Annotated in this window: 52 protein-coding genes and 1 tRNA gene (1 of these 53 cut by a window edge); 29 read left to right on the forward strand and 24 right to left on the reverse strand. The window is 60.9% G+C overall.

The window, feature by feature from the left end; genetic code table 11:
* Positions 1-249 precede the first annotated feature (249 nt).
* From GR197_RS26970 to GR197_RS26980, 3 genes are all read right to left on the reverse strand, one after another.
* Entirely contained in the window at positions 250-1,206 is a 957-nt protein-coding gene (locus GR197_RS26970) for an NAD-dependent epimerase/dehydratase family protein (RefSeq protein ID WP_164015179.1), read from the reverse strand.
* A gap of 447 nt (positions 1,207-1,653) precedes the next feature.
* Positions 1,654-2,643, reverse strand: a complete 990-nt coding sequence (locus GR197_RS26975; RefSeq protein WP_164015181.1) for a substrate-binding domain-containing protein — start codon at positions 2,641-2,643, stop codon at positions 1,654-1,656.
* Between the two features lie 48 nt (positions 2,644-2,691).
* On the reverse strand, positions 2,692-3,672 hold the full coding sequence (locus tag GR197_RS26980) for an NAD-dependent epimerase/dehydratase family protein (RefSeq protein WP_164015183.1): 981 nt from the start codon (positions 3,670-3,672) through the stop codon (positions 2,692-2,694).
* Between the two features lie 321 nt (positions 3,673-3,993).
* Here GR197_RS26980 and GR197_RS26985 point away from each other — a divergent pair, with 321 nt between their 5' ends.
* From GR197_RS26985 to GR197_RS27020, 8 genes are all read left to right on the forward strand, one after another.
* A complete protein-coding gene (locus tag GR197_RS26985; protein WP_348643303.1) occupies positions 3,994-4,671 on the forward strand; it encodes an ATP-binding cassette domain-containing protein in 678 nt (225 codons plus the stop codon).
* Between the two features lie 89 nt (positions 4,672-4,760).
* Positions 4,761-5,759: an ABC transporter permease gene (locus GR197_RS26990; protein WP_164015185.1), complete on the forward strand. Its 999-nt coding sequence runs from the start codon at positions 4,761-4,763 to the stop codon at positions 5,757-5,759.
* A 322-nt stretch (positions 5,760-6,081) separates the two neighbouring features.
* On the forward strand, positions 6,082-6,273 hold the full coding sequence (gene napE, locus GR197_RS26995; RefSeq protein ID WP_164015187.1) for a periplasmic nitrate reductase, NapE protein: 192 nt from the start codon (positions 6,082-6,084) through the stop codon (positions 6,271-6,273).
* A 104-nt stretch (positions 6,274-6,377) separates the two neighbouring features.
* Positions 6,378-6,596, forward strand: coding sequence for a 4Fe-4S dicluster domain-containing protein (locus GR197_RS27000; protein ID WP_246724703.1), 219 nt, complete (start codon positions 6,378-6,380; stop codon positions 6,594-6,596).
* Complete coding sequence (locus GR197_RS27005; RefSeq protein ID WP_164015191.1) at positions 6,589-6,846, forward strand: chaperone NapD; 258 nt, start codon at positions 6,589-6,591, stop codon at positions 6,844-6,846. The genes GR197_RS27000 and GR197_RS27005 overlap by 8 nt, the downstream gene beginning before the upstream one ends.
* A complete protein-coding gene (gene napA / locus GR197_RS27010; protein ID WP_164015192.1) occupies positions 6,847-9,354 on the forward strand; it encodes a periplasmic nitrate reductase subunit alpha in 2,508 nt (835 codons plus the stop codon).
* Complete coding sequence (locus GR197_RS27015) at positions 9,321-9,824, forward strand: nitrate reductase cytochrome c-type subunit (RefSeq protein WP_164015194.1); 504 nt, start codon at positions 9,321-9,323, stop codon at positions 9,822-9,824. Before napA ends, GR197_RS27015 begins: the two co-directional genes overlap by 34 nt.
* An 8-nt stretch (positions 9,825-9,832) precedes the next feature.
* The gene (locus GR197_RS27020; RefSeq protein ID WP_348643304.1) at positions 9,833-10,528 is read left to right on the forward strand and encodes a NapC/NirT family cytochrome c; all 696 of its coding nucleotides are present in this window, start codon (positions 9,833-9,835) and stop codon (positions 10,526-10,528) included.
* 40 nt (positions 10,529-10,568) lie between these two features.
* On the opposite strand, the gene GR197_RS27025 is transcribed toward GR197_RS27020, so the two are convergent.
* The 9 genes from GR197_RS27025 to xylF form a co-directional block, all read right to left on the reverse strand.
* Positions 10,569-10,892, reverse strand: a complete 324-nt coding sequence (locus tag GR197_RS27025) for a hypothetical protein (protein WP_164015196.1) — start codon at positions 10,890-10,892, stop codon at positions 10,569-10,571.
* A 219-nt stretch (positions 10,893-11,111) separates the two neighbouring features.
* Entirely contained in the window at positions 11,112-12,977 is a 1,866-nt protein-coding gene (locus GR197_RS27030) for an adenylate/guanylate cyclase domain-containing protein (RefSeq protein ID WP_164015317.1), read from the reverse strand.
* Positions 12,978-13,159: 182 nt separating this feature from the next.
* Positions 13,160-14,569, reverse strand: coding sequence for a DUF882 domain-containing protein (locus GR197_RS27035; RefSeq protein WP_164015198.1), 1,410 nt, complete (start codon positions 14,567-14,569; stop codon positions 13,160-13,162).
* 193 nt (positions 14,570-14,762) lie between these two features.
* Complete coding sequence (locus GR197_RS27040; RefSeq protein WP_164015319.1) at positions 14,763-15,704, reverse strand: sialate O-acetylesterase; 942 nt, start codon at positions 15,702-15,704, stop codon at positions 14,763-14,765.
* A gap of 1,227 nt (positions 15,705-16,931) precedes the next feature.
* The gene (locus GR197_RS27045; protein ID WP_164015200.1) at positions 16,932-17,258 is read right to left on the reverse strand and encodes a hypothetical protein; all 327 of its coding nucleotides are present in this window, start codon (positions 17,256-17,258) and stop codon (positions 16,932-16,934) included.
* Between the two features lie 606 nt (positions 17,259-17,864).
* Positions 17,865-17,941: transfer RNA gene (locus GR197_RS27050), tRNA-Arg, on the reverse strand.
* 196 nt (positions 17,942-18,137) lie between these two features.
* The gene (locus tag GR197_RS27055) at positions 18,138-18,920 is read right to left on the reverse strand and encodes an ATP-binding cassette domain-containing protein (protein WP_007630865.1); all 783 of its coding nucleotides are present in this window, start codon (positions 18,918-18,920) and stop codon (positions 18,138-18,140) included.
* Positions 18,921-18,934: 14 nt separating this feature from the next.
* Positions 18,935-20,248, reverse strand: a complete 1,314-nt coding sequence (locus tag GR197_RS27060; RefSeq protein ID WP_164015202.1) for a sugar ABC transporter permease — start codon at positions 20,246-20,248, stop codon at positions 18,935-18,937.
* A 260-nt stretch (positions 20,249-20,508) separates the two neighbouring features.
* The gene (gene xylF / locus GR197_RS27065) at positions 20,509-21,549 is read right to left on the reverse strand and encodes a D-xylose ABC transporter substrate-binding protein (RefSeq protein WP_164015203.1); all 1,041 of its coding nucleotides are present in this window, start codon (positions 21,547-21,549) and stop codon (positions 20,509-20,511) included.
* A 227-nt stretch (positions 21,550-21,776) separates the two neighbouring features.
* Here xylF and GR197_RS27070 point away from each other — a divergent pair, with 227 nt between their 5' ends.
* Entirely contained in the window at positions 21,777-23,000 is a 1,224-nt protein-coding gene (locus tag GR197_RS27070; protein ID WP_164015205.1) for an ROK family transcriptional regulator, read from the forward strand.
* Between the two features lie 1,189 nt (positions 23,001-24,189).
* Here GR197_RS27070 and iolG read toward each other — a convergent pair.
* Complete coding sequence (iolG, locus tag GR197_RS27075; RefSeq protein WP_164015207.1) at positions 24,190-25,182, reverse strand: inositol 2-dehydrogenase; 993 nt, start codon at positions 25,180-25,182, stop codon at positions 24,190-24,192.
* Positions 25,183-25,379: 197 nt separating this feature from the next.
* Here iolG and GR197_RS27080 point away from each other — a divergent pair, with 197 nt between their 5' ends.
* A complete protein-coding gene (locus tag GR197_RS27080; RefSeq protein ID WP_164015209.1) occupies positions 25,380-25,664 on the forward strand; it encodes a hypothetical protein in 285 nt (94 codons plus the stop codon).
* Here GR197_RS27080 and GR197_RS27085 read toward each other — a convergent pair whose 3' ends face one another.
* Complete coding sequence (locus tag GR197_RS27085) at positions 25,665-26,132, reverse strand: hypothetical protein (RefSeq protein ID WP_164015211.1); 468 nt, start codon at positions 26,130-26,132, stop codon at positions 25,665-25,667.
* Positions 26,133-26,281: 149 nt separating this feature from the next.
* Entirely contained in the window at positions 26,282-27,289 is a 1,008-nt protein-coding gene (locus tag GR197_RS27090) for a LysR family transcriptional regulator (protein WP_164015213.1), read from the reverse strand.
* A 272-nt stretch (positions 27,290-27,561) separates the two neighbouring features.
* Between GR197_RS27090 and chvE the strand changes: the two genes are divergently transcribed.
* The 8 genes from chvE to GR197_RS27130 all read left to right on the forward strand — a co-directional run bounded on the left by chvE (position 27,562) and on the right by GR197_RS27130 (position 36,624).
* A complete protein-coding gene (chvE, locus tag GR197_RS27095; RefSeq protein ID WP_164015215.1) occupies positions 27,562-28,626 on the forward strand; it encodes a multiple monosaccharide ABC transporter substrate-binding protein in 1,065 nt (354 codons plus the stop codon).
* A gap of 99 nt (positions 28,627-28,725) precedes the next feature.
* Positions 28,726-30,264: a multiple monosaccharide ABC transporter ATP-binding protein gene (gene mmsA, locus GR197_RS27100; protein WP_164015217.1), complete on the forward strand. Its 1,539-nt coding sequence runs from the start codon at positions 28,726-28,728 to the stop codon at positions 30,262-30,264.
* Entirely contained in the window at positions 30,261-31,472 is a 1,212-nt protein-coding gene (gene mmsB, locus GR197_RS27105; RefSeq protein WP_164015219.1) for a multiple monosaccharide ABC transporter permease, read from the forward strand. Before mmsA ends, mmsB begins: the two co-directional genes overlap by 4 nt.
* A 116-nt stretch (positions 31,473-31,588) precedes the next feature.
* A complete protein-coding gene (gene araD1 / locus GR197_RS27110) occupies positions 31,589-32,584 on the forward strand; it encodes an AraD1 family protein (protein ID WP_164015221.1) in 996 nt (331 codons plus the stop codon).
* 35 nt (positions 32,585-32,619) lie between these two features.
* Positions 32,620-34,053 (forward strand): aldehyde dehydrogenase family protein, encoded by a 1,434-nt coding sequence (locus GR197_RS27115; protein ID WP_164015223.1) that lies wholly within the window; start codon positions 32,620-32,622, stop codon positions 34,051-34,053.
* Between the two features lie 61 nt (positions 34,054-34,114).
* Positions 34,115-35,854 carry an L-arabinonate dehydratase gene (gene araD / locus GR197_RS27120; RefSeq protein WP_164015225.1) on the forward strand — a complete coding sequence of 580 codons (1,740 nt, stop codon included), beginning with the start codon at positions 34,115-34,117 and terminating at the stop codon, positions 35,852-35,854.
* Positions 35,855-35,974: 120 nt separating this feature from the next.
* Positions 35,975-36,217, forward strand: coding sequence for a type II toxin-antitoxin system Phd/YefM family antitoxin (locus GR197_RS27125; RefSeq protein ID WP_204330415.1), 243 nt, complete (start codon positions 35,975-35,977; stop codon positions 36,215-36,217).
* Complete coding sequence (locus tag GR197_RS27130) at positions 36,214-36,624, forward strand: type II toxin-antitoxin system VapC family toxin (protein WP_164015228.1); 411 nt, start codon at positions 36,214-36,216, stop codon at positions 36,622-36,624. Before GR197_RS27125 ends, GR197_RS27130 begins: the two co-directional genes overlap by 4 nt.
* Positions 36,625-36,730: 106 nt before the next feature.
* On the opposite strand, the gene GR197_RS27135 is transcribed toward GR197_RS27130, so the two are convergent.
* Positions 36,731-37,792, reverse strand: coding sequence for an HD-GYP domain-containing protein (locus GR197_RS27135; protein ID WP_164015230.1), 1,062 nt, complete (start codon positions 37,790-37,792; stop codon positions 36,731-36,733).
* Positions 37,793-38,240: 448 nt separating this feature from the next.
* Between GR197_RS27135 and GR197_RS27140 the strand changes: the two genes are divergently transcribed.
* Entirely contained in the window at positions 38,241-38,519 is a 279-nt protein-coding gene (locus GR197_RS27140; protein ID WP_164015232.1) for a hypothetical protein, read from the forward strand.
* A 363-nt stretch (positions 38,520-38,882) separates the two neighbouring features.
* On the opposite strand, the gene GR197_RS32520 is transcribed toward GR197_RS27140, so the two are convergent.
* The 4 genes from GR197_RS32520 to GR197_RS27165 form a co-directional block, all read right to left on the reverse strand.
* Positions 38,883-39,224: a hypothetical protein gene (locus tag GR197_RS32520; protein WP_246724701.1), complete on the reverse strand. Its 342-nt coding sequence runs from the start codon at positions 39,222-39,224 to the stop codon at positions 38,883-38,885.
* 84 nt (positions 39,225-39,308) lie between these two features.
* Positions 39,309-40,133 (reverse strand): transglutaminase family protein, encoded by an 825-nt coding sequence (locus GR197_RS27155; RefSeq protein WP_164015234.1) that lies wholly within the window; start codon positions 40,131-40,133, stop codon positions 39,309-39,311.
* Between the two features lie 12 nt (positions 40,134-40,145).
* Positions 40,146-41,087, reverse strand: a complete 942-nt coding sequence (locus GR197_RS27160; RefSeq protein ID WP_003592872.1) for an alpha-E domain-containing protein — start codon at positions 41,085-41,087, stop codon at positions 40,146-40,148.
* Entirely contained in the window at positions 41,087-42,496 is a 1,410-nt protein-coding gene (locus tag GR197_RS27165; protein ID WP_164015236.1) for a circularly permuted type 2 ATP-grasp protein, read from the reverse strand. Before GR197_RS27165 ends, GR197_RS27160 begins: the two co-directional genes overlap by 1 nt.
* 577 nt (positions 42,497-43,073) lie before the next feature.
* On the opposite strand from GR197_RS27165, the gene GR197_RS27170 reads away from it, so the two are divergent.
* Positions 43,074-43,970: a DMT family transporter gene (locus GR197_RS27170; RefSeq protein WP_164015238.1), complete on the forward strand. Its 897-nt coding sequence runs from the start codon at positions 43,074-43,076 to the stop codon at positions 43,968-43,970.
* A gap of 55 nt (positions 43,971-44,025) precedes the next feature.
* Here the strand turns inward: GR197_RS27170 and GR197_RS27175 are convergent, their stop codons facing one another.
* From GR197_RS27175 to GR197_RS27185, 3 genes are all read right to left on the reverse strand, one after another.
* Positions 44,026-45,720, reverse strand: coding sequence for a DEAD/DEAH box helicase (locus GR197_RS27175; RefSeq protein WP_164015321.1), 1,695 nt, complete (start codon positions 45,718-45,720; stop codon positions 44,026-44,028).
* 256 nt (positions 45,721-45,976) lie between these two features.
* Positions 45,977-47,080 (reverse strand): DNA alkylation repair protein, encoded by a 1,104-nt coding sequence (locus GR197_RS27180; RefSeq protein WP_164015240.1) that lies wholly within the window; start codon positions 47,078-47,080, stop codon positions 45,977-45,979.
* Positions 47,081-47,151: 71 nt separating this feature from the next.
* Positions 47,152-47,469: a hypothetical protein gene (locus GR197_RS27185; protein WP_164015242.1), complete on the reverse strand. Its 318-nt coding sequence runs from the start codon at positions 47,467-47,469 to the stop codon at positions 47,152-47,154.
* A 339-nt stretch (positions 47,470-47,808) separates the two neighbouring features.
* Between GR197_RS27185 and GR197_RS27190 the strand changes: the two genes are divergently transcribed.
* Complete coding sequence (locus tag GR197_RS27190) at positions 47,809-51,210, forward strand: response regulator (RefSeq protein WP_164015244.1); 3,402 nt, start codon at positions 47,809-47,811, stop codon at positions 51,208-51,210.
* Between the two features lie 9 nt (positions 51,211-51,219).
* Here the strand turns inward: GR197_RS27190 and mnmD are convergent, their stop codons facing one another.
* A complete protein-coding gene (mnmD, locus tag GR197_RS27195; protein WP_164015246.1) occupies positions 51,220-51,948 on the reverse strand; it encodes a tRNA (5-methylaminomethyl-2-thiouridine)(34)-methyltransferase MnmD in 729 nt (242 codons plus the stop codon).
* On the opposite strand from mnmD, the gene GR197_RS27200 reads away from it, so the two are divergent.
* The 8 genes from GR197_RS27200 to GR197_RS27235 form a co-directional block, all read left to right on the forward strand.
* On the forward strand, positions 51,947-53,125 hold the full coding sequence (locus GR197_RS27200; protein ID WP_164015247.1) for an NAD(P)/FAD-dependent oxidoreductase: 1,179 nt from the start codon (positions 51,947-51,949) through the stop codon (positions 53,123-53,125). The genes mnmD and GR197_RS27200 overlap by 2 nt on opposite strands.
* A gap of 114 nt (positions 53,126-53,239) precedes the next feature.
* Complete coding sequence (locus GR197_RS27205; protein ID WP_164015250.1) at positions 53,240-53,947, forward strand: DUF1045 domain-containing protein; 708 nt, start codon at positions 53,240-53,242, stop codon at positions 53,945-53,947.
* A gap of 113 nt (positions 53,948-54,060) precedes the next feature.
* Complete coding sequence (gene puuE, locus GR197_RS27210; protein WP_164015252.1) at positions 54,061-54,984, forward strand: allantoinase PuuE; 924 nt, start codon at positions 54,061-54,063, stop codon at positions 54,982-54,984.
* A complete protein-coding gene (gene uraD / locus GR197_RS27215) occupies positions 54,984-55,484 on the forward strand; it encodes a 2-oxo-4-hydroxy-4-carboxy-5-ureidoimidazoline decarboxylase (RefSeq protein ID WP_164015254.1) in 501 nt (166 codons plus the stop codon). Before puuE ends, uraD begins: the two co-directional genes overlap by 1 nt.
* Entirely contained in the window at positions 55,481-55,843 is a 363-nt protein-coding gene (locus tag GR197_RS27220) for a HepT-like ribonuclease domain-containing protein (protein ID WP_164015256.1), read from the forward strand. Before uraD ends, GR197_RS27220 begins: the two co-directional genes overlap by 4 nt.
* Positions 55,844-55,847: 4 nt before the next feature.
* Positions 55,848-56,348 carry an ureidoglycolate lyase gene (locus GR197_RS27225; protein WP_164015323.1) on the forward strand — a complete coding sequence of 167 codons (501 nt, stop codon included), beginning with the start codon at positions 55,848-55,850 and terminating at the stop codon, positions 56,346-56,348.
* Positions 56,345-56,701 carry a hydroxyisourate hydrolase gene (uraH, locus tag GR197_RS27230; RefSeq protein WP_164015258.1) on the forward strand — a complete coding sequence of 119 codons (357 nt, stop codon included), beginning with the start codon at positions 56,345-56,347 and terminating at the stop codon, positions 56,699-56,701. Before GR197_RS27225 ends, uraH begins: the two co-directional genes overlap by 4 nt.
* A gap of 1 nt (position 56,702) precedes the next feature.
* Positions 56,703-57,373: the 5' portion of a metallophosphoesterase family protein gene (locus tag GR197_RS27235; protein ID WP_164015260.1), read on the forward strand. 70 nt of this gene lie beyond the right edge of the window; 671 of the gene's 741 nt are visible here — the first part of the coding sequence; the start codon lies at positions 56,703-56,705; the stop codon falls past the right edge of the window.

The following is a 57,373-nucleotide window of genomic DNA, read 5'->3' on the forward strand; positions in this document are numbered from 1 at the left end:
AACCGGCTCCAACGCTGCGCGAGATGAAAGCTTCGCGTTTCCGCCGGTTGCTCACACCGCGCCACTTGGCGTATTCAAAACCGCCGAGGCTCTAATCGCCGCCGGATGAAAATTCAGTGGCAGGTCACGGCTGTCGCGGAGAAAGTATAGCTGGATCGGACGGAATTGGTTCTCGCATCGTCATCATCTCAATCATGCCGTGAATATAAGCCATATGCACCCGAGATGAGTCTCGAAAGCTGATGTGGTTTATTCTGCAGCATGCGCCTTCATTTGGTGCCTGAACCAGTCGAGCGTCATGGCGACACCCTGTTCGTAGCTGACCTTGCACGACCACTCGGGCATGACGTAATTCGCATTGGTCAGGTCCGGCCGCCTATTGGTCGGGTCCTGCGGCGGTGGCGGCTCGAAGACGATCGGCACGCCGCCGACCAGCTTCGAGATATATTGCGCGACTTCGAGAACCGAGATCTCGCGATCGTTGCCGACGTTCAAAGGTCCCTTATAGTCGGTTTCATTGATCCAGAAATAGCGTGCGAAACCATCGACGACGTCATCGACGTAGCCCCAGCTGCGCGACTGCTTGCCATCACCGAATACGGTAATCGGCTGGCCCGCCAGCGCCTGGGTGATGAAGTTGGAGACGGCGCGGCCGTCATCGGGCCGGGTGCGGGGACCGTAAATGTTGAAGGGACGCACGACCTTGAGGTCGAGCCCCTGGGTGCGCTGCATTTCAAACAGCAGCGATTCCGTGCACCTCTTGCTCTCGTCGTAGGATGAGCGCGGTCCGGTGCAGTCCACTTGGCCCCTATAGGATTCCGGCTGCGGCGACACCAGCGGGTCGCCATAGACTTCTGAGGTCGAGGTGAAGCCGAAACGTCCGCCCTTCTTCAAAAGCTCCAGCAGCCGGAATGCCCCCAGAAGATTGGCGGAAATCGTCCTCTTCGGTTCTTTCATATACCATGGCGGCGATGCCGGGGAGGCAAGATGGTAGATTTCATCGAATTTTTCAGAACTGCGCAGCGTCTCTACGTCCGACTTCACGAAGTGAAAGCGGGGATCGCTGATGTGGGCGATATTGTCGAAAAGTCCGGTCCAGAGATTGTCAACAACAACCAGCTTTTGGACGTCGGTTCTAAGTAAAATCCGGTCGCACAAATGCGATCCGATAAATCCAGCTCCACCAGAAATCAATACGCTTTTCATTGCATCGCGCCTTGTGACTTTTAGAAGGTGAGTGTTTATTAGCATCACCTTTAAGGCGTGGCAATTAATTAGAAATATTCTAGAGAATCTCCCTTATTAATCTTAATTGTTAACGCGCGTTACTTAAAGTGGTATCGCCGGATTCGGCATCGGACCAATTGCGGCACGGGAGACCCGTCGACCCGGACGCATTTTATATCATGAGGATGCTGGCTGGCGCATCGGGCTAAAGTCTGACTCGATCTTCGGCAGCACAGTTTCAAGTGTTGGGAGAGCTAATGGATGTCACGCGGAGGTGTGCAGCTCACACCCGCTGCAATCGCGGCCGGTCACGGCGGCGATGCGGGCATTCTCGGGTTGGATCGGTGCGCAGCCGAGCGTTGTATCGTCATCGGAGCGCCCACGCGTGTGGGCGCTCCGAGCCGCGTCATTTATGGAATGCCAAGGTTACTTCTGAATGCAGGTGTCCACAGTGTCCTTGGTGCATTCGTCAAGGCCGGTAAACACCGGATCCTCGACCTTCTTACCGGCTATCATGTCCATCATCACGGTTGGCGCCTTGTAGCCCATTTCGAACGGCCGCTGGCCGACGAGCGCGGTGACAAGGCCTTCCTTGGCGATCGCCACTTCGTCGCCGATCGTGTCGGCGGCGCCGATGACGAATTCGTTCTTGCCGATCTTGTCTGCCATCGGCTTGAACAGGTCGCGGTAGGGCTGCGGTGCGCCAAACAGCGGCCAGCCGCCCATGATGCCGAAGGCATCGAGGTCGGTATTGGCGGCGAGGATGTCAGTCATCGCCTGCACGCCCTTGGCGCCATCGTCATTGGTGAACACAGGGCAGCCGGCAACCTCGGTCCAGCCGCCTTCACCTTTCAGCGCCGCCAGCCCCTTCTGGCCGCTCAACGTATCGCGCATGCCCTGGGCGCGGCGCAGAATGTTATCGGCGCCGGGATTGCCTTCGATGGTGCAGATCTTGCCGCCCTTCGGCTTGGCCTTCTTGATGTACTCCCCGATCTTTGCACCCATCAGGTAGTTGTCGGTGCCGAGATAGGTCTTGCGCAGAGCCGCGTCGTCAGCGGCAAGATCGGCATCGAGCGTCATGACGGGAACGCTCGGATTGGCTGTCTTCAACGTCTGGGCGATCAGCTTGGCGTTCGACGGCGAGATAGCGATGGCGGCGGTATCAGCTTTACCAAGCATATCCTGGACGATCTGCGCTTCGCCGGCTTCATCGGAGGTCGATGCCGGGCCGGTGTAGAAGCATTCGTATTCGGCGGATGCGTTTTCCTTATTCCACTTCTGGCAACCCTGGTTGATCGCCTCGAAGAACGGGTTGTCGAGGCCTTTGACGACGATAACCAGCTGCTTCTTGGCGGCTAGGGCCTGTCCGGCCGTCAGCGCCAGGACTGCGGCTGTAAGCAATAATGCCTTCCTCATAGCTTCCTCCCATTGAAAAAGACGGGCGCTTCTGCACCCGCCGCGTGATCAACCTGGATACCAGACGACCCGAGGCTCCTCCTTCGAGCGCTGGTAGTCCCAAGCCGAATTGATAAGCTTTTCCAGATCGTAGGCCGGGTTCCAGTCCAGCAGATATCTGGCCTTGCTGTTGTCCATCCAGTTCGAGTGAAACTGGCTTTCGATATTGACCGAGCCAAGCCTGCGCGTGCGGGAGAGATAAGCGGCAACCTCGCCATAATCGACGGGACGATCCATGGCGATGTTGAAGAGCTCCCCCTTGGCGCGCGGATTGTCGATTGCCGCGAGGATCGCCGAGACGAGATCGTCGACATGGACGAAATTGCGTTTCAGCGGCCGGCCGTCGGCATCGCGCAGCAGCGGCACTGTGCCATCGCGGAAATAACGCTCGGCATCGGCTGCCGGCACCAGCGTCTTCCAGTCCGGCCCGCCGAAGACATCGTCGCCGAAGGACAGCGTGTACTTGAAATCGTCCTTCTCCATGATCCACGGCGCCCGCAGGCAGCAGGTGTTGATGCCGTACTGGATGGCGAATTGCTCGAGCATCACTTCTTCCAGCACCTTGGACAGCGCGTAGCAGCCGGGATAGGCGCGATGCGGCGTCTTTTCGGTCAATGGCCCGTCATGGCGATAGAAGAAATGCCCGATGCCGGCATCGCCGCCGATCAGGATGAATTGCTCCGCCGTGGGGCTGGCGCGAAACGCCTCGAGCAGCCAGAACAGACCCTTGACGGTGATATCCATCACGTCGGCGGGGATTTCCTTGCAGGTGGCGAGATGCACGACATGGGTGACGCCGTCCATCGCCGCCGCCACGACATCGCTGTCGGCGATCGAGCCCTTCACGACACTGACGCGGTCGGTTTCCTCGAGCACGCGATTATGACAAAGCGCGCGAATGCGTGCTTTGGAAAATTGCGGCTCGTCAAGCAGCCCAGTAATGAAGCGCCGCCCGACCTTGCCCGTAGCCCCGGTGACAAGGATCAGCATACTTCTCTCCCCAGTAACAGCTAATATCCCCGCGTTTCCGGCGTCAATCTGTATTTGTCGTACAAAATAGATTTTTGTGATGAGAGGCTGATTTAGCGGACATTTGATTGACGATTCCTGGCGCTTTTGCATTAATGCACATAATCGCTTTTCCGGGAGGAGATCGGCCAAGCGAGATCGCAGGCGTCTGACTGGCAACCGGGTATTGGCACCGGCGGCGAAGGCAGGCCTGCAGGTTCCGGGGAGGGTAGTCGGCTGGTCGCGGTTCTCGAGCTCACCAATATTTCCAAACATTTCGGCGCCATCCAGGCGGTCAACGACGTGTCCTTCGCGCTCGAAGCCGGTCAGGTCGTCGGCCTGATGGGCGATAACGGCGCCGGCAAAAGCACGCTGGTCAAGATGATCGCCGGCAATTTTCGGCCGAGCGAGGGCACGATGCGGCTGGAGGGCCGGGAGATCGTCATGCACCGCCCGGTCGAGGCGCGTCAGCACGGCATCGAGATCGTCCATCAGGATCTGGCGCTCTGCAACAATCTGACGGCGGCCGCCAATGTCTTCCTCGGCCGCGAGCTCCGGCGCGGCATCGGTCCCCTGAAGGTTCTCGATTACAAGACGATGTACCGGCGCGCCGGCGAGATCTTCAGGGAATTGAAATCGGAAACCCGACCGCGCGACCTCGTCAAGCAGATGTCGGGTGGCCAGCGGCAGGCGGTGGCGATCGGGCGCACCATGCTGTCGGAGGCCAAGATCGTGCTGATGGACGAGCCGACGGCGGCCATTTCGGTCCGCCAGGTGGCCGAAGTCCTTAATCTGATCCGCGAGCTGCGCGACCGCGGCATTGCGGTCGTGCTGATCAGCCATCGCATGCCCGATGTTTTCACCGTTGCCGACCGGGTGATCGTCATGCGCCGCGGCCGGAAGGTCGCCGACAAGGCGATTGCCGCGAGTTCGCCTGAGGAAGTGACGGGTCTTATAACGGGCGCCATCGAACAGGTGTGATCGATACTGCTTAATCCCGGGGAAGAAATTCCTGCCGGAAGAAATATCCCCTAGGGGAGCATGCCCCTATCTGGAGTGAGAGGTCGAAGATGGCAGTGACACTGGACCAGACGATTGCACAGAAGCAGCGCAGCCGGCTTGCGGAGTTTGTCGGCGGCCAGACATTCTGGGTGCTGATCGCCGTCATCCTGGCCTGTCTCTTCCTATCCTTTGCCACCGATTCCTTTGCGACGACGAAGAACCTCTATAACATCACCCGCAACGTCACCTTCGTCGCCATCATCGCGCTCGGCATGACGCTTGTTATCATCACAGGCGGCATCGACCTGTCGGTGGGTTCGGTGCTCTGCCTCTGCAGCATGGTGTTGGCGGTCACCATGAACGCCGGCTACTCCATCGAAGTCGGCATAACGGCGGCGATCGCCACGGCGCTTGTGGTCGGGGGCTTCAACGGCGTGTTGATCGCCTACCTCAATTTTCCGCCCTTCGTGGTGACGCTCGGCATGCTGTCGATTGCGCGCAGCTTAGCAATGGTCGCCTCGAACAACACTGTCGTCTACCAATTCGGCCCCGACCATGACAAACTGTTGGCGCTCGGCGGCGGCGCCTGGTTTTTCGGGATCGCCAACCCGGTTCTCTACATGGTGGTTCTGGCGCTGCTGACCGGCTTCGTGCTGCGCTGGACCCGCTTCGGCCGCTATATCTTCGCCATCGGCGGCAATGAACACGCGGCAACGCTCACCGGCGTTCCCGTGCGCCGCATCAAGGTCGCCGTCTATATGATCTCGGCCTTGTCGGCCGGCATTGCCGGCATCGTCCAGACCGGCTGGCTCGGCGCCGTCACCACCAATATCGGCGCCGGCATGGAATTGCAGGTGATCGCCGCCGCCGTCATCGGCGGCGCCAACCTCGCCGGCGGCATCGGCACCGCCTTTGGCGCCCTGGTCGGCGCGGCGCTGATCGAAGTGATTCGCAACAGCCTCGGCCTGCTCGGCATCAACGCCTTCTGGCAGGGGACGTTTATCGGCGGGGCGATCGTGCTGGCGGTACTGTTCGACCGGATACGCAATTTGCGGCAGAGCGAGTAGGGTTGGGAGGGATCCGCGGCACCTGACGGGTGTGATCCGGACCTGTTGAGGCATCGATCCCTCTGCCTGGGCCTCATGGATCCGTGAAGACAGCAATATACCCGCCTTTGGCAGAGTATTAACGATCGGTCGGTCCCCCGGCGGTCAGGTCGTAAGCTCGCCTTCTCTGTCCATCGGAACCCGGTTCCCAACCTCCCATACATTGGCAATCCGCTCCGTTAGTTACTGTAACATACGTCCCCAAAGGCAGGGCGGTATGCAATTCTCAGCATGACAGGACCAGCATCACAATGCCGGCGATGACATGCGGGGAGGAAGTAAGATGCTACAGCCCGTCCAAGGCGGCTCTGCGGACACGCAGCCGCCGAACAGGAGGAAGATCGAGCTTGTCACCTTCTTCGCACTTGCTTTCGGCATCTGGCCGGTGATCGCCGTCGGCGTCGTTGGCAGCTACGGCTTCGCCGTCTGGATGTGGCAAATCGTCTTCGGACCTCCGGGTCCTCCTGGTCATTGAGGCGCGCCATGCAGACAAAGGCGCTGTCTCGCCGACAACTGCTCCTCGGCCGTCCCGACCCGGCATCCGAGCCGGACGCGTCAACATCCGTGCCTCACACGGCCATGGTGACGGAAGCCTGCCTGTCCAAGCGGGGTGTTGCCTGCCGGTCGTGCGACGAAAGCTGTCCCGAGAATGCAATCCGATTCCGGCCGCGGATCGGCGGGCCGTTTCTTCCCGAGATCGACGAAAAACTCTGCACCGGATGCGACGCCTGCCTTGCAGTCTGTCCGGTCGGCGCAATCGCGACCCGGGCAAATGGACTGGAGGGTCGCAATGCCTGAAACTCCATCGCTCTATCATATATCGAGCGCGGTCGTCGCGACGCTGCCTACCGCGACGCTTAGCGTTCTCAGCCAGCTTGCGGTGATGAAAAACGTTGAAGTCCACGGCCATGGCGGCGGCAAGATTGTCATCGTCATCGAAGGGACAAGCACAGGCATGATGGGCGAATGCCTGTCGCGCATATCGCTGTTCGATGGGGTCATCTCCGCGAATATGGTTTTCGAACACATCGAAACGGAGGGGGCGTAGATGACCGGTGAACTGACCCGTCGTGACATCCTGAAGGCGCACGCGGCAGCGATAGCCGCGGCGACCGCGGGCATTGCGCTTCCCGCGGCCGCGCAGCAGGTGCCCGGCGGTATCGACGCGCTTGAGATAAAGTGGTCGAAAGCGCCCTGCAGGTTTTGTGGGACCGGCTGTGGCGTCATGGTCGGGGTCAAGCAGGGCCAGGTCGTCGCCACGCACGGCGACATGCAGGCCGAAGTGAACCGGGGCCTGAACTGCATCAAGGGCTACTTTCTTTCGAAGATCATGTACGGCGAGGACCGGTTGAAGACGCCGCTGCTCCGCAAGCAGAACGGCGTCTACGCCAAGGAGGGCGAGTTCGAGCCGGTGAGCTGGGATGAGGCCTTCGATGTGATGGCGGCGCAGTGCAAACGCGTATTGAAGGAAAAGGGGCCGACCGCCGTCGGAATGTTCGGTTCCGGCCAGTGGACGATCTTCGAAGGCTACGCCGCGACGAAATTGATGCGCGCCGGCTTTCGGTCGAACAACCTCGATCCAAACGCCCGCCACTGTATGGCGTCTGCCGCCGTCGCCTTCATGCGAACCTTCGGCATGGACGAGCCGATGGGATGCTACGACGATTTCGAGAATGCTGACGCCTTTGTGCTTTGGGGTTCCAACATGGCGGAAATGCATCCGATCTTGTGGACGCGGGTCGCCGATCGTCGCCTCGGCCAACCGCATGTCCGGGTCGCGGTGTTGTCCACCTTCACCCATCGCAGCATGGATCTGGCCGACATACCAATCGTCTTCAAGCCCGGCACGGACCTGGTGATCCTGAACTATATCGCCAACCACATCATTCAAACCGGGCGGGTCAACGAGGCATTCGTTGAGAAGCATACCAAATTTGCCCGCGCCGCAACCGATATCGGCTACGGCCTGCGCCCCGATGATCCGATCGAGGTCAAGGCCGCAAACTCGGCCGATCCGGGCAAGACCGAGCCGATGGATTTCGAGGCTTTCAAGGACTTCGTCTCGGACTACACGCTGAAAAAGACGGCTGCGATGACCGGCGTCGATCCGGAGTTTCTTGAGCAGTTGGCCGAGCTTTATGCCGATCCTACCCGGAAAGTCATGTCGCTCTGGACCATGGGTTTCAACCAGCACGTCAGAGGCGTCTGGGCCAATCAGATGGTCTACAACCTCCATCTTCTCACCGGCAAGATCTCGGAGCCGGGCAACAGTCCGTTTTCCCTGACCGGTCAGCCTTCCGCCTGCGGTACGGCGCGCGAGGTCGGAACCTTTGCCCATCGCCTGCCTGCCGACATGGTCGTGACCAATCCCGAGCATCGCAAACATGCCGAGGAGATCTGGCGTGTGCCTCACGGCCTGATCCCGGAAAAACCCGGCTACCATGCGGTGCAGCAGGACCGGATGCTGAAGGATGGCAAGCTCAATTTCTACTGGGTGCAGGTCAACAACAACGTCCAGGCGGCGCCGAATACCAGCAACGAGACCTATAACGGCTACCGCAATCCTGAAAACTTCATCGTCGTCTCGGACGCCTATCCGACGATCACCGCGATGAGCGCCGACCTGATTTTGCCCGCCGCCATGTGGGTGGAAAAGGAAGGCGCTTACGGCAACGCCGAACGCCGGACGCATGTGTGGCACCAGCTTGTACAGGCTTCGGGCGAGGCTCGCTCCGACCTCTGGCAGATGATGGAGTTCTCGAAGCGCTTCACCACCGACGAGGTTTGGCCGCCGGAGCTGCTGGACGCCAATCCGGCCTATCGCGGCAAGACGCTGTTCGACGTGTTGTTTCGCAACGGCGAGGTTGACCGGTACCCCGTCGAGGAAATCAGTGCCGACTACGACAATAACGAGGCAAAGGCCTTCGGCTTCTATGTCCAAAAGGGGCTTTTCGAAGAGTACGCGGCATTCGGACGCGGGCATGGCCACGATCTGGCGCCCTACGACGTCTATCACGAGGTTCGAGGCCTGCGCTGGCCCGTCGTCAACGGGCAGGAAACCAAATGGCGATACCGCGAAGGATATGATCCCTATGTGAAATCCGGCGAGGGTTTGAATTTCTACGGCCAGGCGGACGGCAAGGCCGTCATCCTGGCAGCACCCTACGAGCCTCCCGCAGAATCGCCCGACGACGAATTCGATGTCTGGCTGGTGACGGGACGGGTGCTTGAACATTGGCATTCCGGTTCGATGACAATGCGGGTTCCCGAACTCTACAAGGCGTTCCCCGGTGCGCGCTGTTTCATGAACGCCGACGACGCGCGAAAACGTGGCATCAACCAGGGGGCCGAAGTCCGCATCATCTCGCGGCGCGGTGAAATCCGCACCCGGATCGACACCCGCGGCAGGAACCGGATGCCATCCGGCGTCATCTTCGTCCCGTGGTTCGACGCCAGTCAATTGATCAACAAGGTCACGCTCGACGCCACCGATCCCATCTCGAAACAGACGGATTTCAAGAAATGCGCGGTCAAGATTCTCCCCGTCGTCGGTTAAGGCGACCCGAATGGACAGCCATCGCAGCGGGTTTGCTGGTGTTCGTCACGACGGCATCGATCGCCCAGGTCGTCACCCAGAATGTGCCCCAGCTTCAAGGACCGCCGGAGGCGATGCAGTCCGAGCCCGCCGCCGTCCTCCCGCGATGGGTGGTCGATGACCGCCGCCAGATGCGTGCCTATCCCGACCAGCCGCCTATCATCCCGCATTCGATCGAGGGCTATGAGCTTTCGGTCAACGCCAACCGGTGCCTCTCCTGTCACAAGCGGGAATTCACCCAGGACTCCGGCGCTCCGATGATCAGCGTGACCCACTACATGACGCGGGACGGCCAGATGATCGCGGATGTCTCGCCCCGGCGCTATTTCTGCACGGCCTGCCACGTTCCACAGGCTGATATCAAACCGCTGGTGCCAAGTATGTTCAAGGATATGAGCGAACTTGGCTTCAAGCCGGCGGGAAGCGAGTGACGACGATGATCGCTTGGGTGAAACGCCTCATTCTCTGGGCATGGTCTGTCTTGACGACGCCGGCAGCGACGATCGGACTGGGCGTGCTGACGCTCGGCGGCTTTATTGGCGGCGTCATGTTCTGGGGTGCATTCAACACCGCTCTGGAGCTGACCAACACGGAGAATTTCTGCGTGTCGTGCCACGAGATGAAAGACAATCCGTATGAGGAGTTGACCCGGACAATCCATTTCTCCAACCGCTCGGGCGTGCGCGCCAGTTGTCCGGATTGCCATGTTCCTCATGACTGGACGGACAAGATTGCCCGCAAGATGCAGGCTTCGAAGGAAGTGTGGGGCAAAATCTTTGGCACCATCGACACTCGGCCGGAATTTCTTGAGCACCGCCTCGGTCTGGCGCAGAACGAATGGGCCCGGATGAAGGCCAATGACAGCCTCGAGTGCCGCAACTGCCATTCGGCAGTCGCAATGGACCTGCAGAAACAGACGCCGAGAGCCGCGGCGATCCACACGCAATATCTGCTTCCGGGCAAGGCGACTTGCATCGACTGCCATAAGGGCATTGCGCACGAGCTGCCCAACATGCAGGGAATTGATCCCGGCTGGAAGATGCCGAAGGAGCTCGAGGGGACGCAGACGTCGATCGGCAACCCCATCGACGACCTCAGGCGCGCAATGGCGGAAATCCATACGCAACAGTTCTGAAGAGGCTTCTGGAGGCGGCGCTGGCGCGCTGGCCATGTCCTCAGGGGTGCTGATCCTCATAGCCCTTCAACTCAGGGCATCCCCTGATGTTGCCGAAGCCGATCTCCCGCCGGTCGCCTGATTGATCCAGACCTCTGAGCACGATGACATTGTCATCCTGCTGTATAATCTGGCTGCGATAGATGCCTGCCCGGAGCGCCAGGTTTTTTGCCTGGCTTATGTTGCATTGTCCGGGCGGTGGCGTGACGTGCCAGTATGTCGTGCCCTGGCCATCCGACTGCCATCCGCCGGAGGCGGCAAATCCCGACACGCTGGATAGCAGCAGGGAACACGATAAGATCAAGCTGCCTGGAACCAGTTTCATGTAACCTCCGTCAGCCGTCGGCGTTTCAGGGCTCGCCACGGTCTGCTTGCCCCGGTTGCGATGAATAACCGAGTTTGCCTTATTGTCACGACAGTAGATAAGCCGCGCTAACACGGTGCTAACGCGGTGGCAGGACCTGATTTCAATCATCCAGGTGCAAAGTGGCAGCCATGCGAGCACTTATTCAGCGGGACGGTCGACCGAGCATTGGCTCAATGCTCAGGGAGTGCGGCCGTCCGGAAGTCCAGCGCGTTTCAAATCCACGGCGGCTTGGCTGAGTACCGACGGATCCCGGAAATGCCAGGCCTGCAGCCACGACCCGATTGTCGCATCCGGGGCTGATTTCAGCATCCGCTCGACGGCCGCTTGCGCTTCTGTTTGTCGGCCGAGACGCTCATAGGCAATGGCGAGCTGGAGCGGAGCGTCGGCAAATTCCGTTGTTTTGAGCACCTCGACGGCATCTTCGTTTCGACCCATCACGATAAAGATGAAACCTCTGACGTAGTTGAAGAACCAGGCCAAGCCGGGATCGCGGGCGGCTGCGGTATCGGTCAGTTCCAGGGCTTTCTCGGGCTCGCCTGCCTGCAGGAAGATACTGCCCGCATCAGTGAGCGTGAAGGCATTGTATGGCGCAGCGGCAATGGCCTTGTTCATCTCCGCGACAGCGGCGTCATGGTCCGGCTTGAGCGTCAAAAGCCAGGCACGCAGCCAGTGTGCCAATCGCCCCACCTGCGGGCTGAGGTTCTTGTTCGAGAGAACCTCGTCGGCCAGTCGGCCCGCTTCCTGAAGATCAGCTTGCGGGTCGGAGCTGTAGAGTAGCCCAACTTTCAACCAATGGGACCATCCCAGCTCCACTGTCAGCAAGGGGGAGCCGGGGAACACCTGCAGCCCCTGTTGCGCGATCTCGCCGGATTGCTCGACACCTTCCTTGGTGAAGAGGTTCAATTGGCTTTCGGCGCGCAGGTAATAGTCATATTCCGCGAGGTTTGTGCTGTCCTTGCCCCAGGCGTGACTGTAATCAGCCCTGCGGATGGCTCCCCATTCGCCTGTCATCGCACCGACAATCTTGCCGGTCAGCTCGTCCTGCAGCGCCCATGGATCCGTCCCGGATTTGTCGAAACGGTCTGCCCAGACATGCTCGCCCGTTCCTGCGTCGATCAGTTCCGCAACGATGCGGACCCTTTCACCTTCCTTGCGCACGCTCCCTTCGACGACATAGCCGACGCTGAGTTCCTTGCCGATTTGGCGGACATCGCCCTCCTTGTCCTCGTAAGCGAAGGACGAGGTTCGCGAGACGACCGCAATATCGGAAAAACGGGAAAGGATGGCGATGACGTCATTTGCGATGCCTTCTCCCAGGTATCCAAGGTTCCTTTCGGCACTCAGGTCCTTGAACGGCAGCACGGCGACCGCAGGCATTGCACCGGATGTCGCGGGAGAGGTGGCTGTCAGCGGATAATATTGCGTTACAGCTGCGGCGGTCACTGCCGTCACGAGGCCGGCGGAGAGTGCGACGGCCCACCAGTGACGGGCGATGCCTCGCCGACGTGAATACCGCGGGAGCGGCGAGCCGTCGATGGAGATATAATAGACGTCGACAGGTTCTTCGATGTTCTTGACCTTCCGAAGGCCGCCGGGCTCAAAGCCAAATGCAAGCTTTTTCCCGACTTCCCTGGCGACCTTGCCTGAAACGCAAATTCCACCCTCGGGTGCGAGCTGCTCCAGCCTGGCGGCGACATTCACGCCTTCGCCATAACGGTCGTCGCCGTCAATGATCACTTCGCCGAGGTTTATGCCGATGCGGACGTTGAGCCTCTCCTGCTCGGAAACAGAGGCGTTGCGATCCGCCATCCCACGCTGAAGCGACACGGCACATTCGACGGCATCGACGACACTTCCGAACTCAGCGAGCAAGCCGTCGCCCATCAGCTTGAAGATCCGCCCATGATGCCCTGCAATTTCAGGCTCAAAAAGCTCAGTGCGCCGCGCTTGAAGACGGTCGAATGTTCCGGCCTCGTCCTTCTCCATCAGTGTGGAGTAACCGACCACGTCAGCGGCGAGGATGGCGGATAATTTGCGCTCCATGCCCTGGTCCCCCAACAGGAATTCCGCACCGAGCATGGTACATGATTTTGCAGCACGTTTCACTCAAGGCTGCGCTTCGACGATTCGAGGATGGGCCTACCGTGTTTTGCCGAATGCTGCCCGAGGGCCGGGCGCGGCGCTCGGCTTCTGACAGGCGCAGCGCATCAAGCCAACGATTGAGGTCAGCCCTCCGGGGGCGCCACAAACCGATTGGCGTCGAACCGATCCGCCGCGGCGACCGGAATGATCTCTTTTCCTGATGTCGCGACATTCGCCTGGCGATGAACCATGCGCGGGGAAATGCGCGGCGCGCTCAATTCCATCGCCTCACTGGGAGAATGCAGCGCCCATTTCATCAGCGCCGCCTCGGACGTCGATCCGAGGAAATTTGCTTCTTCCCAGGAAGCGGTCATGGGTAGGGTGGCAATCATACCGGCGCCCGACCTGGAAACCTCCCCTGCAACAATGCGGGGATGGAAGCGGGCGTGGCTCGGCAAGGCAGACGCCGGTCTCTCCGGAAGCGTGACAATTGGGCCGATCGACGCAGTCTCCAGTTCCTCGTCCACATCAGCGTCGTGCGCAAGGGCAGGCGGGCGCATCGCCGGTATCGGGATCTGCAAAGAGGAAACATCCGGAACGGAGCGCTTGTCATCCGGCTCGGCCGCGCCGGTTTGCAGCGCGAACGCATTCAATGCCCGGCTTTTCGGTGTCGGCAGAAGCGCCGTCACGAGGTTGCCGTCTTTGCTGCCGCCACTCGGCCTGGTCGACACCACCACCTCGTCGTCTTCTCCCGCGGTGCTGGCAATCTGGATCGCGGTGGGGCTGACGCGTTTCCTGTGGTTCGCAATCGCCTGATTGTATCCCGGCAGCGGCCGGCCATCCGCCGGGAGATGCATCGTCTGCCCATTCGGGAATATTCGCGCGAGTTCCTGCCGGGACATGCGAGGCCAGGCCCTGACATTGCCGACGTCGAGATGCACGAAGGGCGATCCGGAGGTCGGATAATATCCGACACCGCCGACCTGGATCTGCATGGCAAGCGCCCGCAGCGTCGAAAGCTTCACGCCGGGAACGTAGAAATCCATCGCCTTACCCAGCATGTGCTGGCTCTTCTTGGCGACGCCCGTGCTGCGCGAGCGGTTGCGGAGCATGTTGTTGGTGGTGGGAGATCGATAGGCGGAGACGATGTGGATGTGGTCCTTGGCGCCGCTGCGCTTGTACACCTCCCAGACCAGGTCGAGCAGCCGGGGATCCATCCGGGTCGGCTCGTTCCTTCGCCAGTCGCGCAGAAACCGGTTGATCTGGGCAAGGCCCTTGGCATCGAACTTACCGTCGCGCTTATAGGTAATCGTCGCCTTCTCGCCCGTATGGGTAAAAAACAGCTTCAGGGCGCGATCCTCAGCCGAGGCAAATGATGCAGAACCGAAAAGTGCCGGCAGAGCCAACAGAGCCGGCAGAATGGTCTGCGCTGCGAAGCGTTCCGCACGCGACAGGAGCGTGGCAATTCCGCCCGACAAACCTTGCAGTGAATACCTCAACGCCAACAATCCCGTCCCACACCAAACACTCGACGACGGGCGGGAACTCCGCATCCATCAGGCTCAGTAAAGCCAGCTTGTGGTCAACAAATTCCTAACGAGGGGATGCGGGACGCTCGGCGAGTTGAGAATGCGGGCTACCCAACCTCGTGGCGGCGTTCGCCCTGCATGGGCAAGACCTACACGAACCTCTGCCCACGATCATTGGCATTGCCAGGTTGGTGCTGTTCCCGTTCAGTGTTGCGAGCTACATGGTTACTCCTTCGTGGCGGTGATCGCCGCCCAGAAGGTTCAGCCAGGCCCGCGCCAGTTTTTCTGCGCCTGTGCCCCCGATATGGCAATCGTCGTAGCGGTCTTCTCCATCGAGTAACGCGTCAGAATTTGCGCCTTCTCGGATACCGTGGCCACTTTTTTGCAGGGCCAGTTGCGCCCGCACGATCGCATTGTCTGGGATATGCGCCTTGAAGCCGCCGTTGCTCGGTTCGAGGCATTTCGATGCGATCGAAATGTAAACGGGTGCTACGACGCCGTGCTGACGCAATGTGTCAACCATCGACATGAAATGTTCCTGATAGGCCTCCGCGGTGGTGCCCATAACGAGGTCCTTCTCTCCTTGCACCCAGAGGACGCTCGTTATCCGGTAATCGGAATCCTGAAGCTGTTTCACAGTATCGACCAGTACAGGATTGAGGTCACCGCCTGCCGCCCATCGCGCGACCTCAGATCCGGAATATGCGAGGGGTGCGAGGATGACGCTGTCATTTTGGCCCGATGCGATCAATTTGTTCCCAAGAAGCGTCCAGTACTCTCCCTTGGTATCGGTCGATCCAAGAAGTGGCGACGCCGCGATGAAGCACCGTTTGTCGAAGGCGTTTACAACGCGACCGCCATATTTTGACCGGTGCCTTTGTCCACCGTCGTTGGCCGCGTTCGATTGGCCAAGAATGAGCAAGACAGCAGTTCGATCCGTTTGAGTGGGGCAGGACACAGGCGTTTTTGATTCATCCCCGATCAGCCGTTCCTTGTCGTCGAAAGTATAGCGGCTTGGCGCCGGCGCCTTCTCTCCACCAACCATTTTCCTCAGCGCGGAAAGTTGCGGCCAAGGAACGATCTCATGTTTCGCGCTGATGCCGCCGAAAAAGTACATGGCGATGAAGGCGGCCAGGCCGACTGCTGTCGTTTTGCGCATGTCGTTACCTACATCATCCGATGACATGGAGGCTATCGGACCGATCAAGGCTGCTCCAGCCATGACGGTTCCTTTGCGCCAGCCACATCTGCTTGTTCGGGCATGACCTTTAAAAAAGGAATTCGACGCGAAGATCGCGCCCCAATCGACGGTTATTTGGCGTGGAGTTGCTGGAAACTCGCTCTAAACTATAGTCCGAACCAGTGATTGCAATCATCCGGTTGGGTGAGCGATCGTGCCTGCCATGCAGCACGCAGTTCCATGTCGAAAACTCCCGTTGCCCGTCCATGGAAAGGCGATCACAGATTGGGGCGGCGAGGACAACGTGGGTGCGGAGCACCGGTTACGTTCATACCCGCAAATCCAGTGCTAAGCTTTTGATTTGGCGCGAAGAGAGAGAAGCGATGACTGGCCTCCCACGGGGGCGACGTTCAAGTTCAAAGAGTGTGTCGGCAACCCCGACTGGGTTCCGCTGCCGCGGTATTGCCGGCTCAGCCTAAATGAGAGCCACGACAATCGTACTCCCGTTCGATAATGCGAAGGTGCTATTTCCTCAATCGCAATGAGGACCAACTCATCGAGACGATGGGCTATGCGGGAAGTCCGGACTTGAACACCAGGTTCACCGTCGTTCCCGGCGCCAGGCCGCTTAATTTGACGGAGAAGCGGAAGACCTGGGACCAGCGTTCGGCTGAGAACTCGCAGTTCGTTCGGATTGCCTGGCGTGTGGCAGTACCAGGAAATCGAGGAGACCGCTGCCCCGCAGGTCGGCGGCTCTCCTTTCCAGAATGTCACCAAGCAAGGTCGTCAGAAATTCTGCTGTCAGATGGCCCCAGGCTGTCATGAACGGAACACCCCCGCTGCTGGTGAGGCATTTCTCTTTGTCGTAGTCGCAGTGAAGCTTGATGATATCGACGTAGTTGACTGCAAGATCAAATGGGAAAAATGGCAGCTGCGCTATAGGCTCGCAGACATTGGACTATCAAAGGCGCTGGCTGAACTCAGGCGCTTTTCTCGCGAAATGAAAGCCACTCAGGAGGCCAGCCGCCAACTTAAATGTGGAAATGCTAAAACTTTGGGGCGCGAGGCCTCAGCGGCTGTGGCCCATTGCGGACACGCCAGGAGGCGTAACGCTGCGCAGCAATTGGAATGGCTTTGGCTCCTCCACTTCAGGATTACGCGAGAAGCCAGGCGGCTTACGTGCCGCCTGGTGACGAAAATCAGGCGCTATTCCACCGTAAACGTTCCGGCCCCCTTGGAGTATTTCTTTCCTCCAAGCGAATTGATCGTCGCGCATTTTTCCTTATCGAACTTCTCGCACATCTTGTTGCCTTTGATGCTCCATGTGCCCTGGTAGGTGGCCTTGTCTCCGTCGACTGTCGCTTCGATCGTTCCGTCTGGTTTATAAGTTGTGACGCCCGATTGCGTCTTTGACTTCCAGTGGATTGGGTGGCCTACCAACTCGCTTTTCAACTGCTCCCCCGTCAAGGTTGCGGCATATGCAGCAGATGCGAAGGTTAGCATAATGAGGCCAGAAACCGTGATCGCTTTCATCGTTCACTCCCTTCTTCTTAACCCACGTCTGCCGCCTATTTATACCCCCTCACGGTCGCTCTCACCAGCGATCGGAGCCATGTCGACCATCTCCCAAAGGCGTAGCACGGTCTTACGCTTTCGATCTCCGCCAGCCGACCGCCCAAGCTTCAAATTCCGAGCAGAACCACCCTTCTCCATGCTGGGGATCTTCGTTTGTGCGTAGCTATCGCTGCCCCGGCACGTGGAAGATGCGTCCGCCTGTTTCGATGCTAATATTGCCCTTGATCTTGCACGATCGTCCGGAGCCGCCACTAGCATTCCATGAAGCTAGTAAGTCGCTGACGGTCAGGCCGCCGGCTGCACCAAATGCGAGCGCTTGAACAGCGCCGCGTGCGTGGGTTTCGGCGAAGAAAGCCGCGTTGCTTTTAGGCGACGACCCATGAAGGATTCGGCGTTGTCAACTTTTAGAGCAGGGGTAATTTGGGGCGAGGGCCACGCAGGCACGTGCTCCGAATGAACCATAGAGCGGCCGGTTGACCTCCGTCAGTTCGCATTTATGGTGCTACAGTCCGCGAACCGCAGGTGCGAGTTCGCACTTATGTGGTTACAAAGAGTTGATTTGTATGGCGCACCCGACAGGATTCGAACCTGTGACCTTTGGAATCGGAATCCAACACTCTATCCAGCTGAGCTACGGGTGCATGCCTGAGGCGGTTTGAATCGCCTGTCCGATGGGTGGTTCTTAGCCTAGCTTGCGGCCGGCTTCAATCGCGAAATTCTCAGAAATACCGATGCTTGCGATTTGCAGGTGTTTTTATTCGCCAGCTGCGGAAAGGGAGATAAAAACTCCGCCGGCCTTGCGGGCGGCGGAGCGAATTGTCGGGGCAGGGCGCCTGCTCAGATCTGCATGGCGCCGGGGCCGGGGATGGCTTTCGGCGGCACCTTGCCGAGGATGATCATGCCCAGGACTTCGTCCTTGGTCACATCTTCGGTGCGGGCGTGGCCCACCAGCTGGCCGTTCTTCATCACCGAGACGCGGTCGGCGAGGTCGAAGACGTCGTGGATGTCGTGGCTGATGAGGAAGATGCCGATGCCTTCCTTCTTCAGCTGCTTGATCAGCTCGCCCACCTGCGCCGTTTCCTGGGGGCCGAGTGCCGCCGTCGGCTCATCCATGATCAGGATGCGGGCGTTGAAGAGGATGGCGCGGGCAATCGCCACGGATTGCCGCTGGCCGCCCGAAAGCGCCTTCACCGGCTCTTTGAAGCGCTTGAAGTTGGGGTTGAGCCGCCCCATCACTTCGCGCGCCGAGGCTTCCATCGCCACGTCGTCGAGCGTGCCCCAACGGGTCTTCAGCTCGCGGCCGAGATAGAGGTTGGCGGCGGCGTCGACATTGTCGGCAACGGCGAGCGTCTGGTAGATCGTCTCGATGCCGTATTTCTTGGCATCGCGCGGATTGCGGATATCGGCCGGCTCGCCATTGATCAGGATATCGCCGCTGTCGCGCTTGTAGGCGCCGGAGAGGATCTTGATCAGCGTCGATTTGCCGGCGCCGTTGTGGCCGAGAAGAGCCACCACTTCGCCGGGGTAGAGATCGACCGAGGCATTGTCCACGGCATGGATGCCGCCGAAGGAGATCGAGATGTTTTTCAGTTCCACGAGGGGAGTGCGTTGATCAGCCATGTTTAGGGCTCCTCTCACTTGGCACGGGAGCGATAGACGGTGTCGAGCCAGACCGCCACGACGAGGACGGTGCCGACGACGACGCTCTGCAGCGGTGTGTCGACATGCGCGAGAACCATGCCGGATTGCAGCGATTGCATGACGAGCGCGCCGAGCATGGCGCCGGCAATCGTGCCGGTGCCGCCCGCCAGCGACGTTCCGCCGATCACGGCGGCGGCGATGGTGTAAAGCTCGTCGAGCGTGCCCTGCGAGTTGGTCGCGGCGTTGAGGCGGGCGGTGGAAATCGCGGCTGCAATCGCCGCCAGAATGCCCATCAGCGCGAAGATGCGCACCGTGACCCAGCGGGTCTTGATGCCGGCGAGTTCGGCTGCCTCGGGGTTGCCGCCGATTGCGAAGACATAGCGGCCGAAGCGCAGCCTTGTGGCGATGAAGGTCATGATGATGCCGACGACGATGGCGATCAGCACCGGCACGGCGATGCCGTAGGGGATATCCAGGCCGGTTTCGGGCCAGGGAATGTTGTTGGTCTCGGCATATTTCTTGGCGATATTGATCGGCCAGTAATAGCTGTTGGCGATCCAGACCGCGCCGAGGATCAGCACGCAGCTGAGGGTGGCGAGGAAATATTCCGCCCAGATCGGCCGGCGCGGGAATCCGAAGCGGCGGCGCTGCCGGCGCGAGCCGATAATGCTGGCAACGACGAAGAGGCAGGCGGCGATGCCGACAACCCAGCTCCAGGTGGCGCCGATCGAGCCCTCTGCGCCGCCGCCCATGATGCGGAAAGTCTGGTCCATCGGCGCAACCGTCTGGCCGCTGGTCACGAGCCAGGTCGCGCCGCGCCAGACGAGCAGGCCGCCGAGGGTGACGATGAAGGAGGGCACGTTCAGGAAGGCGATGATGATGCCCTGGAAGGCGCCGATCAGGCAGCCTGCCGCAACGCCGACCAGCAGCGTGATCGCCCAGGTGAAGGGGCTGTCGAAGCCGATATACTCAGGCAGGATCTTGGCCTGGGTCACGCCCATGATCATGCCGCAGAGGCCAAGCACAGAACCGACCGAAAGGTCGATGTTGCGGGTGACGATGATCAGCACCATGCCGGTGGTCATGACGGCGATGTCGGTCGTCTGGACCGAAAGGTTCCAGAGATTGCGCGGGGTCAGGAACAGGCCGCCGGTGATGATGTGGAAACCGATCCAGATGATAACAAGCGCGCCGATCATGCCGAGCAGGCGCGTGTCGATCTCGGTCGCCCGGAAGAAGCGGGTCACCGGGCTGGCTTCCGCCGCTCGCGGTCCGCTTGATGTCGTTGATTTTACCATTTCGGCCATGGGTTTGCCGTTCCCCCATTATGTTTGGACGGCTGCGCCGGCGGGCTAGAGGCTGCCAACGGCGTCATCGTCTGTTCTTCAACTGACCATCGCGATGCTTCCGGAAACCGTGGCGTGGCGTCGCGACACCCTTCCGGCAGGGAATGAAAGTCCGCGATGGTGCGGCGAGGCGGAGAAACCTTCATCGTTGGAGGTCTCATCCGCATCCGGCGCCGCAACGGTGTCTCCGCTGCGGCGCCGGCATTTCGTTCGAAGCTTGCTTACTTGCAGGCAGCGACAGCGCCGGCCTTGACACCCTGGCAGGCTTCAGCCTTGGAAATCCAGCCGGCGTCGATGACGACGTTGAGGTTTTCCTTGGTGATTGCCTGCGGCTTCAAGAAGACAGACTGCATTTCGACGCCCTTCGGGCCGCCCTTGAAGGTCTGGGCGCCGTCGATCTTGCTCATGTCCTTGCCGCCGGCGAGGTCGAGAGCGATTTCGGCAGCGCGTGTGCCGAGTTCGCGGCTGTCCTTCCAGACGGAAACCGTCTGCGTGCCGAGAGCGATGCGGTTCAGCGCTGCCTTGTCGCCGTCCTGGCCGGAAACCGGAACGGAGCCGGCAAGACCCTGGGCGTCGAGTGCTGCGATCGCGCCGCCGGCGGTGCCGTCGTTCGAAGCAACAACGGCGTCAACCTTGTTGTTGTTGGCGGTCAGGAACTGCTCCATGTTGCGCTGAGCATTTTCAGGCAGCCAGCCGTCCGTATAGGCTTCGCCGACATTCTTGATCTTGCCGGCGTCGATCGCGGCCTTCAGCACTTCCTGCTGGCCCGAGAACAGGAAGTCGGCATTCGGGTCTGAGGATGAGCCCTTGATGAAGACGTAATTGCCTTCCGGCTTGGCCTTGAAGACGCCTTCGGCCTGCAGACGGCCGACTTCCTTGTTGTCGAAGGTGATGTAGAAGGCAGCCGGGTTTTCGATCAGGCGGTCATAGCCGACAACCGGGATGCCTTCAGCAGCGGCCTTTTCGATCGCCGGGCCGATGGCGTCGGAATCCTGGGCGAGAATGATCAGTGCGTTGGCGCCCTGCGAGATCAGCGATTCGACGTCGGTCAGCTGCTTTGCGGCTGAAGACTGCGCGTCAGCGGAAATGTACTTGGCGCCCTTGGCTTCGAGAGCCTTCTTGATCGCAGCTTCGTCGGTCTTCCAGCGTTCTTCCTGGAAATTCGACCAGGAAACGCCGACGACGAGATCGGCAGCCATGGCAACGGTATGCAAGGAAACGAGAATGGCCGCCCCGGCCATCAGCTTCAAAATAGACTTCATAATATCCTCCCGAGTGAGTTGCGACCGGCCCAGCCCATGCTTCCTCCGGCCACCGCGAAAAGCTGTCCAGAAAAATTCGGATTATTTTCTCGACAGTCGAGAAATTAAGTGTCAGAGATTTTTTCGGCTGTCAACACTGTACTGCCGGCTTAATTTCCCTTGCGGAACGGCGGCCGGAGATGCAGTGAGAACCGAGGGCGGAGCAAGCAGGGGAGAGGGCGGCATTCATGCTGACCAAGTCGAGCACGGAGCTGGTCCGGCAGCGAAACAGCGTGCTCGTGCTGTCCGTGCTGCGCCGCCACGGCGCGCTCGCCCATACCGAAATAGCCGATTCCACCGGGCTTTCCTCGGCCACCATCTCGGCAATCACAGCCGATCTGGAACGCGCCCAGATCATCGAGAAATCCGAGCAGCAGGCGGCCAGCGGCCGCGGCCGGCCGCGCGTGCTTTTGCGGCAGCGGCGCGATTGCGGCTATCTCATCGTCGTCATCATCTCCTCGGATGCGGTGCAATATTCGCTTGTGGATTATGCCGGCAAGCTGATCGACCGTTTCAGCGAGGAGCGCTCGCACGATCCGGCAGGGGCCGCCCGTTTCATTGCAGGCGTGCGCGCCGGGCTTTCGCGCATTCTGGATCGTTCCAGGATTACCCAGGAAAAGGTGCTGCTGATTTCGATCAGCAGCAAGGGGCTGGTCAACTCAACCGAGCCGGTGCTTGTCTGGTCGCCGATCTTCGGCAGCGAGCAGATCGATTTCGAATCAGCACTGCGGCCGGACTGGCAGGCGAAGGTGATCCTCGACAACGAGACGCTGCTGGTCGCCGCCGCCCTCGGCGCGCGTGAGGAGATCGTCAAGGGCGCCGATTTCCGCTCGCTCGCCGCCCTTTCGCTCGGCCACAGCGTCGGGCTGGGCATCGTCCGGCGCGGGAACCAGACCGGCCAGGAGATCTCGGCGCCGAATTTCGGCCACATGCTGCACATGGCGGGTGGCGGCCTCTGCCGCTGCGGCACCCGCGGCTGCATCGAAGCCTATGCCGGCTTCTACGCCATCCTGCGCAGCGCCTTCGAAGTGCCGCTCGATACCATCCCGGCAAAATTCGTCCCCGTCGCCGAACTCGACAAAATCGCCGCCAAGGCTCGCCAAGGCCACCGCATCCCCGCCTTCGCTTTCCGTCAGGCAGGCCTGGCGCTCGGCAACGGCCTGTCGCGCATGCTCAGCCTCACCGAACGCATGCCCATCGCCATTACCGGCCCCGGCACCCGTTATTACGACCTTCTGCGGCAAGGGATCGAAGAGGGTCTCAGCCAGTCGCACATCGTGCGCATGGAAGGCATGCCGGAAATCCGGGTGGTCGCCGACGAACAAATCCTGGTCTTCGAGGGCCATCTGAACCGGGCACTGTCGGTGATTGACCAGGATATTGTGATTTCGGGTGGTCAGAGCGGAGATTAGGGAGAGATCCTGCTGGCGCTTCGGCTGCGGCCGTGGATTGGAATGAGGAAGGTTGAGGGGAGGGGATGGCAGGAGACGCGGACACGGCAGGAGCGCCACTGCATTCGTTTCTGGCCATCCATCGCTGTTCTGCTGCGAAGGTCACCCCACCCTCCGTCCTCCTCGGGCTTGACCCGAGGATCCATGCCGCGGCCGTTCAGGCGCGCTGTCTGCCTTCCAAAGGGAGAAGAGGGTGAGAGAGGTTGCGGCTCGACCCCGGCATATGCCGGTAGTTGGACGAGGGCTGCGCGGCCCCGCCTTCAGCCAGGAGTCGAACGCATCATTCGTTGCGCCAACGGCGAGTTTGGCGCAAACGCAACCCTTACCCTCCGTCATTCCAGGCCTTGAGCCTGGAATCCATGCCACGGCCCTTGGTGGACGCGGCGTGGATCCTCGGGTCAAGCCCGAGGAGGACGGAGGGCGGGGTAGCTTCCGGAGCAAGACAGCGCGGAATATGGACGCACACAAACGCAAAACGGCCGGGCAAACACCAGGCCATTCCACCAATCTCTCAATCGAAAGACAGTCGTCAGCCAACCCTAATCAGCTTGCCTTCCCAAACCGACCGCACCGCCTTTCGACCACGAACCGGGGCGCCTCATGCGCCGCGCCGACGATAAGTTTGGCGCAAACGCAACCCTCACCCTCCGTCATTCCAGGCCTTGAGCCTGGAATCCATGCCACGGCCCTTGGTGGATGCGGCGTGGATCCTCGGGTCAAGCCCGAGGAGGACGGAGGGTGGGGTGGCTTCTGGAGCAAGACAGCGAGGGATGCGGCGCACACAAACACAAAACGGCCGGGCAAACACCCGGCCATCTCGCACCTATCTCGCAATCGAAAGCTGGCCGTCAGCCAACCCTAATCAGCTTGCCTTCCCTAACCGGCTTCACTGCCTTGAACCAGTGAACGCCTTATGCGCCGCGCCGACGGCAAGTTTGGCGCAAACGCACCCTCACTCTCCGTCGTCCTCGGCCTTGAGCCGAGGATCCATGCCACGACTGCCGTGGATCCTCGGGTCAAGCCCGAGGAGGACTGAGGGTGGGATGGCTTCTGGAGCAAGACAGCGAGGAATACGGCCGCACACAAACGCAAAACGGCCGGGCAAACACCCAGCCGTCTCACAAACATCTCTCAAATCAAATGACAGCCGTCACCCAACCTTGATCAGCTTGCCTTCCTTCACCGACTGCACCGCCGCATCGGCGAGCGCCAGCGCGGCCAGGCCATCGGCGCCCGATGGCGAGATCTTCGTGCCCTTTTGGATTGCGGCGATGAAGGCGGCGATTTCGTTGGCGTAGGCTTCGGTGTAGCGGGTCATGAAGAAATCATGCAGCGGTGGGCGGGTGTAGCCGTCGCCGTTTGCGACTTCGATCGAGACCGGCCGCTGGTTTTCCGCCGCGGCCATGCCCTTTGCGCCGTGCACTTCGATGCGCTGGTCGTAGCCGTAGGTGGCGCGGCGGGAATTGGAGATGATCGCCTGCTTGCCAGATTTCGTCTGCAGGATCACCGAGACGCTGTCATAGTCGCCGGCCTCACCGATCGCCTTGTCGACCAGCACGGCGGCGGTGGCCAGCACCGAGACCGGCTCTTCGCCGAGCAGGAAGCGGGCCATGTCGAAATCGTGGATCGTCATGTCGCGGAAGATGCCGCCCGAGCGCTTGATGTAATCCACTGGCGGGGCGCCGGGGTCGCGCGAGGTGATCGTCACCATCTCGACATCGCCGATCTTACCGTCGTCGATGACCTTGCGTACCGCCATGAAATGCGGATCGAAGCGGCGGTTGAAGCCGACCATCAGCTTGCCGCCGGTCTCTTCCACCACCTTCATGCAGGCCTTGACGCGGGCAACGTCGAGATCGATCGGCTTTTCGCAGAAGATCGCCTTGCCGGCGCGGGCGAAGCGCTCGATCAGGTCGGCATGGGTGTCGGTCGGTGTGCAGATGACGACGGCGTCGATATCCTTGGCGGCCTCGATCGCCTCGATCGTGCGGACCTCGCAGCCATAGGCCGAGGCGATGGCGTCGGCCGCCTGCGGAAAGGCGTCGGCGACCGCGACGAGCTTTGCATTGGCGTCGCCGCTGACGGCTTTCGCATGAACCTTGCCGATGCGGCCGGCGCCGAGAAGACCAAATCTCACTGTCATAGCAACCTCCGTTGAATTCGGAATAAACAAACCGAATTGCCAAAAATCTGGAATTTTCATTCCATTATCTATGCGCGGCGTCAAGCCCGCGGCTCTTTCACATTTGCAAGATTCAAACTAAAGACAAGCGCCACACATGCCATGGGCAGTGTGACACATGCTAAGCGCAGTGTGACATATGCGACCGCGGGGTAGAGATGCAACTGATTGATCCGAACCATCCGGCATACCGGCGCCTTTGGGTGCGTGTTGCCATTGTTGCCGTCTGCTTCGGCTGGGCGGCGTTCGAGATTGTCGGGGGCGATCCCTTCTGGGCGGTGCTCTCGGCCGCGGCGGGGGCCTATTCCTTCTATATGCTGTTCTGGACGTTCAATCCGCAGCCGGCGACCGTCGAGCCGGCAGCCGAGCCCGAGGCTGATGAAGAGGACGAGCCGGCGGAGATATCCACCGAAAATCCTTCGAAGGACGGTAAGGCCGAGTAATCAGCGCAATCGCCGCAGCGCCTCGTCGATCAGCAGATTGGCGAGCATCATCCGCTTCGTCGCATTGTCGCGAAAAGGCAGGGCGACGCCGTCGGGATGATTGGCTCGGGCGAAGGCGCGGCGCTTCTCGCTGAGTGTCAGCGGCGTGTCGGCGGCCGAGATTGCCAGCTCGGCGGAAACCTCCTGCGGTGTCGTGCGGGTGAGATGATCCGGCATGACGGGATCGGGTTCCGGCAAAGGCGCCGGTTTCTCCGCGACGCTGGCGGCGGCTTCGTGTTCCAGATTGTCGAAATAGGCCTGGCCGACGCGCTGTGTGGCGACCGAGACACCCTCCATGACATCGAAGGCAAGCGCGGTGCCGAGGCCAGCCACACGATGGGCAGCGGGCGCCTCGGCATCCTCTTCCGTCTCGTGCTCCGCCTTCAGCCGCTCGAGGACTGATTGAAATACCGACTGTCCGAACAGCATCCGCATTCCTTAAGAGCATTCTTCGAAACACCGACGTGCTCTAATTTTTTCACGCAATTTCCGCAGGCAAAATCCACTGCGCACTTTTACAGGAATTGTTTCGGCGCGCATTAAAGGCGGGGAAGATGGCGCAGGGCTTGCTGGCCGCGTCAGCCCGCCTGCTTCAGGCTCTCCTCCAGGATGATGTCGTAGAGCAGCCTTGCGCTCGGCGGCAGCGCCCGTTCCCTCGCCGTGATCAGGCTGTAGGGTTTGACGTTGATGTCGAAATCGATCGGCAGCATCCGCACGTCGGAAGCCTTGGCGCTTTGGCTTGCCAGGAACTGGGCGACGTCCGTGGCAACAGGAGCGATCGCGTCGGTTCCGCAGACGATGGCGCAGGTCAAAAGCAGGGACGAGGTGTTGACGATATTTTCTGGCAGTGCCACGCCGCGCGATAGGAAAATATCCTCGATCGTCCGGCGCAGCAGCGTGCCCGGCGGCTGAAACACCCAGTCGTAATCCCGGATGTCGGAAAGGCTGCTGGTCTTTTTCTTTTTCAGCAGCGGATGGCGGTTGCGCACGATCAGGCAGGCCCGCTCGATGCCGATCTCGGTCACCTCGAACAGGCGCGGATTGAGATCGTCGGGAATGCGGCTGATGATGAAGTCGTGGCGGGCGGCGAGCAGCTCGCGGGCCAGCACATTGCTGGTCTCCACCTGGATGTTGATCTCGATGCCGGGATAGGCCTTGCGCACCCTGTTGATTGCCGGCACGACGAGGCTCATGGCCGGCGCCGTCACCGCGCCGATGAACACCGGGCCGCCCTTGCCGCTCTTCAGTTCGCCGATCTCGCGGCTTGCCTCGCGCAGCTCCAGCAGGATCTTTCGTGCCCGTCTGGCGAGGGCTGCGCCGAAGGTCGTCAGTACCACGCCGCGGGCGACGCGCTCATAGAGCGGCGTCTTGGTGATTGATTCCATTTCGGACAACATGCGCGATGCTGCGGGCTGCGAGATGTTTAAGACTTCCGCAGCTGCGGAAATCTGTCCGCTATCTTCGATTGCGACGATCATCCGCAGGTGATTCAGCTTAAGTCCTGCACGTAAAAGGTTGTCATCGCCGAAACTATCGCTGTGGATATCGACGTGATCCATCAAAATTGGCTCTGAAATAATCGTCATGGTTGCAGCCTCCTCGCTGCGCTCCATCAAAAGTAATACTTTTTAACGATATACCAAAATTGTTATGCACGTTACCACTTATTCTATTTGACAGTTATAGGAATCCATACCAGTTTGCCGCCGTGTGCTGGTTGGCACTCAACACGTGTGAGATCGTGGAGGAGACCTACTTCGTTTCTCACCATCTGAAGTAACTATCCAATACGGAACCTGCCACAGTTTCGGGGGCGGGCGATTTTTCGTCCGCTGCACTATTAACAAGGGAGAGAGAAATGAAGTCCATTATCTCATTGATGGCTGCGGCTGCCTTCGGCGTCGCTTCGTTCGTTGCACCGGCAATGGCTGCCGACAAGGGCACCGTCGGCATTGCAATGCCGACCAAGGCTTCGGCTCGCTGGATCGACGACGGCAACAACATCGTCAAGCAGCTCCAGGCTGCCGGCTACCAGACCGACCTGCAGTATGGCGACGACGATATTCCGAACCAGCTTTCGCAGATCGAAAACATGGTCACCAAGGGTGCCAAGGTTCTCGTTATTGCTTCGATCGACGGCACGACGCTTTCCGACGTTCTCCAGAAGGCTCATGACGCCGGCATCAAGGTCATTGCTTATGACCGTCTGATCCGCGATTCGGGCAACGTCGATTATTACGCGACGTTCGACAACTTCCAGGTCGGCGTTCTGCAGGCTGGCTCCATCGTTGACGGCCTCGGCCTCAAGGATGGCAAAGGCCCGTTCAACATCGAACTGTTCGGCGGTTCGCCTGATGATAACAACGCCTTCTTCTTCTATGATGGCGCAATGTCCGTCCTGCAGCCCTACATCGACAGCGGCAAGCTCGTCGTGAAGTCCGGCCAGACCGGCATGGACAAGGTCGGCACGCTGCGTTGGGATCCGGCAACGGCCCAGGCCCGCATGGACAACCTGCTCTCGGCCAACTACACCGACGCTAAGGTCGACGCCGTTCTGTCGCCTTACGACGGCCTGTCGATCGGCATCATCTCCTCGCTGAAGGGCGTTGGTTATGGTACGGCTGCCCAGCCGCTGCCGATCGTCACCGGTCAGGACGCTGAAATCCCGTCGGTCAAGTCGATCATTGCTGGCGAACAGCATTCGACGATCTTCAAGGACACCCGCGAACTCGCCAAGGTCACTGTTGCCATGGTCGATGCCGTCATGTCCGGCAAGGAGCCTGAGGTCAACGACACGAAGACCTACGACAACGGCGTCAAGGTCGTTCCGTCCTATCTGTTGAAGCCGGTTGCCGTCGACAAGACCAACTACAAGCAGATCCTCGTCGACAGCGGTTACTACTCTGAAGACAAGCTGAAGTAAGAAGTTAAGCAGGAGGCCGGAGCCCGCGCTTGCGGGTTCCGGTCTTCGATTTTATGATCGCCAAGCCGCTTGGCGGCTCAAGGCGTTGGAACTTTGACTATGGACAACATCATCCTCGAAATGCGGAGCATCACCAAGACGTTCCCGGGCGTCAAGGCGCTGGAGAACGTGAACCTCAAGGTTCGCAAGGGTGAAATTCACGCGTTGGTAGGCGAAAACGGGGCCGGCAAATCGACCCTGATGAAAGTGCTATCAGGCGTCTATCCGACGGGAAGCTATGAAGGCGACATCGTCTACGAAGGCGAGACGCGCAACTTCAAGGTCCTGAAGAACTCCGAAGAAATCGGCATCGTCATCATCCACCAGGAACTGGCGCTCGTGCCGTTGCTGTCGATCGGCGAGAATATCTTCCTCGGCAACGAGAATGCCAAGAGTGGCGTCATCAGCTGGGACGAGACGTTCAACCGCACCAAGCAGCTGCTCAAGAAGGTAGGCCTGTCGGAATCTCCGAACACGCTGGTCACCGACATTGGCGTCGGCAAGCAGCAGCTCGTCGAGATCGCCAAGGCGCTGTCGAAGAGCGTCAAGCTGCTCATCCTCGACGAACCCACAGCCTCGCTCAACGAAAGCGATTCCGACGCGCTGCTCACGCTGCTGATGGAATTCCGCAATCAGGGCATCACCTCGATCATCATTTCCCACAAGCTGAACGAGATCCGCAAGGTCGCCGACCAGATCACCGTCCTGCGCGACGGCATGACGGTCAAGACGCTCGACTGTCACGCGGACGAAATCAGCGAAGACATCATCATCCGCAACATGGTCGGCCGCGATCTCGAGGATCGCTATCCCCCGCGTTCGGTGCCGATCGGCGAAACCATTCTCGAAGTAAAGAACTGGAATTGCTATCACCAGCAGCACCGCGACCGTCAGGTCCTGCACGATATCAACGTCACAGTCCGCAAGGGCGAAGTCGTCGGTATCGCCGGTCTGATGGGGGCAGGGCGCACCGAATTCGCCATGAGCCTGTTCGGCAAGGCCTATGGGCACAAGGTGTCGGGCGACGTGCTGATGCACGGCAAGCCGGTTGATGTCAGCACCGTGCGCCGGGCGATCGACGCCGGTCTCGCCTATGTCACCGAAGACCGCAAGCAGCTCGGCCTCGTGCTCAACGACACGATCCTGCACAATACGACGCTGGTCAATTTGAAGGCGGTGTCGAACGCGTCGGTCATCGACAGCGTCAAGGAATCCAGGGTCGCGTCCGACTATCGCTCGAAGCTGCGCATCCGCTCTTCCAGCATCTTCCAGGAAACGGTCAATCTCTCCGGCGGCAACCAGCAGAAGGTGGTGCTGTCGAAGTGGCTGTTCTCCAATCCTGATGTTTTGATCCTCGACGAGCCGACGCGCGGCATCGATGTGGGTGCAAAATACGAAATCTATACTATCATCAATCAGCTCGCGGCTGACGGCAAAGCCGTTCTGATGATCTCGTCGGAAATGCCGGAACTTCTTGGCACCTGCGACCGCATCTACGTCATGAATGAAGGGCGTATCGTTGCGGAACTGCCGAAGGGAGAAGCGAGCCAGGAAACCATCATGCGCGCCATCATGCGCTCAGGAGAGAAGAAACAATGACGCCGATCAACCAACCCATCGCTGAGCAAGGGCGTGTCGTCTCGATCGGAGACTACGTTCGCGGCAACATCCGGGAATACGGCATGTTCATCGCGCTGATCGCGATCATGGTGTTCTTCCAGATTTCGACCGGCGGCGTTCTCTTCAGGCCGCTCAACCTGACCAACATCATTCTGCAGAACTCGTTCATCGTCATCATGGCGCTGGGCATGCTGCTGATCATCGTCGCCGGCCACATCGACCTTTCGGTCGGCTCCGTCGTCGGCTTCATCGGCGCCATTGCCGGCGTGATGACGGTGCAATGGCACGTCAACTATGTCGTGGCGGCTGTCGTCTGTCTGGCCATGGGCGCGCTTGTCGGCGGCATCCAGGGCTATTTCGTCGCCTATCACAAGATCCCGGCCTTCATCGTTACGCTTGCCGGCATGCTGGTCTTCCGCGGCCTGACGCTGTTCGTGATGACGGCTTCGGGAACCGGCACCAGCATCGGTCCTTTCCCGCCTGAGTTCCAGTTGATCAGCATCGGCTTCCTGCCGAACCTTTTCGATATGGGCGGCATCAACTCGACCTCGATCATTCTGACCGTCGTCGGCGCCGTGGCGCTGTTCTATCTGGCATGGCGCAAGCGTCTGTCGAACGAGAAGCATGGCAATGATGTCGAGCCCTTGGGCTTCTTCCTCGCCCAGAACATCCTCGTCAGTCTCGCTATTCTGGCGCTCGGCTACCAGCTGTCGATCTATCGCGGCTTCCCGAACGTGCTGGTCATTATGCTCGCCCTGGTCGCTGCCTACGCCTTCATTACCCGTCGTACGACGATCGGCCGGCGCATCTATGCCATGGGCGGCAATGAGAAGGCGACCAAGCTTTCCGGTATCAACACCGAGCGGCTGACCTTCCTGACCTTCGCCAACATGGGCCTGCTTGCCGGCCTCGCCGGACTGATCGTTGCGCTGCGCCTCAACTCGGCGACGGCCAAGGGCGGCTTCGGCCTTGAACTGGACGTCATCGCCGCCTGCTTCATCGGCGGCGCATCGGCCCAGGGCGGCGTCGGCAAGGTGACCGGTGCGGTTATCGGCGCGCTGATCATGGGCATCATGAACAACGGCATGTCGATCCACGGTCTCGGCACCGACTCGCAGCAGATGGTCAAGGGTGCGGTGCTTCTCGCTGCCGTGTTCTTCGACGTCTACAACAAGAACAAGGGCTGAGCGCCAAAGCGCAGCCCAGGCATTCGCAGTCATAAGAAAGATGGATTCCGGCTCCTGATGGAGCCGGACAGGCGGAGCTTGTCTTAGTCTTCGCTGGAACGAGAAGGATCGAAGTCGTGCTTATTTCCCAGATCAAGGGTGCCAACGGAGAGATCGTCGTCGCCGTGCGCGAGCAGGGCGGCGCGGCCAAGTCCGTCAACAATGCCGGCAGCGTCTATGCGCTGGCGATGGAAGCCGCAGACGGCGGCAAGTCGCTTGCCGCGGTCATCGAGGCCCATGGTTACGGCGATGCCGTCGATCTTGAAAAGGCCTATGCCGAAGGCCGCTTCCTGCCGCCGATCACCCATCCGGATGCCGCCCACCTGCACCTGACCGGCACCGGCCTGACGCATCTGGGATCGGCGGCCACCCGCGATTCCATGCACAAGAAGACCACGGAGGCGGCCGAGGAAACCCTCACGGACTCGATGAAGATGTTCAAGATGGGCCTCGAAAACGGCAAGCCGAAATCGGGCGAAAAGGGCGTGCAGCCGGAATGGTTCTACAAGGGCAACGGCTACGGCGCTGCCGCCCCCGGCGCGCCGCTGATCTCGCCGTCCTTTGCGCTCGATGGCGGTGAAGAGCCTGAAATGGCTGGCATTTATGTCATCGCCAGCGACGGCTCGCCGTTCCGTATCGGCTTTGCGCTTTCGAACGAGTTTTCGGACCACGTCACCGAACGGATCAACTATCTCTATCTGGCCCACTCGAAACTGCGCCCGGCCGCCTATGGTCCGGAAATCCGCATCGGCGCCGCACCCGACGACATCCGCGGCACCTCGCGCATCAAGCGCGGGGACAAGGTGATCTTCGAAAAGCCCTTCCTGTCGGGTGAAGCCAACATGTCGCACACCTTCGCCAATCTCGAATATCACCACTTCAAATACGGCCTCTTCCGTGCACCGGGCGATGTCCATGTCCATATGTTCGGCACGGCGACGCTGTCCTTTGCCGACGGCATCAAGGCGGAAGAGGGCGATGTCTTCGAAATCGAAGTCGCCGAATTCGGCCTGCCGCTGCGCAATCCGCTGAAGGTGGCCGCCGAAGAAGAGATCGCCGTCAAGCAACTCTGATTTCTCATAAACGGTAAAGGAGGCTTGTTCAGCCCATGACCATTTATCAAAACCTGATCGCCGGCGAATGGGTCGGCACCAACGCGACGAAGAATATTAACCCGTCCGATACGAACGAAGTCGTCGGCCTTTATGCCGACGGCAGCGCCGAAGACACGAAAAACGCCATTGCCGCCGCCAAGGCTGCTTTCCCGGCCTGGTCGCGCTCCGGCATCTGGGAACGCCACGTCATCCTGAAGAAGGCCGGCGACGAGATCATGGCGCGCAAGGACGAGCTCGGCGCGCTGCTTGCCCGCGAAGAAGGCAAGACGCTGCCGGAAGCGACCGGCGAAGTCATCCGCGCTTCGCAGATCTTCGAATTCTTCGCTGGCGAAGCGCTGCGGCTGGCCGGCGAGGTCATCCCGTCAGTGCGCCCGAACATCGGCGTCGAGATCACCCGCGAGGGCCTCGGGGTCATCGGCATCATTACGCCGTGGAACTTCCCGATCGCCATTCCCGCCTGGAAGATCGCGCCGGCACTCTGCTACGGCAACACCGTCGTCTTCAAGCCGGCCGAACTGGTGCCTGCCTGTTCCTGGGCGATCGTCGATATCCTCAACCGCGCCGGCCTGCCGAAGGGCGTCTTGAACCTGGTCATGGGCAAGGGCTCAATCGTCGGCCAGGCGATGCTCGAAAGCCCCTACGTTCACGGCATCACCTTCACCGGCTCCACCGGCACCGGCCGCCGCGTCGCCGCCGCATCCATCGAGCATAACCGCAAATTCCAGCTTGAGATGGGCGGCAAGAACCCGATGGTCGTGCTCGACGACGCCGATCTTTCCGTCGCCGTCGAGGCGGCCGCTAATTCCGGCTTCTTCTCGACAGGCCAGCGCTGCACGGCATCCTCGCGGCTGATCGTGACCGAAGGCATCCACGACAAGTTCGTTGCTGCTTTGACCGACAGGCTGAAGACCTTGGTCGTCGACAATGCTTTGAAGGCCGGCACCCATATCGGCCCTGTCGTCGACGAGCGGCAGCTGAAGACCGATACCGACTATATCGAGATCGGCAAAAAGGAAGGCGCCAAACTCGCCTTCGGCGGTGAAGTCGTCTCCCGCGACACGCCTGGCTTCTACCTGCAGCCGACGCTGTTTACCGAAGCGACCAACCAGATGCGCATCTCGCGCGAGGAGATCTTCGGACCGGTGGTGTCGGTGATCCGGGTCAAGGATTACGACGAGGCCTTGGCAACATCCAACGACACTCCGTTCGGGCTTTCGGCCGGCATCGCCACGACCAGCCTGAAACATGCCACGCACTTCAAGCGCAATGCCGAGGCCGGCATGGTGATGGTCAACCTGCCGACGGCGGGTGTCGATTTCCATGTGCCGTTCGGAGGCCGCAAGGGCTCGTCCTATGGCCCGCGCGAGCAGGGCAAGTACGCGAGCGAATTCTACACAACCGTCAAGACCGCCTACACGCTGGCTTAAACAAAGCGCGATTACCCGGGCCGTACGAGGCGGCCCGGCAATCACCTGAAGGACAGAGACAATGAAGAAGAAAGCCGAATGGCCGCGCAGGCTGAGGTCGCAGGAATGGTACGGCGGCACGAGCCGCGACGTGATCTATCACCGCGGCTGGCTTAAGAACCAGGGTTACCCGCACGATCTGTTCGACGGCCGGCCGGTGATCGGCATCCTCAATACCTGGTCGGATATGACCCCGTGCAACGGTCATCTGAGAGAGCTCGCCGAGAAGGTGAAGGCGGGCGTCTGGGAGGCCGGCGGCTTCCCACTCGAGGTGCCCGTGTTCTCGGCATCCGAAAATACCTTCCGCCCGACCGCGATGATGTACCGCAACCTTGCGGCGCTGGCGGTGGAAGAGGCGATCCGTGGCCAGCCAATGGATGGCTGTGTGTTGCTGGTCGGCTGCGACAAGACCACGCCGTCGCTTATCATGGGGGCTGCCTCCTGCGACTTGCCGTCGATCGTCGTCACCGGCGGGCCGATGCTGAACGGTTACTTCCGCGGTGAACGCGTCGGGTCCGGCACGCATCTGTGGAAATTTTCCGAAATGGTGAAGGCCGGCGAGATGACGCAGGCCGAATTCCTCGAGGCTGAAGCTTCGATGAGCCGTTCGTCGGGCACCTGCAACACCATGGGCACCGCTTCCACCATGGCTTCCATGGCCGAGGCGCTCGGCATGGCGCTTTCCGGCAATGCCGCGATCCCGGGGGTCGATTCCCGCCGCAAGGTCATGGCGCAGCTCACTGGCCGCCGCATCGTGCAGATGGTCAAGGACGACCTGAAGCCTTCCGAGATCATGACGAAAGAGGCTTTCGAGAACGCCATCCGCACCAATGCAGCGATCGGCGGATCGACCAATGCCGTCATCCACCTGCTCGCCATTGCCGGCCGTGTCGGCATCGATCTTTCGCTCGACGACTGGGACCGCTGTGGCCGCGACGTCCCGACCATCGTCAACCTGATGCCGTCGGGCAAGTACCTGATGGAAGAGTTCTTCTACGCCGGCGGCCTGCCGGTGGTGCTGAAGCGCCTCGGCGAGGCCGGCCTGCTGCACAAGGATGCGCTGACGGTCTCCGGCGAAACCGTCTGGGACGAGGTCAAGGACGTCGTCAACTGGAACGAGGACGTAATCCTGCCGGCTGAAAAGGCGCTGACCTCTTCGGGTGGCATCGTCGTGCTGCGCGGCAATCTGGCACCGAAGGGCGCGGTGCTGAAGCCGTCAGCGGCCTCGCCGCATCTGTTGGTGCACAAGGGCAGGGCAGTGGTGTTCGAGGATATCGACGACTACAAGGCCAAGATCAACGACGACAATCTCGACATCGACGAAAGCTGCATCATGGTCATGAAGAACTGTGGGCCGAAGGGCTATCCAGGCATGGCCGAGGTCGGCAATATGGGGCTGCCGCCCAAGGTGCTGAAGAAGGGCATCCTCGACATGGTGCGTATTTCCGACGCCCGCATGTCCGGAACGGCCTATGGTACCGTGGTGCTGCACACCTCGCCGGAAGCGGCGGTCGGCGGGCCGCTCGCGGTCGTGCAAAACGGCGACATGATCGAGCTGGATGTGCCGAACCGTCGTCTGCATCTCGACATTTCCGACGAGGAATTGGCGCGGCGGCTGGCCGAATGGCAGCCGAACCACGATCTGCCGACATCAGGCTATGCTTTCCTGCATCAGCAGCATGTCGAAGGGGCCGATACCGGCGCCGACCTCGACTTCCTCAAGGGATGTCGCGGAAACGCAGTCGGCAAGGACAGTCACTAAACTGAGAAAGCAAATCCGCAGACCGGAAAGGTGGGGTGAGGTCTCGCCCCACCTTTTCTTTGCACTTGTTTCATAGGGAAATAGAGATATATTCTGTACAAGTGTACGGGAGATATGGTCATGTCCAAGACGATTGGTGCAGCCGAGTTCAAAGCGAAATGCCTGAACCTCATCGATCAGATGGCTAGGGACGAGGAGCCTATCGTCATCACCAAGCGCGGCAGGCCGGTTGCCTTGCTTTCACCGGCACGTGATCCAAGCGGACGCGGGAGCATCATTGGCGCGATGAAAGGCAGTGTCTTGCGCTATGACGATCCGCTGTCTCCGGCCGCAGAACCAGAGGATTGGTACGCCGTTCGATGATCGTCATCGACACGCATATCCTCGTCTGGGCAATGCAGGACGACCCACGCCTCGGTTCACAAGCCCGGCACATCATCGACGAGATGACGGAAAAAAGCCGGATACTGATTTCGGCGATTACACCTTGGGAAATCGCAATGCTTGTGCAGAAAGGGCGCCTGGCTCTCGGCGACGATGTCGAGCGATGGATCGATAGCGCGCTGTCTCTGCCCGGGCTGCAGCTCGCACCGATCGAGCCTTCCATTGCAATAGACAGCGTTCGGCTGCCTAGCGAGTTTCATGCCGACCCCGCCGACCGCATCATTGCTGCCACAGCCCGTTTTCATCGCGTGCCGTTGCTGACAGCGGATCAAGCGATCCTCAGCTATGGTGCACGCGGCCATCTGCAGGTTCTTGCGGCAGGCTAAAGTGCGTCACGATCTTTTCAGAGGCAGGGCCGGCAATCTGAATCCCGTTCTAAATTAAATAGTTAGATGTCGTCTGAAAACCGGGCAAACTTTCGGGCGATATGCATTATCCGTGCGAAACCGCCATGCAGCGGTCTGGATCGGCGTCATTTTCGAAGAAGGCGCGAATCGCCGGCCATTTGCGCCGGAAGGCGGCAACGCAGGCCGGGTCGAAATGCGATCCGCTACAGGCGATGATTTCGTCGTATGCCCGCTCAACCGGCCAGGCCTGTTTGTAGGGCCGGTCGGAGCAGAGCGCTTCGAAGACATCGGCGACCGCGACGATGCGTGCTTCGATGGGGATTGCGTCGCCGGACAGGCCCTTGGGGTAGCCGGTTCCATCCCATTTCTCATGATGACCGGCGATGATGGCGGTGGCGACGCGCGAAAGCTCGGCCGAACTGTTGGCGAGAATGGCGACACCGATCGGCACATGCTCGCGCATCCGCTCGATCTCATGGCGTTCGAGCTTGCCCGGCTTCTGCAGAATGGCATCGGGTATGGCGATCTTGCCGATATCGTGTAAGGGCGCGGCGAGATAGATGTTGCGCCGCTGGATGCGGTCGAGACCGAGGCCTTCGGCAATCAGTTCGGCGATATTGGCGACGCGCTCGATATGATCCCCGGTGTTGCCGTCGCGCGAGGCCATCGCCTGGGCAAGGCACCAGATGATTTCCTGCTCGCGCATGTCGGCCTGTTCGGTGGCGTGACGGAAGGCCATGTCGAGTGATTTCGCCCGGTCGGCCAGCGCCAGCTGGGCCCTGTGCAGGGCCATCAGGTTGAGGACGCGTGCCTGGAGTTCCAGCGGGTCGAAAGGCTTGGCGAGAAAATCCGTGGCGCCGGCCTCCAGCGCTTCCAGCCGAATCGACCGTTTTGCCTGCGAAGTGATCATCACCACGGGCACGTCCGCGTAGCCCGGCTGGCGCCGCAGCCTGCGGATCATCTCGATGCCGTTCATGTCAGGCATCAGGTAGTCCACCAGCACGACATCGAAATCGACCACCTGGCATCGGGCAAGGGCCTCGAGCGGATTGGTGAAGCTTTTCACTTCACAGCCGACGAAACCGCGGACCGCGGTCTCAAGGGCGAGAAGGCTCGATTCGCTGTCGTCGACGATCAGAAGAGGCATGAACGATCCCGTGGAAAATCAAAGAAGCAACAGGCTGCCTCATCGGAGGGCCAGGTTCGTCGCCTCATCCGTGCCGGCAGCTCAACATCATCATGAAAGCCCGCATCATGCGGCCCGCTTCTCAAACGGCACCGCTCGAAAATACGCAGCCGCCGCCGCAGACAAGCTTGTGCCTGCCGCCTTAAAATAGGGTTAGTCGGCAATGGAAAATTTGACGTACGGCAATTATGACGTGCGACGCATGCCGGAAGCAGGCGAATTTCGAGACTTTCCCATAATATGAGTAGACGTGTTTCGTCTAAAGGCGCGCCAGCCTGGCCCGGCGGAGGCATCCGGAATGGATAGGGCCTAGATGAAAAGTCCGCCTGCGTGCCGGCGATGAAGGATTGATCCGGTGTCTTCGTCATGAAGGTGAGGATGGAAAAGAGCAGACAAAGAGAAGAACGACGTGTGGGTTGTACCGGCGAACGGCAATTCGATGGCGCATGAATTGTCGGGCCTTCGCGAAGGCGACCGGATGATCTGCTTCGCCTTCAGCCGCCGGCCGCGCAAGCTTCCGCTGCTTCTGGACGAGATCTGGGCCACAGGCGCCATCGCGGTGTTAATCCCCGATGCCAGCGCGGCCGAAAGCGCAACGGCCGCCGACCATATCATTCGATGCCGCAGCCATTCGCTCGCGGCATTCAACTCCAACGCTTCCGCAAGATCGACCGAATGGTCGAAGTGATCGATGATGTCGCCATGCCCAAGCGGGAAACGGCACGGCCGAAGGGTTGGTTGATCTGAGGAGGTCGCCAGTGCGCGACGGGAACACCCAGCCGCTGCTCTTCGAGGGGCGGATCAGAGAAAATTTGCTCCGACATCAGAGACGAAAGCGCTGGATAAAAACGGCCAGTCGAGACGCCGGCGAAAAGACCAGCACGTTTCCAACCAGCACGGCGCAGAGCCCGAGAGCTGCCAATGGACCGAGCTGATAATCTTCTAAAAACATCTTCGCAAAGCCATTTTTGCAAAGCTTTTAAAGCTACCACCGGCGTGCCGCCATGGGAGTGGCGAAGCCTGTAGTGAGATCGAACTCCCCGGTGACGCATCATGCTTTCTGAAGGATCGATTTTGGTTTTCGGGCCGATGCGCTAAAGCGCTTTAGCTCTTTGATTTTGCGGATGTCGTTGCCGCAAAAGCGCTTCGCGCTTTGCCTGGGAAAACCGCTGCACACTTCTGCGCGACATGCTTTAGCGGGAGTTTTTGTCTGCCATCCACAGAGAAATGATAGCCCTCGATGGCGGGGGATTGTCAGCAGGTGCTCCTTGGCAAGACCATCGCGCGCGCATTGAGCGAGACCTTGAAGGATTGCAGCGTAAAGGTCCGACAGTTCTTTAATGGGCGTATCATCCCGAAGTCTGCCGCCGCGGACATCTTCATTCAGGCGCACGGCAATCTGCTTTGACCGTTCCTGCCGGAGCACTTTCAGAGTCTGGAGCGCAGAGGATCTCCTCTTTCGGGCGGTGGGCGCCGTTCAGCTCTGGCTCTGGCTTTGCATCTGTCCGCCGTTCTCGACCGTCACAGTGACCGACAGCGTTTCGCCCGGCGTGCCGATGCGCATGCCTGAAATCGGCGCGGCGTCGCGGTAGCAGAGGCCGGAGGCGACGCGGACGTAACGCGTATCCGGGCAGATCTCGTTGGCCGGATCGAAACCGACCCAGCCGAGGCCGGGGATATGGGCCTCGGCCCAGGCATGGGTCGCCGCCTGTTCGACTTTTTCTGCCATCATCAGATAGCCCGAGATATAACGCGCCGGCACCTGCAGGGCGCGGGCGGCGGCAATGAAGATGTGGGCATGATCCTGGCAGACGCCGCTCTTCTTTTCGAGCGCCTGTTCGGCCGTGGTCTCGGTGTTGCTGGTGCCGGGCTTATAATCGACCGTTTGGTGGATTGCTTCCATGAGCGCATGCATGCGGGCAAGGTCGTTATCGCCGCCGACGCCCTTGATCAGTTCCTTGATCAGCTTGCCGCCCTTGGTCAGCGGCGTTTCGCGCAGGAAAAGCCAAAGCGGGCAGAAGCCGGTATGCGGGCCGGTGACGCCGTTATTATCCGCCGTCTCGACCTCACCTTCGGCCAGAATGCGCGTCACGTCCTGCTCGCCTTCCAGCGAGACCAGGTTGACGTGATTGCCGTACTGGTCGTCATATTCCACCTCGGGCTTGGCGCCCTCGACGTTCAGTGACCAGCCGAGCACCTTCTGGGCCGGGCTCGTCGGCGGCGTCAGTCTGAGCCGCTGCAGCGAGAACTGCGCCGGTTCGTCGTAGCGATATTCCGTGAGGTGGCTGATTTTCAGTCTCATGTTCTGATCCGCTTAAACGTAGAACCGGTAGCCGTTGGAAATCTCCGCGCCGAGCTGATTGTTGCGCGAGACGAAATCCTCGAGGAACTCATGCAGGCCCTGATCCATGATATCGCGGATCGCCCGCGTCTGCAGCGTGGTGCGGATCGCATCGGCGGTATCGTGGGCAGGCAGCCGCTCCTCGTAGTCCTGGGCGAGATAGCCGAGATTGCTGACGATCTTCTCGTAACAATAGGCAAGCGAGCGCGGCATCTGGACGTTCAGGGTCAGGAAGTCGGCGATGTTCATGGCGCGATATTCGCCGTCATAGGCCCAACTATAGGCGCGGTGGGCGGAGACCGAGCGCAGGATCGATTCCCACTGCACGTTGTCGAGCGAGGAGCCGACGGCCGAGACCGAGGGCAGCAGCACGTAATATTTCACGTCGAGGATACGGCTGGTATTGTCGGCCCGTTCGATGAAGGTGCCGATGCGGGCGAAATTATAGAGTTCGTTGCGCAGCGTCGAGCCATGGAAAGCGCCGCGGATCAGGCCGGCGCGGCGCTTGATGGCGTCGATCACCTCCGGCATTTCGGCCGGCTTGACTCGCTTTTCGAGCAGCGACTTCAGGTCGATCCAGCATTCGTTGGTCGCTTCCCAGGTCTCCCGCGTCAGCGCGGTGCGCACCATGCGGGCATTGTTGCGGCCGGACTCGATGCAGGACATGACGCTCGACGGGTTGGCCCGATCGCGCAGGAGATAGTCGATCGCATCGGCATTGGTCAGCTTGGTGTGGCCCTCGTCATAGGCTTCGCGAACGCCGGCGCTTTGCAGCACGCCATCCCAGTTGTCGTCGCCGGCGCTGCTTCGGGTGAGCGACATGCGCAGCCCGGCATCGACCAGGCGGGCGATATTTTCGGCGCGCTCGATGTAACGGAACATCCAGTAGAGGCCGTTTGCGGTTCTTCCGAGCATCAGTCCTCCAATACCCAGGTGTCTTTGGTGCCGCCGCCCTGGCTGGAATTGACCACCAGCGAGCCTTGCTTCAACGCCACGCGGGTGAGCCCGCCCGGAATGATCTGCACCTTGTCGGAGACGAGCACATAGGGGCGCAGGTCAACATGGCGCGGCGCAATGCCCTTGTTGACGAGGATCGGCACGGTGGAGAGCGACAGCGTCGGCTGGGCGATATAATTGTTCGGTTTAGCCTTCAGCTTCTCGGCGAAATCGGCGCGCTCCTTCTTCGAAGCCGTCGGTCCCACCAGCATGCCGTAGCCGCCGGAGCCGTGGACTTCCTTGACCACCAATTCTTCGAGATGCTCCAGCACGTATTTGAGGCTTGATGCTTCCGAACAGCGCCAGGTCGGCACGTTTTCGAGCAGCGCCTTGCTGCCGGTGTAGAATTCGACGATCTCCGGCATATAGGAATAGATCGCCTTGTCGTCGCAGATGCCGGTGCCGGGCGCGTTGGCAATGGTAATATTGCCGGAGCGGTAAACGTCCATGATGCCGGGAATACCGAGTGCGGAATCGGCCCGGAAGGTCAGGGGGTCGAGGAAGTCGTCGTCGACGCGGCGGTAGAGCACGTCGATCGCCTCGTAACCGCGGGTCGTCCGCATCTTCACCTTGCCGTCGATGACGCGCAGATCCGAGCCCTCGACCAGTTCGACGCCCATCATGTCTGCGAGGAAGGAATGCTCGTAATAGGCCGAATTGTAGATGCCGGGCGTCAGCACTGCGACGCGCGGCTTGCCGCTGCAGCCGGGAGGGGCGAGCGAGGCGAGGCTCTGGCGGAGCAGGTAGGGATAATCCTCGACGCGCTGCACCTTGTTCTCGTGAAAGAGTTCGGGGAACATCTGCATCATGGTCTCCCGGTTCTCCAGCATGTAGCTGACCCCGGAAGGTGTGCGGGCATTGTCCTCGAGCACGTAGAACTGGTCCTCGCCGGTGCGCACGATATCGGTGCCGACGATGTGGGTGTAGACGCCGCCCGGCGGGCGGAAGCCGATCATCTCGGGGATGAAGGTGACGTTGTTCTCGATCAGCTCGCGCGGAACGCGGCCGGCGCGAATGATCTCCTGCTTATGGTAGATATCGTCGAGAAAGGCGTTGAGCGCGATCACCCGCTGCTCGATGCCCTGGGCGAGCTTGCGCCATTCGCGGGCCGAGATGATGCGGGGAATGATATCGAAGGGGATGAGCTTTTCGGAGCTATCGGCATGGCCATAGACCGCGAAAGTGATGCCGGTCTTCCGGAAGATATTTTCCGCATCGCGGGACTTGGCAATCAGATGCCCCCGGTCTTGGCTGTTGTACCACTCGAAATATTTTTCATAAGGCGGGCGAGAACTTTCGTCCCCGGTAATCATTTCGTCAAATGCCAAAGGTGCGTGCTCCCCTTTTTTGTTCATTTGAATACAACGCAAATGGCAATGCAAGAACCATGCGCAGTTCGAGGAAAAGATTTTGCGTTGCGGGAAAGAAGGGGAAATTGGGGGTTGGAAGCGAGGTGGCGCGGGGTGGCGGACAGTTCTTCCGCTAAGACTGCATAAAATGTGAGCAGGTGATGGCTTTTCGCTCGACCGATATGCGGAGGCGCGGCCTTCCCACACACTCCTCATTCCTGTGCCCGTCACAGGAATCCAGCCACGGCGCGTCCGCGCCGTGAATGACTCGAACCCTTTCAAGAGAGCCTCCCGCGCCCAAGGACTTGGGCGCACTGGATTCCTGTGACGAGCACAGGAATGAGGTAGAGTGTGGGGGAGCGTCGGCGAATCTTCGCTGCGGTGGCATGCTGGCGAGTTGCCGCCAGGTTCGCTCGTCACATTGAAAGTATCATCTTCCGGCTCGTCCGTCCCCCCCAACCATCAGCGAAATTTCAGATAAGCATCAACGCTTCGACTTTGACTGCACCGCCGGGCGCGGCTATCAGCGCGGCAATCCTTCTCTCGCGAGCCGCCCATGTCCCTCGACCGTCTTGCCCCCGCCGTTTTCGTCCTGCTCTGGTCCACGGGCTGGGTGGTGGCGAAATATGCTTCGCTGCATTCCGAGCCATTTACCTTTCTTTCGATCCGTTACGCGCTGTCGGCGGCGGCCTTCCTGGGGCTCTGCCTGGCGGCGCGGGCGCAATGGCCGGCAAGCCGGGCGACGTGGCTGCGCGCCATCTATTCCGGTTTCTTCCTGCATGGTTTCTATCTCGCCGGCCTCTGGTGGGCGATTGCCAACGGCGTGCCGGCCGGCATATCGGGAATCATCGCGGCGCTGCAGCCGCTTTTGACGGCGATGGCCGCTCCCTTCCTGATCGGCGAGCGGCTGCAGCAGGCACAGAAATTCGGCCTTGGCCTCGGCTTCATCGGCATTGCCATCGCCATTTCGCCGAAGCTCCTCGATCCGGCGACCGCCGATCTCACACATGCCGCTCTGCCGCTGGCGATCAACCTCATTGCCATGGGGTCCGTTACCTACGGCACGCTTTACCAGAAGAAGCACCTGCAATCGGGCGACCTCAGAACCATCGCGACACTGCAATATGTCGGGGCGCTGATGCTTACACTGCCGCTTTCGCTGATCTTCGAGCATCAGCATTTCGATGGCTCCGCGCAGGCCTATGGTGCACTCGTCTGGTCGGTCTTCGGTCTGTCGATGGGCGGCGTCGGGTTGCTGCTCTATCTGATCCGCCGGGGGCAGGTGTCCCGTGCCGCCTCACTGATCTACCTGATGCCCCCGGCCGTCGCTCTCGAGGCCTTCATCGCCTTCGGGGAACCGCTGACCGTGCCGTTGATCGTCGGCACCGTGGTGGTCGTGACGGGGGTCTATCTCACGAACCGCAGGGCATTCAGCGAACCTGCGGAGGCGTAGATAGCAAAAAGGCCGGAGATGTCCCCGGCCTTTCCGCTTTTCAATCGCTCAACTATCAGGCGCGTTCGCGGCGCTGGCCGCCGCCATTGCGGGAGCCGGAGCCACCGCGGCGGTCGCCGCCGTTGCCGTCGCGGCGGGGTTCACCGCCCTGGGCCTGCTGCGGGCCGCGGTCTTCGCCGTGCTTGCGGGCCGGGCGGCCGTGGGTATGGCGGCCGTTGCCGCGGTGATGACCGCTCGGCTCGCCATTGGCAGGGCCGCCATGGGCGGGACGCTGCGGCTTTGCCGAGGGGCGGAAGTCGGAAGTCGAGGCTAGATCGTTGTCGGGGCCAAGATTCGGGCTGGCTTCGCCGCGGCGCTGGCCGCGGAAATCCTCGTTGCGAGCGGTGCGTTCGGGACGCGGACGGCGTTCCTGGCGGCTGCCGCGATGCTCCGAACGGTTCTGATCGCCACGGCCGTCGCCACGACCCGGACCTTCGCGACCCTGGCCTTCGCGCGCCTGACCTTGGCCGCCACCGCGATTGCGGTTGTTGCCATTGCCGTTGGCGCGGCGGGGGCCGCCACTGATATTTGCCGGCGGCTCGCCGCTTGCGACTGTGATGTCGATACCCATCAGGCGCTCGATGTCACGCAGCAGCTTGGCTTCGTCGGGAGCGCAGAAGGCAATCGCGATGCCGTCGCGGCCGGCGCGCGCCGTGCGGCCGATGCGGTGAACATAGGCGTCGGGCACTTCAGGCAGGTCGTAGTTGTAGACGTGGCTGACGGCGGGGATGTCGATGCCGCGGGCGGCAACGTCGGTGGCGATCAGCGTCTTGATGCTGCCGTCGCGGAAGGCCTTCAGCGCCCGCTCGCGCTGACCCTGGCTCTTGTTGCCATGGATCGAGGCGACGGAATAGCCGATGTTTTCGAGATGCTTCATCAGCTTCTCCGCACCGTGCTTGGTGCGCAGGAAGACGATGGCGCGGCCATCCGGGTTTTCGGTCAGCGACTTGCGGAGCAGTTCCGTCTTGTCGTTCTTGCCGCCGACGAAATGGACGTATTGCTCGACCTTGTCGGCAGCCTTGCCGGGCGGTGTGACTTCGACCTTGACGGGATCGACGAGGTAGTCACCGGCGAGATCGGCGATCGCCTTCGGCATGGTGGCCGAGAAAAGCATGGTCTGGCGCTTCTTCGGCACCATCTTGGCGATCTTGCGCAGATCGTGCACGAAGCCGAGGTCGAGCATCTGATCGGCTTCATCAAGTACGAGATAGCGGACTGTGGTCAGCGAGATCGCCCGGCGATTGATGAGGTCGAGCAGGCGGCCGGGCGTGGCGACGAGGATATCGGTGCCCTTTTCGAGCTGAAGCTGCTGCTTGTTGATCGAAACGCCGCCGACGACGACGTTGATGCGTAGATGCGACTTGCGGATGAACTTCTTCAGGCTCTCGGCGATCTGGTTCACCAGTTCGCGGGTCGGCGCCAGGATGAGGGTCCGCGTCGTGCGGTTGTCGGGGCGACGTTCGTCGGCAAGCAGCTTTTCGATGAGCGGCAGGCCGAAAGCGGCCGTCTTGCCGGTGCCGGTCTGGGCAAGACCGATCAGGTCCCGGCCTTCGAGAAGGAGGGGAATGGCATGTTCCTGGATCGGCGTCGGCGTTTCGATGCCGAGCTGGAACAAAGTAGCGACGATCGGCTTGGAGACACCAAGCGATTCAAAATTAGTCAAGGCAAAACCTTTCGGGGCGCCACAACGACTATCGCCGGAACGCACCATGCGATCCGGTTTCATTCTGGCGTCAAGAACCCCGCGTGAAGTGGGAACTTGTGAGTTGGAAAAAGCTTTCCAGCGCTTCTGGCCGCGGATGGGAGTGCGGCCTCTATCGAAATGCGCTTTTGTCCCTTCTTCCTGCGTCCGTATTTTCTAGCAGGGGCACGCTCACGCGGCGGCCGGAAGGGTGAAAGCTGGGCTGCATTTGGGCTAGTTCGCGCGGAAAGTCAAGTGCAGTGCACAAGAAAGCCTCCGGTGGAACTTAGTTGGGCATAATGAGCAAGAAGCTTTGCGAGGCGCTTTCCGCGCCGTTGACGAGGATGGCGATGCGGTGCTGGCCGGGGTAATAGCGCCTCGTGGTGATCGGCCGCATGGCGTGGCGGCGCTCGATTGCGTGGCTCTGCCCGGGCGCGAGCATGATCGTCTTGCATTTGAAGACCTTGGGCGAGAGCGAGCCATCGGCCTTCACGTAGTGGATGGCGTAGTCGATCATCAGCGATTGCGCGGTCTCGCCGGCATTGTTGACGCGGATTTCGAAATCCAACCCCTCGCCGAACGTGACCACGCCGTTCAAGAGGCGCAGTTCACATGTCAGCGCAGTCGCCGCGCCGAAGCCGAAATTGGCGAGCGCTTGCGCATGACCGTTCTTCAGGAGCGTGCGCGAGGCATGTTTCAGCAGACGGCGCCGTTCAGGCGATGCCGTCTCGATGTGACCGGCGATGAAGGTTGCGACCAGATCCGGGTGATCCTTGGCGATGTCGTTGAGGCTGTTGGCGACGGAGCGGCGGACATAATCCTCCGGGTCATCGACCAATGCAGTCAGGATCGGCAGGATCGGCCCCGGATCCTTCACAAGCTGCGGCAGGCGCATGGCCCAGGGCAGGCGAGGCCGCGTTCCCTCACTTGCCAGCCGGCGCACGTGCTGATCAGGGTCGCCGACCCAGTGGGAGATGATGGCGAGCGCGCGCTGCTGGTCGCGGTGGATGAACTGGCGGATACCGAATTCGGCGGTGAAATGCGGCGTCAGCGCCTTCAGCAGATCGAGGCCGAGATCGAAATGATCGGGGCCGCGGGCCGCGATGAACTGGTTGACCGGCAACAGCATCCAGCCTGATAGACCGGGCCTGCCTGATGCAGGCAGGCTCGCCTTCAGGATCGCGGCTGCCTCCGGAAAATCAGCGGGAAGCGTGGCAAACAGCGCGTCGCGGATCAGGGCCGAGCGTTCCATCAACTCCAGCGCTCCGAGGCCATCGGTTGCCAGTTTCACGAAACGGGGCTTGTCGAAGGCGGGCGCATGGGCGGCGATGCGATCGGCCATGTCGCCGACCAGCGCCTGATGCAGCAGATTTTTCAGCGGTTCCGGCATGCTGATCCTCCCTCTGTGGGAGGATTGGACCGGCGCCGCCGGGAGGTCAAGCGGCGCCGGGTGCAGTTTTCCTATTCCGGGCAGACTTTGACGCGGTAAGGGTCGCCCCAATCGTCGCGCCGCCATTCGAGGTGGCAATAGGACGGCCGGTAATAGGTCCGGTAGACCGGATAGGGGCGATAAGCGGGATAGGCGTGGTAGGCAGGATAAGCGGGATAGGCCGGGCGTGCGGCCTCGGACAGCAGGGCACCGCCGACGACGCCGGCGGCAAGGCCGCCCCAGAAGGCATCGCGTGGACGGGCATCGGCGGTGGTGGCGGTGGCGAGCGAGGCGCTGGCTAGAGTCAGCGCGATCAGGCCCGTCGCCATGGTCTTATGAAGAACGGACATGCTATTTTCCTTGATTTAGACTGGCTTCCATAAAGCCATGTCCAGACTCCGCCCGGATCGCGGCGGCGAAATGGCCGTGCAAGCGCTTCCGGCATTAAATTTTCGTCATGATTTCAACGAGTCCCGGCAGTGGATGGAATGATGCATCGGGTGGCATTGCCGCCGATGCCTGCTTTTTCAGTCCCGTGCAAGTCCGGGCTGCCAATGTGAGGCCGTTTCAGCCTGGCGAGCCGGCTCCTAAAATTCGCCCGCTGAAATTTATGGTTAAAACCTTGTTAAAAGCCTTGGTGTTACAGTCTTTGTAGTTGATATTTCATTCATTGCCGGAGCGACAACTTCTTGAAATCAACCGGGGACATTCTGGAATTGGCCTGCCGCCGGATCGCTGATCTGGACACCCCGGCCTATGTCAAGAACAGCGAGCTGCGCTATGTCGCCGTCAACCAGGCCTATGCCGATTTCCTGGGCCGCGAGATTTCCGATTTCATCGGCCGGCGCAGCCGCGAGCTGTTCGACCGTCCCGAGGAAGAGGAGCGCGAGGATAGGGAACGCCGCGCGCTGGTGTTCGGAAGCGAGGAAAACGCCATCTGTTTCGATGCAGCAGGCCTTGGCCATGAGCGCATCCAGATCGAAAGCTTCTCGCCGTTACCGGAGCGGGCCTATGTGCTCGGTATCTTCGAAGTGCGCGAGACGGCGCGTCGCGCAGCTGGCGCCGGAGGGATTGTTAGCGATCCCGGGATTGCCGGCAATCCGGGGAGATCGGCCGATTTTGCCCACGTGCGTGAGGCGCTGGAAAAGCTCGACCATCCGATCGGCATCTTTGCCGGGGATGGGCGCCCTCTGATCGTCAATGCCGCCTATCGCAACGGCGCAAAGCGGGCTGCTCCCAGCGATACGGGCTGGCATGAGAGCGTCAACGAACGCGATCTGCTGCGCACCATCATGGAGGACCTGCCGGTCGCGGTTTTCGTGCGCGATGATAGGCACCGCCTCGTCTATGCCAACCAATATTACGAAACCTTCGGTGGCTATGACCGCTCGCAGGTTCTGGGGATGACCGAGCACGAAATGTTCGGGCCAGAGGAGGGAGAGGCGATCTACCAGGAAAACCGCCTGGCGCTGGAAGACGGCCTGTCGAAAGAGATCGAAAGCCAGATGCCGAGCAAGGATGGCCGCATTCATCCGCTCATCTCGCGGGTCAACCGCGTCGTGACGCCAAATGGGCGCACCTATGTCGTCGGTTCCTTTTCCGATATCTCGCCGCTGAAGGAGCGGGAGATGGCGCTGATCGAGGCGAAGAAGCAGGAAGAGGTGCTGCATCGGGATATCGAAAGCATCCTGCGCTCGCTGCCGGTCGGCGTGCTGATCCTCGATAACGACCATCGGATTCTCTACCTCAACGACGAATTCTACAGCATCTGGGATCTGCCACCCGACGATCCCTTCGACGGCCGCCCCTTTATCGACGTCATCCGCCGCAATTCCGAGCTCGGCCGCTACGACGGCACGCAGACGCCGGATGAGATCTACGCTTTCCGCAAGCACCTGTTCGAGACCGATGCGCCCGAGCCGATCGAACTCGATTGGGCGGGCGGTAAATCCGTCATCTTCGACAGTCGGCGTATTTCCAACGACCGTATCCTGCTTTCCTATGCCGACATCACAGCTGTTCGCGAGCGGGAGAAGGAAATCCACGAGGCCCGCGCGGCGCTGGAGCGGCTCGGCGAGATGATGCGCGATGCGACGCATGCCATGTCGCAAGGGCTCGCCATCGTCCAGGATGGCATCATCAAGCTGTCCAACGAGTCGCTATCAGAGATACTGCGCATTCCAGCTTCCCATATCGAGCCAGGCGAGGGCTGGATCGGGCTCTTCGATTTCTGCGCGGCGCGCGGCGATTTCCATGATGCAGCCGCCGAGATCCTGCAGGGTTGGCGCGCCAATATCGCGGCGAAGCAACCGATCTCCACGGTCTTCCATGTAGCCGGCGAACGCTGGGTGAACATGGAGGCGACGGTCAGCGAGGGGCAGCATTGGGTGGCGCTCTTCACCGACGTCACCGAACTCAAGAGCCGCGAGGAGGAGCTGCGCCAGCTCTTGTCACGCGCCGAAGCCGCCGACCGGGCCAAATCCGAATTCCTCGCCAATATGAGCCACGAGATCCGCACGCCGATGAATGGTGTGCTCGGCATGGCGGAACTGCTTGCCAAGACCAATCTCGACACGCGTCAGAAAACCTTCATCGACATCATCGTCAAGTCGGGCAATGCGCTGTTGACGATCATCAACGACATCCTCGACTTCTCGAAGATCGATGCGGGGCAGATGAAGCTGCGCAAAGCCGCCTTCGACATCACCGAAGCGGTGGAGGACGTGGCGACGCTGCTATCCTCGCATGCTGCCGAGAAGAACATCGAACTCCTGGTGCGGGCAGCACCGGATCTGCCCGCCGCCGTGATCGGCGATGCCGGGCGTTTCCGCCAGATCGTCACCAATCTCGTCGGCAATGCCGTCAAGTTCACCGAGCGCGGCCATGTCTTCGTCGATGTCGGCTTCCAGACGGTTGGCGGCGGCGAGATCCTGGCGAGCATCCGCATCGAGGATACCGGCATCGGCATCCCGCGCGAAAAGCTCGAATCGGTCTTCGACAAGTTCTCGCAGGTCGACGCTTCCTCGACCCGCCGGCATGAGGGAACGGGTCTCGGGCTTGCGATCACCGCCGGCCTTGTCGATCTCTTCGGCGGGTATCTCAATGTCGAGAGCGAATGGGGCAAGGGGTCGGTCTTCACGGTCAATCTCCCCTTTGCGGTGGCTGCGGCCCGCCTCGAGCCGAAACCGCTGCCGATCAACGTGCAGGGCGCGCGCATCCTCGTCGTCGACGACAATGACGTGAACCGGCGCATCCTCACCGAGCAGCTTTCGCTCTGGGGTTTTGACGGCGTGGCCGCCGAAGGCGGCGGCAACGGTCTTGCAATCCTGGAGGCGGCGGCCGATCTCGGCATTGCCGTCGATGCCGTCGTGCTCGACTATCACATGCCCGATATGAACGGCGCCGATGTGGCGCGCCGGCTGCGCGCCGATCCTCGCTTCGTGGAGCTGCCGATCATCTTCCTGACGTCGATGGATATTTCAGGCACGGAAAAGGAATTCGCGGCACTCAACGGTCATGCGCATCTGATGAAGCCGGCGCGCGCCAACGTGCTGCGCAATACCGTCGTCGAGGTCGTCCGCGCCGGTCGCGTGAAGCAGGTTTCAGAAGCCGAGATCGCCCGGCTGCAGGCGCAGGCAGTGGTGCCGGCACCGCCGCCTGAGCCGATGCCGCAGCAGCGGGCGCCTGAATTCGTTGATGTGCTCGTCGCCGAGGACAACGAGGTAAACCAGATCGTCTTCACCCAGATCCTGCAAGGAACGGGCCTCTCTTTCCTCGTCGTCGACAATGGCGAGCAGGCGGTCGCCGCCTGGGAACGGCACACGCCGCGCATCATCATGATGGACGTCTCGATGCCCGTCATGAACGGCCATGAGGCGACCCGGACGATCCGCGCGCGTGAAAAAGGGCAGGGGCATCGCGTGCCGATCATCGGTGTCACCGCCCATGCGCTCGAAAGCGACCGCGACCTCTGTCTCGACGCCGGCATGGACGACTACATGTCGAAGCCGATCAGCCCCGAATTGTTGGAAGAGAAGATCCGGCAATGGCTAGTCAGGGACAAAGAGCAGCCGGGGCGCACCAGCTACTGATCTTTGCGCTTACCCGCCGGGCGCCTTGATGCCGCAGAGCATTTCGCGTTTGCCGGCGAAGCCCTGGCGGCGCTCGACGGCAAAGCCTGCCGCGATGAGGTTGCGGCGGACGAAACCTGCCGCGGCATAGGTGGCGAAAGTGCCGCCGGGCGCGGTTTTTTCGTGGACGCGGCGCATCAGTTCTTCCGACCACATGTCGCCGTTGCGCGAGGGCGCGAAGCCGTCGAGATACCAGGCGTCGAAGCCGGGCCTGACCGCCGCGACACCATCGAGCGCTCGGCCGCAGACGACGCTGAGCCTCATCTGGTCGTCGAGATCGAGCGATACGATATCGGCAGGCGTTGGCGGCCAGGCAGCCGTCAGCGCCTCGCTCTCGGCGTCGATCTCCGGCCAGTGCGAGAGTGCCCGGCCGATTTCTTCGCCGCGCATCGGGTGGAGCTCGAAGGAGATGAAATGCAGCTGCTGGCCGGTCGCGCGGTGCAGCTTCCATTGCCGCCAGGTCTCGGCGAAGTTCAGGCCGGTGCCGAAGCCGAGTTCGCCGATCACGAATTCCTGCCGCCCGTTCCAACGCTCCGGCAGGCCGTTGCCGGCGAGGAAGACATGGCCGCATTCCAGCCGCCCATCGGTCCGGCAATAAAAATGATCGCCAAAGGCGGTGGAATAAGGCATATCGCCGTCGCGCCATTCGAGCGGCTGCGGCGCGCCGGCGCCAATCTGATCGGGGTTCACGTCTGTCATGGAAAAAGCCGATAATCCTCAGCCGGTCTCAGGTCAATCGTCCTGCGAATTGCTGATCGTCGGCGGCGGCATCATGGGTCTCTGGGCGGCCGTCCATGCCGAGCGTCGCGGCATCGATACGATCATCGCCGACGCCGGCAGATTGGGTGGAGGTGCGAGCGGCGGCCTGCTCGGCGCGCTGATGCCGCATATGCCGGATCGGTGGTCTGAGAAAAAGCAGTTCCAGTTCGATGCGCTGGTCTCGCTCGAAGGCGAGATCGCCATGCTGGAAGCGGAAACCGGGCTTTCGGCCGGCTACCGCCGTTCCGGGCGGCTGATCCCGCTGCCGAAGCCACATCTCAACAAAATTGCGCGCGGTCACTCCGAAGACGCCGAACGCCACTGGTGGGCAGGCGAGCGCCGCTTCCATTGGCACGTGCTTGACACTCCGCCGGTCAATGGCTGGATCGAGGCATCCGCCGGCGAGAGCGGTTTCGTGCATGATACGCTCGCCGCTCGCGTGGCGCCCCGCTCACTGATTGCGGCGCTCATCGCCTTGCTGCGGCGGGCCAAATATGTGCGCATTCTGGAGCACGCCACGGTTGCCGGCCTCGATCCGGATCGCGGCACGGCCGCTATCGGCGGCGAAACTATTGCTTTCCGTCACTGCATTCTCGCTGCCGGCCATCAGTCCTTTCCGTTGCTGCAGGGCCTGACGCCGGGGTTGAAACAGCCGCTCGGCCAGCCCGTCAAGGGACAGGCGGCGCTGTTGAAAGCCGATCTCGACCCGGCGCTGCCAACGATCTTCCTCGACGGGCTCTATGTCGTGGCGCATGAGGGCGGCTATGCCGCGATCGGCAGTACCAGCGAAAACCGCTTCGGCGATCCCGCTTCGACCGACGCTCAGCTCGACACGCTGATCGCCGCGGCGCGGGAGATCGTGCCCGCGGTGCGCAACGCCCCTGTCGTCGAGCGCTGGGCGGGGCTTCGCCCGAAGGCGATCGACCGTGACCCGATGATCGGCCGCCACCCCGATCACCCGCGCCTGATCACGCTGACCGGCGGTTTCAAGGTCAGCTTCGGCCTTGCCCACCGGCTGGCAGAAGCAGCGATATGTATCGCAGGCGATACGGATTGCGGATTTTTGATGCCGGAAAGCTTCGCAATTTCGAGCCATATCGCGGCGGCTTCACGTTAAACGTGAATTCTGCGCTTCGTCGTTTCGTTATTCTGTCATGCAAATCACCTATCTGCTTGCGCATCGACAGCGCCGGATTTGATCGGTGCTCAGTTCCTTGATGGAGGAAATTGCATGCGCTATGCCATTTGCTTCACGCCTCCGGCGAGCGACCCGCTGTCGCTTGTGGCCGCCAGTTGGCTTGGCCGAAACGTGTTTTCGGGCGATATGGTGGAGCCGCCGGCAGTTCGCGGCCTCGGCATTCACGAGATCGCCTTCCATACCGCCGTGCCGCGGCGCTATGGTTTTCACGGCGTTCTGAAGGCGCCGTTTCACCTGGGTCACAGTATGTCCGAAGCGCAACTCTTGCGCGATCTGATGCGTTTCTCCGGCACTTTCGTCCCCTTCCAGATTCCGCGCATCGAAGTCGCCAGGCTTGGCAATTTCTACAGCCTGCTGCCGAGCACCCCTTGTGAGCAGATCCAGTATCTCGCTTCGGCGATCGTGCAGGAATTCGACCGTTTCCGCGCGCCGCTCAGCGAGGCCGACATCGAACGCAGCGATCCGGACGGGCTGTCGGCGGCGCAGTTTTCAAACCTGCATCGCTGGGGCAATCCCTATGTGATGGAAGAGTTCCGCTTCCACATGCCGGTGACTGGCCCCGTCAATGCGATCGACATGCCGCGCATCGAGCCGGCGCTGCGGACGATTTTCGCGCCGGCCCTCATTGATCCGGTGACGGTTTCAAACGTGGCGCTGATGATCGAGGAGGGCACCGGCGGTCCTTTCCGCGTTCATTCTCTGCACCCGATGGGCAAGGTCAGCGCGCGCAAGATCGCCTGACATGAGATAAGCTAACTTATTGCGTGGAAAGGATAAAAATCCTCTGCGCAGTTTCCGTCTCGACATTCCGGCTGCGGATGCTACCGTTCTTCGTCTTTTCAGAAGGTGATTTGATGGTATCCGAGACTTATCCGCGCAATCTCGTGGGCTACGGGCGTCAGACGCCCGATCCGAAATGGCCTGAAGAGGCACGCGTCGCCGTGCAGTTCGTCATCAATTACGAGGAGGGCGGTGAAAGCTCGATCCTCGACGGCGATCCGGCGTCCGAAAACCTGCTGTCGGAGATCGTCGGCGCCGCCGCCTGGCCGGGGCAGCGCAATCTCAACATGGAATCGATCTATGAATATGGTTCGCGGGCCGGTTTCTGGCGGCTCTGGCGGATGTTCACCGATCTCAAGGTTCAAGCGACCGTCTACGGCGTGACGCTGGCGATGGCGCGCAACCCCGAGGCCGTCGCGGCGATGAGGGAAGCCGGCTGGGAGATCGCCAGCCACGGTTACCGCTGGCTGGAATACAAGGATTTTCCGGAAGATCTCGAACGCAAGCACATCCTCGAAGCCGTGCGCCTGCACACCGAGCTGACCGGCGAGCGGCCTTACGGCATGTATCAGGGCAAACCCTCGGACAATACGCTGCGGCTGGTGCAGGAGGAGGGCGGTTTTCTCTATTCCTCCGATTCCTATGCCGACGACCTGCCTTACTGGGTGAAGGGCGTCGACGGGAAACCCTTCCTGATCATCCCCTATACGCTCGAAACCAACGACATGCGTTTTGCCACACCGCAGGGCTTCAATACCGGCGAGCAGTTCTTCACCTACCTCAAGGATGCCTTCGATACGCTCTATGAGGAAGGCAAAGCGGGCAGCCCGAAGATGATGTCGGTCGGCCTGCATTGCCGTCTCGTCGGTCGCCCGGGCCGGGCGGCGGCGCTGAAGCGCTTCATCGAATATGTGCTGAAGCACGACAAGGTGTGGATTCCGCGCCGCATCGAGATTGCCGAGCACTGGCGCAAGCATCATCAGCCGGACGCGATCTGATGCTGTCGCGCGAGGATTTCGTTTCCCGCTTCGGCGGCGTCTTCGAACATTCACCTTTCATCGCCGAGCGCGCCTATGACGCCGGCAGCGTGACCGAGCCGCTGACGGCATCAGGCGTGCATGCGGCGCTTGCCGCCGTCTTCCGCGCAGCAAGCCGACAGGAACGTCTCGGCGTGCTCCGCGCCCACCCAGACCTTGCCGGGCGTCTTGCCATATCCGGCGAACTCACAGAAGACAGCCGGAAGGAGCAGTCCGGCGCCGGTCTCGATCGCCTGAGCCCTGCCGAGCACGCCCGCTTCACCGAACTCAATTCGGCCTATGTCGAAAAATATGGCTTTCCCTTTATCATCGCCGTCAAAGGACTCGGCAAGGAGGATATTCTGGAAGCTTTTGAAACACGGATCGGCAATGGCCTGGACGAGGAATTTTCGACCGCGACGGCCCAGGTCGAAAGGATCGCGCTGCTGCGTCTGACATCGATGCTGCCGGAGGCGGAATGAAGGAGAGGCGCGCCATCGACTATCTCAATGACATGCAAAAGGCGGCATCCCAAGCGCTGTCCTTCATCGGCGGAATGGATGAGGCGGCTTTCGCTGAGGACCAGCTTACCTTCAAGGCCGTTGCCTTCTGCCACTTCACCATCGGTGCTGCGGCATCTCGTCTGCTGGTGAGCCATCCGGAATTTGCCACCGAGCATCCCAATCTGCCGTGGACCAGGATCTGCAGTACCGGTAACCGTATCCTCGACGACGTCTTCGATCTCGATTCCTCCGAAATCTGGGAGGCGACGTATCGGACGCTGCCGGAGCTTCTTCGCGAGATCGATGCCGTCCGATACTGGCATGCCCAAGGTGAGTGAAGCGATGTCTCAGTTTCTCGACATTCGTCCCCTCACCCGTTCCGCCTTCGCTCCTTTCGGTGAGGTGATCGAAGCTGACCCGGGCTCGATGCGGCTGATCAATGGCGGCACGACGGAGCGTTTCCATGCGCTGGCCGCGGCGCAGGCGACGGGCGAGGGCGCCCGCGTTATCATCAATCTCTTTCGCGGCCAGCCGCGCAGCTTACCCTATGATATCGACATGATGGAGCGCCATCCCTTCGGCAGCCAGAGCTTCTCGCCAGTCTCCGGCCGTCCTTTCCTCGTCGTCGTCTCCGAGGACGAGGGTGGACGTCCGGGCAGACCGCAAGTGTTTTCGGCGCGCGGGGACCAGGGCGTAAACTATCGCCAGAATGTCTGGCATCATCCGCTGATGGCACTTGGCCAAGTCTCCGATTTCCTGGTCGTCGACCGCGACGGGCCTGGTAATAATCTGGAAGAGTTCTTCTTCGAAACTCCCTTCGTCATCAGAGAGCCAGCCCCATGACCGGACTGACCACCCATGTTCTCGATACCGCTCTTGGTAGGCCGGCCGAACGCCTCAGGATCGACCTCTTCCAGCTCGACGGCGAGATCCGCAGGCATGTGAAGACGGTCGAGACCAATGCCGACGGCCGGGTCGACGGCGGCCCAATCCTTGCCGGCGAAAATTTCCGGGCCGGCACCTATGAACTGGTCTTCCACGCCGGAGATTATCTGAGGGCCAGCGGCACGCCGCTACCGCACCCGGCCTTCCTCGATCTCGTGCCGATCCGCTTCGGCATCGCCGATATCACAGCGCATTACCATGTGCCGCTGCTGATTTCACCCTATGGCTATTCCACCTACCGAGGCAGCTAAAATGCGTTTTGCCGCGATCGCCGACATTCACGGCAACCATCTGGCGCTTGAAGCCGTGCTTACGGATATTCGCGCCGAGGGCATCGAGGACATCGTTAATCTCGGCGATTTCTTCAGCGGGCCGCTGGAGGCCGGCCGGACCGCTGATTTGCTGATGCCGCTTGGTCTGACCTCGGTTCGCGGCAATCACGATCGCTATCTGATCGAGCAGGATCCGGCATCCATGCATGCCTCGGATGCTTCAGCCCATCGGCAATTGACGCCGTCCCATCTCGACTGGATCCGCAGCCTGCCGTTCGACAACGTCTATCGCGGCGAGGTGTATCTCTGCCATGCGACGCCGAAGGACGATAATCTCTATTGGCTGGAATCGGTCTCGGCGGAGGGCGTCGTCTTCTTGAAGCCGATCGAAGCGATCGAGGCGCTGGCCGAGGGCATAGACCTGCCGCTGATCCTCTGCGGCCACAGCCATCTTCCCCGCGCCGTCCGTCTCTCCGACGGCCGCCTGATCGTCAATCCCGGCAGCGTCGGCTGCCCCGCCTATGACGATGTGCTGCCTTACTACCACAAGGTCGAAGCCGGCCACCCGCTGGCCGGCTATGCCATTCTGGAAAAGACGGCGGCGGGGTGGACGTGGCAGTTCAGGAATGTCGCTTACGACCATATGGCGAT

The sequence above is a fragment of the Rhizobium phaseoli genome (assembly GCF_010668805.1).
Classification (GTDB): Bacteria; Pseudomonadota; Alphaproteobacteria; order Rhizobiales; family Rhizobiaceae; genus Rhizobium; species Rhizobium phaseoli_A.

Bases quoted from the DNA above. Each gene is read 5' to 3' on its own strand.
- GR197_RS27170 (WP_164015238.1), top strand. From the start codon at position 43,074: ATGTCCCTCGACCGTCTTGCCCCCGCCGTTTTCGTCCTGCTCTGGTCC.
- GR197_RS27015 (WP_164015194.1), top strand. From the start codon at position 9,321: ATGCGCGGTCAAGATTCTCCCCGTCGTCGGTTAAGGCGACCCGAATGG.
- mmsA (WP_164015217.1), top strand. From the start codon at position 28,726: ATGGACAACATCATCCTCGAAATGCGGAGCATCACCAAGACGTTCCCG.
- GR197_RS27045 (WP_164015200.1), bottom strand. From the start codon at position 17,258: ATGAAAGCGATCACGGTTTCTGGCCTCATTATGCTAACCTTCGCATCT.
- GR197_RS26970 (WP_164015179.1), bottom strand. From the start codon at position 1,206: ATGAAAAGCGTATTGATTTCTGGTGGAGCTGGATTTATCGGATCGCAT.
- GR197_RS27035 (WP_164015198.1), bottom strand. From the start codon at position 14,569: ATGCGGAGTTCCCGCCCGTCGTCGAGTGTTTGGTGTGGGACGGGATTG.
- uraD (WP_164015254.1), top strand. From the start codon at position 54,984: ATGCTGTCGCGCGAGGATTTCGTTTCCCGCTTCGGCGGCGTCTTCGAA.
- mmsB (WP_164015219.1), top strand. From the start codon at position 30,261: ATGACGCCGATCAACCAACCCATCGCTGAGCAAGGGCGTGTCGTCTCG.
- GR197_RS27085 (WP_164015211.1), bottom strand. From the start codon at position 26,132: ATGCTGTTCGGACAGTCGGTATTTCAATCAGTCCTCGAGCGGCTGAAG.
- napE (WP_164015187.1), top strand. From the start codon at position 6,082: ATGCTACAGCCCGTCCAAGGCGGCTCTGCGGACACGCAGCCGCCGAAC.
- GR197_RS27130 (WP_164015228.1), top strand. From the start codon at position 36,214: ATGATCGTCATCGACACGCATATCCTCGTCTGGGCAATGCAGGACGAC.
- GR197_RS27185 (WP_164015242.1), bottom strand. From the start codon at position 47,469: ATGTCCGTTCTTCATAAGACCATGGCGACGGGCCTGATCGCGCTGACT.
- GR197_RS27225 (WP_164015323.1), top strand. From the start codon at position 55,848: ATGTCTCAGTTTCTCGACATTCGTCCCCTCACCCGTTCCGCCTTCGCT.
- GR197_RS27080 (WP_164015209.1), top strand. From the start codon at position 25,380: ATGCAACTGATTGATCCGAACCATCCGGCATACCGGCGCCTTTGGGTG.
- chvE (WP_164015215.1), top strand. From the start codon at position 27,562: ATGAAGTCCATTATCTCATTGATGGCTGCGGCTGCCTTCGGCGTCGCT.
- GR197_RS27030 (WP_164015317.1), bottom strand. From the start codon at position 12,977: ATGGAGCGCAAATTATCCGCCATCCTCGCCGCTGACGTGGTCGGTTAC.
- GR197_RS27155 (WP_164015234.1), bottom strand. From the start codon at position 40,133: ATGAGACTGAAAATCAGCCACCTCACGGAATATCGCTACGACGAACCG.
- uraH (WP_164015258.1), top strand. From the start codon at position 56,345: ATGACCGGACTGACCACCCATGTTCTCGATACCGCTCTTGGTAGGCCG.
- araD (WP_164015225.1), top strand. From the start codon at position 34,115: ATGAAGAAGAAAGCCGAATGGCCGCGCAGGCTGAGGTCGCAGGAATGG.
- mnmD (WP_164015246.1), bottom strand. From the start codon at position 51,948: ATGACAGACGTGAACCCCGATCAGATTGGCGCCGGCGCGCCGCAGCCG.
- GR197_RS27090 (WP_164015213.1), bottom strand. From the start codon at position 27,289: ATGACGATTATTTCAGAGCCAATTTTGATGGATCACGTCGATATCCAC.
- napA (WP_164015192.1), top strand. From the start codon at position 6,847: ATGACCGGTGAACTGACCCGTCGTGACATCCTGAAGGCGCACGCGGCA.
- GR197_RS26990 (WP_164015185.1), top strand. From the start codon at position 4,761: ATGGCAGTGACACTGGACCAGACGATTGCACAGAAGCAGCGCAGCCGG.
- puuE (WP_164015252.1), top strand. From the start codon at position 54,061: ATGGTATCCGAGACTTATCCGCGCAATCTCGTGGGCTACGGGCGTCAG.
- GR197_RS27125 (WP_204330415.1), top strand. From the start codon at position 35,975: ATGTCCAAGACGATTGGTGCAGCCGAGTTCAAAGCGAAATGCCTGAAC.
- GR197_RS27070 (WP_164015205.1), top strand. From the start codon at position 21,777: ATGCTGACCAAGTCGAGCACGGAGCTGGTCCGGCAGCGAAACAGCGTG.
- GR197_RS27220 (WP_164015256.1), top strand. From the start codon at position 55,481: ATGAAGGAGAGGCGCGCCATCGACTATCTCAATGACATGCAAAAGGCG.
- GR197_RS27175 (WP_164015321.1), bottom strand. From the start codon at position 45,720: ATGGTGCGTTCCGGCGATAGTCGTTGTGGCGCCCCGAAAGGTTTTGCC.
- GR197_RS27040 (WP_164015319.1), bottom strand. From the start codon at position 15,704: ATGCGCAAAACGACAGCAGTCGGCCTGGCCGCCTTCATCGCCATGTAC.
- GR197_RS27005 (WP_164015191.1), top strand. From the start codon at position 6,589: ATGCCTGAAACTCCATCGCTCTATCATATATCGAGCGCGGTCGTCGCG.
- GR197_RS27025 (WP_164015196.1), bottom strand. From the start codon at position 10,892: ATGAAACTGGTTCCAGGCAGCTTGATCTTATCGTGTTCCCTGCTGCTA.
- GR197_RS27055 (WP_007630865.1), bottom strand. From the start codon at position 18,920: ATGGCTGATCAACGCACTCCCCTCGTGGAACTGAAAAACATCTCGATC.
- GR197_RS27160 (WP_003592872.1), bottom strand. From the start codon at position 41,087: ATGCTCGGAAGAACCGCAAACGGCCTCTACTGGATGTTCCGTTACATC.
- xylF (WP_164015203.1), bottom strand. From the start codon at position 21,549: ATGAAGTCTATTTTGAAGCTGATGGCCGGGGCGGCCATTCTCGTTTCC.
- GR197_RS27115 (WP_164015223.1), top strand. From the start codon at position 32,620: ATGACCATTTATCAAAACCTGATCGCCGGCGAATGGGTCGGCACCAAC.
- GR197_RS26975 (WP_164015181.1), bottom strand. From the start codon at position 2,643: ATGAGGAAGGCATTATTGCTTACAGCCGCAGTCCTGGCGCTGACGGCC.
- GR197_RS27060 (WP_164015202.1), bottom strand. From the start codon at position 20,248: ATGGCCGAAATGGTAAAATCAACGACATCAAGCGGACCGCGAGCGGCG.
- GR197_RS27135 (WP_164015230.1), bottom strand. From the start codon at position 37,792: ATGCCTCTTCTGATCGTCGACGACAGCGAATCGAGCCTTCTCGCCCTT.
- GR197_RS27180 (WP_164015240.1), bottom strand. From the start codon at position 47,080: ATGCCGGAACCGCTGAAAAATCTGCTGCATCAGGCGCTGGTCGGCGAC.
- GR197_RS27205 (WP_164015250.1), top strand. From the start codon at position 53,240: ATGCGCTATGCCATTTGCTTCACGCCTCCGGCGAGCGACCCGCTGTCG.
- GR197_RS26980 (WP_164015183.1), bottom strand. From the start codon at position 3,672: ATGCTGATCCTTGTCACCGGGGCTACGGGCAAGGTCGGGCGGCGCTTC.
- GR197_RS27000 (WP_246724703.1), top strand. From the start codon at position 6,378: ATGGTGACGGAAGCCTGCCTGTCCAAGCGGGGTGTTGCCTGCCGGTCG.
- iolG (WP_164015207.1), bottom strand. From the start codon at position 25,182: ATGACAGTGAGATTTGGTCTTCTCGGCGCCGGCCGCATCGGCAAGGTT.
- GR197_RS27200 (WP_164015247.1), top strand. From the start codon at position 51,947: ATGGAAAAAGCCGATAATCCTCAGCCGGTCTCAGGTCAATCGTCCTGC.